The sequence below is a fragment of the Acidobacteriota bacterium genome (genome assembly GCA_009861545.1).
Taxonomy (GTDB): Bacteria; Acidobacteriota; Vicinamibacteria; order Vicinamibacterales; family UBA8438; genus WTFV01.
Map to the genome: position 1 here is coordinate 1 of VXME01000003.1, position 57,671 is coordinate 57,671.

42 protein-coding genes and 1 pseudogene (1 of these 43 running past the window's edge) are annotated in these 57,671 nt (G+C 70.0%); 28 read left to right on the top strand and 15 right to left on the bottom strand.

What is annotated here, in order from left to right:
- Together F4X11_00215 and F4X11_00220 are read right to left on the bottom strand one after the other, a co-directional pair.
- A pseudogene (locus tag F4X11_00215) lies at window positions 1-92 on the bottom strand (transporter).
- Window positions 93-104: 12 nt separating this feature from the next.
- A complete protein-coding gene (locus tag F4X11_00220) occupies window positions 105-1,556 on the bottom strand; it encodes an aminoacyl-histidine dipeptidase (GenBank protein ID MYN63450.1) in 1,452 nt (483 codons plus the stop codon).
- A gap of 138 nt (window positions 1,557-1,694) precedes the next feature.
- Between F4X11_00220 and F4X11_00225 the strand changes: the two genes are divergently transcribed.
- Entirely contained in the window at window positions 1,695-3,266 is a 1,572-nt protein-coding gene (locus F4X11_00225; protein ID MYN63451.1) for a long-chain-fatty-acid--CoA ligase, read from the top strand.
- Window positions 3,267-3,395: 129 nt separating this feature from the next.
- On the opposite strand, the gene F4X11_00230 is transcribed toward F4X11_00225, so the two are convergent.
- The 3 genes from F4X11_00230 to F4X11_00240 all read right to left on the bottom strand — a co-directional run bounded on the left by F4X11_00230 (window position 3,396) and on the right by F4X11_00240 (window position 7,136).
- Window positions 3,396-6,041, bottom strand: coding sequence for an FtsX-like permease family protein (locus tag F4X11_00230; GenBank protein MYN63452.1), 2,646 nt, complete (start codon window positions 6,039-6,041; stop codon window positions 3,396-3,398).
- A gap of 5 nt (window positions 6,042-6,046) precedes the next feature.
- Window positions 6,047-6,382, bottom strand: coding sequence for a PadR family transcriptional regulator (locus tag F4X11_00235; GenBank protein ID MYN63453.1), 336 nt, complete (start codon window positions 6,380-6,382; stop codon window positions 6,047-6,049).
- A gap of 223 nt (window positions 6,383-6,605) precedes the next feature.
- Window positions 6,606-7,136 (bottom strand): cupin domain-containing protein, encoded by a 531-nt coding sequence (locus tag F4X11_00240; GenBank protein MYN63454.1) that lies wholly within the window; start codon window positions 7,134-7,136, stop codon window positions 6,606-6,608.
- Between F4X11_00240 and pyk the strand changes: the two genes are divergently transcribed.
- The 6 genes from pyk to F4X11_00270 all read left to right on the top strand — a co-directional run bounded on the left by pyk (window position 7,039) and on the right by F4X11_00270 (window position 15,965).
- Window positions 7,039-8,436 carry a pyruvate kinase gene (gene pyk / locus F4X11_00245; protein MYN63455.1) on the top strand — a complete coding sequence of 466 codons (1,398 nt, stop codon included), beginning with the start codon at window positions 7,039-7,041 and terminating at the stop codon, window positions 8,434-8,436. The two genes, F4X11_00240 and pyk, sit on opposite strands and share 98 nt — an antisense overlap.
- Window positions 8,437-8,579: 143 nt before the next feature.
- Window positions 8,580-11,018 (top strand): DUF1592 domain-containing protein, encoded by a 2,439-nt coding sequence (locus F4X11_00250; GenBank protein MYN63456.1) that lies wholly within the window; start codon window positions 8,580-8,582, stop codon window positions 11,016-11,018.
- Between the two features lie 72 nt (window positions 11,019-11,090).
- Window positions 11,091-12,503, top strand: a complete 1,413-nt coding sequence (locus F4X11_00255; protein MYN63457.1) for a DUF1552 domain-containing protein — start codon at window positions 11,091-11,093, stop codon at window positions 12,501-12,503.
- A gap of 77 nt (window positions 12,504-12,580) precedes the next feature.
- Complete coding sequence (locus F4X11_00260; protein ID MYN63458.1) at window positions 12,581-14,449, top strand: hypothetical protein; 1,869 nt, start codon at window positions 12,581-12,583, stop codon at window positions 14,447-14,449.
- A gap of 177 nt (window positions 14,450-14,626) precedes the next feature.
- Window positions 14,627-15,400, top strand: coding sequence for a hypothetical protein (locus F4X11_00265; GenBank protein MYN63459.1), 774 nt, complete (start codon window positions 14,627-14,629; stop codon window positions 15,398-15,400).
- Between the two features lie 103 nt (window positions 15,401-15,503).
- A complete protein-coding gene (locus F4X11_00270; GenBank protein MYN63460.1) occupies window positions 15,504-15,965 on the top strand; it encodes a GyrI-like domain-containing protein in 462 nt (153 codons plus the stop codon).
- A 76-nt stretch (window positions 15,966-16,041) separates the two neighbouring features.
- On the opposite strand, the gene F4X11_00275 is transcribed toward F4X11_00270, so the two are convergent.
- Together F4X11_00275 and F4X11_00280 are read right to left on the bottom strand one after the other, a co-directional pair.
- The gene (locus tag F4X11_00275) at window positions 16,042-16,725 is read right to left on the bottom strand and encodes a hypothetical protein (GenBank protein MYN63461.1); all 684 of its coding nucleotides are present in this window, start codon (window positions 16,723-16,725) and stop codon (window positions 16,042-16,044) included.
- Between the two features lie 167 nt (window positions 16,726-16,892).
- Window positions 16,893-17,651, bottom strand: a complete 759-nt coding sequence (locus F4X11_00280) for an SDR family oxidoreductase (protein ID MYN63462.1) — start codon at window positions 17,649-17,651, stop codon at window positions 16,893-16,895.
- Between the two features lie 223 nt (window positions 17,652-17,874).
- Here F4X11_00280 and F4X11_00285 point away from each other — a divergent pair, with 223 nt between their 5' ends.
- From F4X11_00285 to F4X11_00330, 10 genes are all read left to right on the top strand, one after another.
- Window positions 17,875-20,430, top strand: coding sequence for a hypothetical protein (locus F4X11_00285; GenBank protein MYN63463.1), 2,556 nt, complete (start codon window positions 17,875-17,877; stop codon window positions 20,428-20,430).
- Between the two features lie 37 nt (window positions 20,431-20,467).
- On the top strand, window positions 20,468-22,276 hold the full coding sequence (locus F4X11_00290) for a PQQ-binding-like beta-propeller repeat protein (GenBank protein MYN63464.1): 1,809 nt from the start codon (window positions 20,468-20,470) through the stop codon (window positions 22,274-22,276).
- Window positions 22,277-22,373: 97 nt separating this feature from the next.
- Window positions 22,374-22,625 carry a hypothetical protein gene (locus F4X11_00295; GenBank protein ID MYN63465.1) on the top strand — a complete coding sequence of 84 codons (252 nt, stop codon included), beginning with the start codon at window positions 22,374-22,376 and terminating at the stop codon, window positions 22,623-22,625.
- Between the two features lie 26 nt (window positions 22,626-22,651).
- Window positions 22,652-23,677: a hypothetical protein gene (locus F4X11_00300; GenBank protein MYN63466.1), complete on the top strand. Its 1,026-nt coding sequence runs from the start codon at window positions 22,652-22,654 to the stop codon at window positions 23,675-23,677.
- Window positions 23,678-23,813: 136 nt separating this feature from the next.
- The gene (locus F4X11_00305; GenBank protein ID MYN63467.1) at window positions 23,814-24,215 is read left to right on the top strand and encodes a cytochrome c; all 402 of its coding nucleotides are present in this window, start codon (window positions 23,814-23,816) and stop codon (window positions 24,213-24,215) included.
- 109 nt (window positions 24,216-24,324) lie between these two features.
- Window positions 24,325-26,193 (top strand): hypothetical protein, encoded by a 1,869-nt coding sequence (locus tag F4X11_00310; protein ID MYN63468.1) that lies wholly within the window; start codon window positions 24,325-24,327, stop codon window positions 26,191-26,193.
- A gap of 172 nt (window positions 26,194-26,365) precedes the next feature.
- Window positions 26,366-26,980, top strand: a complete 615-nt coding sequence (locus F4X11_00315) for a DUF4440 domain-containing protein (protein MYN63469.1) — start codon at window positions 26,366-26,368, stop codon at window positions 26,978-26,980.
- 93 nt (window positions 26,981-27,073) lie between these two features.
- Complete coding sequence (locus tag F4X11_00320) at window positions 27,074-28,069, top strand: hypothetical protein (protein ID MYN63470.1); 996 nt, start codon at window positions 27,074-27,076, stop codon at window positions 28,067-28,069.
- Between the two features lie 199 nt (window positions 28,070-28,268).
- Window positions 28,269-29,279, top strand: coding sequence for a hypothetical protein (locus F4X11_00325; GenBank protein ID MYN63471.1), 1,011 nt, complete (start codon window positions 28,269-28,271; stop codon window positions 29,277-29,279).
- 298 nt (window positions 29,280-29,577) lie between these two features.
- On the top strand, window positions 29,578-31,338 hold the full coding sequence (locus F4X11_00330; protein MYN63472.1) for a hypothetical protein: 1,761 nt from the start codon (window positions 29,578-29,580) through the stop codon (window positions 31,336-31,338).
- 28 nt (window positions 31,339-31,366) lie between these two features.
- On the opposite strand, the gene F4X11_00335 is transcribed toward F4X11_00330, so the two are convergent.
- Window positions 31,367-33,094: a PQQ-binding-like beta-propeller repeat protein gene (locus F4X11_00335; GenBank protein MYN63473.1), complete on the bottom strand. Its 1,728-nt coding sequence runs from the start codon at window positions 33,092-33,094 to the stop codon at window positions 31,367-31,369.
- Between the two features lie 220 nt (window positions 33,095-33,314).
- Window positions 33,315-34,589, bottom strand: a complete 1,275-nt coding sequence (locus tag F4X11_00340) for a hypothetical protein (GenBank protein MYN63474.1) — start codon at window positions 34,587-34,589, stop codon at window positions 33,315-33,317.
- Here F4X11_00340 and F4X11_00345 point away from each other — a divergent pair.
- The 3 genes from F4X11_00345 (at window position 34,457) to F4X11_00355 (ending at window position 38,092) form a co-directional block, all read left to right on the top strand.
- Window positions 34,457-36,328 (top strand): DUF1800 domain-containing protein, encoded by a 1,872-nt coding sequence (locus F4X11_00345; protein MYN63475.1) that lies wholly within the window; start codon window positions 34,457-34,459, stop codon window positions 36,326-36,328. The genes F4X11_00340 and F4X11_00345 overlap by 133 nt on opposite strands.
- 1,057 nt (window positions 36,329-37,385) lie before the next feature.
- On the top strand, window positions 37,386-37,670 hold the full coding sequence (locus tag F4X11_00350; protein ID MYN63476.1) for a nucleotidyltransferase domain-containing protein: 285 nt from the start codon (window positions 37,386-37,388) through the stop codon (window positions 37,668-37,670).
- Window positions 37,667-38,092: a HEPN domain-containing protein gene (locus F4X11_00355; GenBank protein ID MYN63477.1), complete on the top strand. Its 426-nt coding sequence runs from the start codon at window positions 37,667-37,669 to the stop codon at window positions 38,090-38,092. The genes F4X11_00350 and F4X11_00355 overlap by 4 nt, the downstream gene beginning before the upstream one ends.
- Window positions 38,093-38,711: 619 nt before the next feature.
- On the opposite strand, the gene F4X11_00360 is transcribed toward F4X11_00355, so the two are convergent.
- The 5 genes from F4X11_00360 to F4X11_00380 form a co-directional block, all read right to left on the bottom strand.
- Window positions 38,712-40,886 carry a PQQ-binding-like beta-propeller repeat protein gene (locus F4X11_00360; protein ID MYN63478.1) on the bottom strand — a complete coding sequence of 725 codons (2,175 nt, stop codon included), beginning with the start codon at window positions 40,884-40,886 and terminating at the stop codon, window positions 38,712-38,714.
- Between the two features lie 117 nt (window positions 40,887-41,003).
- Window positions 41,004-41,522: a hypothetical protein gene (locus tag F4X11_00365; protein MYN63479.1), complete on the bottom strand. Its 519-nt coding sequence runs from the start codon at window positions 41,520-41,522 to the stop codon at window positions 41,004-41,006.
- 107 nt (window positions 41,523-41,629) lie between these two features.
- Complete coding sequence (locus F4X11_00370; protein ID MYN63480.1) at window positions 41,630-43,165, bottom strand: hypothetical protein; 1,536 nt, start codon at window positions 43,163-43,165, stop codon at window positions 41,630-41,632.
- 98 nt (window positions 43,166-43,263) lie between these two features.
- Window positions 43,264-44,634 (bottom strand): DUF1552 domain-containing protein, encoded by a 1,371-nt coding sequence (locus F4X11_00375; GenBank protein MYN63481.1) that lies wholly within the window; start codon window positions 44,632-44,634, stop codon window positions 43,264-43,266.
- On the bottom strand, window positions 44,631-47,114 hold the full coding sequence (locus tag F4X11_00380) for a DUF1592 domain-containing protein (protein ID MYN63482.1): 2,484 nt from the start codon (window positions 47,112-47,114) through the stop codon (window positions 44,631-44,633). The genes F4X11_00375 and F4X11_00380 overlap by 4 nt, the downstream gene beginning before the upstream one ends.
- 174 nt (window positions 47,115-47,288) lie before the next feature.
- Here F4X11_00380 and F4X11_00385 point away from each other — a divergent pair, with 174 nt between their 5' ends.
- The 3 genes from F4X11_00385 (at window position 47,289) to F4X11_00395 (ending at window position 51,936) form a co-directional block, all read left to right on the top strand.
- Window positions 47,289-48,788 (top strand): MmgE/PrpD family protein, encoded by a 1,500-nt coding sequence (locus F4X11_00385; protein MYN63483.1) that lies wholly within the window; start codon window positions 47,289-47,291, stop codon window positions 48,786-48,788.
- Window positions 48,789-48,866: 78 nt separating this feature from the next.
- A complete protein-coding gene (locus tag F4X11_00390) occupies window positions 48,867-50,882 on the top strand; it encodes a CocE/NonD family hydrolase (GenBank protein ID MYN63484.1) in 2,016 nt (671 codons plus the stop codon).
- Window positions 50,866-51,936, top strand: a complete 1,071-nt coding sequence (locus tag F4X11_00395; GenBank protein MYN63485.1) for a VWA domain-containing protein — start codon at window positions 50,866-50,868, stop codon at window positions 51,934-51,936. Before F4X11_00390 ends, F4X11_00395 begins: the two co-directional genes overlap by 17 nt.
- 131 nt (window positions 51,937-52,067) lie before the next feature.
- Here the strand turns inward: F4X11_00395 and F4X11_00400 are convergent, their stop codons facing one another.
- On the bottom strand, window positions 52,068-53,105 hold the full coding sequence (locus F4X11_00400; protein MYN63486.1) for a hypothetical protein: 1,038 nt from the start codon (window positions 53,103-53,105) through the stop codon (window positions 52,068-52,070).
- 188 nt (window positions 53,106-53,293) lie between these two features.
- On the opposite strand from F4X11_00400, the gene F4X11_00405 reads away from it, so the two are divergent.
- From F4X11_00405 to F4X11_00425, 5 genes are all read left to right on the top strand, one after another.
- The gene (locus F4X11_00405) at window positions 53,294-54,400 is read left to right on the top strand and encodes an ABC transporter substrate-binding protein (protein ID MYN63487.1); all 1,107 of its coding nucleotides are present in this window, start codon (window positions 53,294-53,296) and stop codon (window positions 54,398-54,400) included.
- Between the two features lie 18 nt (window positions 54,401-54,418).
- Window positions 54,419-55,183, top strand: a complete 765-nt coding sequence (locus F4X11_00410; GenBank protein MYN63488.1) for an ABC transporter ATP-binding protein — start codon at window positions 54,419-54,421, stop codon at window positions 55,181-55,183.
- Between the two features lie 196 nt (window positions 55,184-55,379).
- Window positions 55,380-56,114, top strand: coding sequence for an ABC transporter permease (locus F4X11_00415; GenBank protein MYN63489.1), 735 nt, complete (start codon window positions 55,380-55,382; stop codon window positions 56,112-56,114).
- Window positions 56,115-56,128: 14 nt separating this feature from the next.
- Entirely contained in the window at window positions 56,129-57,538 is a 1,410-nt protein-coding gene (locus F4X11_00420) for a cation:proton antiporter (protein MYN63490.1), read from the top strand.
- Window positions 57,539-57,540: 2 nt separating this feature from the next.
- A protein-coding gene (locus F4X11_00425; protein ID MYN63491.1) for a S9 family peptidase crosses the window boundary here: on the top strand, window positions 57,541-57,671 show its 5' end (the start). The gene runs 2,023 nt beyond the window's last position; the window shows 131 of its 2,154 coding nt (coding positions 1-131); the start codon lies at window positions 57,541-57,543; its stop codon lies off the right edge, out of view.

Here is a 57,671-nt window from a genome sequence, read left to right on the forward strand (position 1 = left end):
GGGGCCGCCCCCCCGCGGGGGGGGGCCCCCGACGCCGGCGTGCCCCGGGGGGGGGGTGGGGGGGCCGGGCCCCCCCCGCCCCCGCCCCCCCCCCCCACGACCGGTTACGCCAGCTCGGCGAGCGTGGCGGTCAGCAACCGGTAGAAGCGCCCCACCGAGTCGATATGGACCCGTTCGTCGGGCGAGTGGGGCGCCTCGATGACCGGGCCGAACGAGATCATGTCCATGCCGGGAATCTTCTTGCCGATGATGCCGCACTCCAGTCCGGCGTGAATCGCCGCGACCTTCGGTTCCTTTCCCAGCTCCCGGGCGTGAACCTGCTTGACGACCTCGAGCACCTCGGACTCCATGTTCGGCTTCCAGCCCGGGTAGGCGGGGCGCACGTCCACGTTCGCGCCGGCGAGCTCTCCGGTCGCGCGAATGCGGCGGCGCAGGGCGTCGAGCTCCGCGTCCACCGATGAGCGCGAGCTGGTGGTGATGACGAGAGAGCCGTTGGCGCCCTTCACCGTGGCGACGTTGTTGCTCGTCTCCACGAGGCCGGGTATGTCGTAGCTCATCGCCTCGACGCCGTGCGGGAGGCTGGAGATGAGCCGCAGCACGGTGGCCGTGGCATCGGCTTCCCAGGCCCGGCTCGCGGCCGCGGCGTCGCCGATGTCCAGGGTCATGCCCGGGTCCGCGGGCCGATACTCCTCCCGGAACGACTCGAACTCGGCTCGCATGGCCGAGGCGATCGAGTCGACGTCCGACGCTGCGGCCACGATGGTCGCGAACGCCTCGCGCGGGATGGCGTTGTGGGCGCTGCCTCCTTCTAGGCGGGCGAGGCGGAACGGCGCGCCGGCGTGGGCCGCCCAGAGGGCGCGGGCCAGCAGGCAGACCGCGTTGCCGCGCTGCAGGTGGATCTCGCAGCCGGAGTGGCCGCCCTTCAGCCCGCGCAGCGCCACCGTCAACGCCCGGTCGCCGCCGCCGGTGCCGGCCGCCGTCACGCCGAGGGAGAGCCGCATGTCGCCGCCGCCCGCGCAGCCGACGTACAGGATGCCCTCCTCCTCGGAGTCGAGGTTGATCAGCCGGCGTCCGGACAGCAGGCTCGCGTCGAGCTGCGCGGCGCCGGTGAGCCCCGTCTCCTCGTCGATCGTGAACAGCAGTTCCAGCGGTCCGTGTGCGAGGTCGGTGGAATCCATCACGGCGAGCATGGCCGCGACGCCGATCCCGTTGTCGGAGCCGAGCGTGGTGCCGGTGGCGTAGAGATGCGCCCCCTCCCGCCGCGGGACGATGGCGTCGGTCCCGAAGTCGAAGGCCACGTCGGCGTTCTTCTCCTGCACCATGTCGAGGTGCGACTGCAGGATGGTGACCGGCGCTCCTTCATGCCCCGCGGTAGCCGCCTTGCGCACCACCACGTTGCCGGCGTCGTCGACCACATGGTCGCATCCGGCGGCCCCTGCCGCCGCGATGACGTGCCGCCGCATCCGCTCCTCGTCCTTGGAGGCGCGCGGAATGGTCAGGATGGTGTCGAAGTGGCTCCACACCGGCTTCGGTTCGAGCGCTGAAACGAACGTCATGGCATGTCTCCGCAATCTGCGCCCGGCGGGCCGGTTCGGGTCCGCAGGCGCGCTTCACTTCACTCCGCAGGGTGGCGTGCCCCACGGCCCGACGAGCGGCAGGATGCTCAATCCTGCATGGTATCATCCGGGGCCATCGTGGAGACGCCGCTCACGCCGCTGGAGTTTCAGCGCCGCGCCCGCAGCCTGTACGGGGATCGCGAGGCGGTGATCGATGGATCGCACCGGTTCACCTACGCCGAGTTCTTCGCGCGTTGCGACCGTTGGTCCGCGGCCCTGCAGAAGCTGGGCGTCCGCAAGGGCGACCGGGTCGCCTATGTCGCGCCGAACACACACGCGCAGCTCGAGTCGTTCTACGCCGTGCCGCAGATCGGCGCCGTGCTGGTGCCCATCAACTTCCGGCTGACGCCCGACGAGATCGCCTACATCATCGGCCACAGCGGCGCGAAGGTGGTGTGCGCACACGCGGACTACCTGGATGCGGTCGACAGCGTCCGCGCGGACTGCCCGGGGGGCGAGCATCTGGTAGCGCTGGAGGGCGCGCGCGCCGGATGGCTCGACTACGAGGCGCTGCTCGGTGCCGAGGAGCCGGTCTTCGAGGCGGCCGAGGTGGACGAGAGCGACCTGCTGACCATCAACTACACGAGCGGCACGACGTCGCGCCCCAAGGGCGTGATGATCACGCACCGGAACGCCTGGGCGAACGTGGTCGGCACCCTCGTCCACTGGCCCATGAGCTGCGGGACGCGGTATCTGTGGACGCTGCCGATGTTCCACGCCAACGGCTGGACCTTCACCTGGGTCGTGACCGCGGTCGGCGGGGCGCACGTCTGCCTGCGGGCGGTGGATCCGGCGCTGGCGTTCCGGCTGATGCGCGACGAGTCGGTCACGCACATGTGCGCGGCCCCGACCGTGTTGATCATGCTGGCGAACGCGCCCGCCGACGCCCGGGGCGAGGTCCGGGGCGGCGTCAACGTGATGACCGCCGGGGCGCCCCCGGCGGCAGCGACCATCCAGCGGCTCGAGGGCGAGTTCGGGTGGGAGCTGATCCACGTCTACGGACTGACCGAGACCGCGCCGTTCATCACCGTCTGCGAGCCCCGTCCGGAGCACCGTGATCTCCCGGCCGACGAGCGGGCCACCGTCAAGGCGCGGCAGGGGGTCGAGCTGATCACGTCCGGCGAGCTGCGCGTCGTCGACGACGACGGCAACGAGGTTCCGCGGGACGCGCAGACCCTCGGCGAGATCGTGGTGCGCGGCAACGTGGTCACCGCCGGCTACTACAACGATCCGGAGGCGACGGCGAAGGCGATGCGCGGCGGCTGGTTCCACAGCGGCGACGCCGCGGTGGTCCATCCGGACGGCTACGTGGAGATCCGCGATCGCTTCAAGGACGTCATCATCAGCGGCGGCGAGAACATCTCCTCGGTCGAGGTCGAGGGCGTGATGATGCGCCACCCGGCCATCTGCGAGATCGCCGTCGTCGGCGTGCCCGACGAGCGCTGGGGCGAGACGCCGCATGCCTTCGTGGTCCTGAACGACGGGGCGTCGGCCGCCGCCGAGGAGCTCGCCGCCTACGCGCGAGACAACATGGCGCACTTCAAGGCGCCGCGCCGTTTCACGTTCGTCGACCAGTTGCCCAAGACCGCGACCGGCAAGATCCAGAAGTACGTGCTGCGGCAGGGCCGGACGGCGATCGGCAGGCAGTAGCACCGAAAGGCGCTACCGAGTCCGCGCCATTCTGCGCCGGAGAACGGCACCATACCGACTGTCTGCTTCGCGACCATCGAAGGAATGCGAACGTGGCCCTCCAACATGCCGCATGACGCAGGCGTGCGACTACTGGTCGGATTGGAGCAGCATCCCGGGCGGAGTGCTGACGGCCCGGGTCGCCGGCGCAAGACAGGCGGCGGCGGCTACACCGAGGATGAACAGCGCCGCTCCCGCGAGCACGGTCCAGTCGTACGGCGCCACTTCGTAGAGGAGCCCCGCCATCGCCCGGCCGGCCGCCACGGCGGCGCCCAGACCAACGATCGCTCCGCCGATGACGGGGCGCATCCCATGTTCGAGCGCCATCCCGAACACGCGCCGGGTGGTGGCGCCGAGCGCCAGACGGACCGCGATTTCGGTGCGCCGCCGCTCGACGGCGGCCGCCACCACGCCGTAGACGCCGAGTCCGACGAGCAGCAGTCCCGCCAGCGCGAAGCCTACGGTCAGAACGACCTGGAAACGGCGCCCGGCGACGGCGTCCGATAGCACCTGGCCCATCGTGCGGACGTTGTGGACTGGCAATGCGGGGTCGACGGACTTCACTGCCTCGACGACTGCCGTGACCACGGCGAGCGGATCGGTCTCGGTACGCACCACGACCGTAGCTCGTCTCCGGGGCGCGTCCCAGTACGGGAGGTAGGCAACGGGCCCGGCGTCGGTCTCCAGGTCGACCACACGCGCATCCGCGACCACGCCGACGACTTCGAGCGCCTCACCGTCTCCGCGCTGGACGAGCCGCCCGATCGGGTCCTCGACGGACCACAGCGTCCGCGCCGCGTGCTGGCTGATCACGACGGGCCGGCGCGTTCGGTCGTCCTCGGTGAACATGCGGCCGCGAGTGACGGCGATGCCCATCGCTCGCAGATAGTCCGGGTTCACGATTCGATAGCTTCCGAGCGGCCGCTCCTCGAGCGGGCGCGTGTCGTCCATCCGGGCCAGGAAGTCGACGAATGCGTGCCCCTCCATCGGGAGGCGTTGCACGAGTCCGACCGCGCGCGCCGCGGGTATGTTCTCGAGCCGGCGCAGGACCTCGGCGTAGACGGCTGCCACGTCGTCGGCGTCCGGGTATCGAAGGCGCGAGAGTTGCACGTCGGCGGCGACGATGCGATCGACGTCGAATCCACGGTCGATCTGCATCACGCGTACGAAGCTGACGAGCAAGAGTCCGGTCACGACCAGCAGACCCGCACCGAAGGCCGCCTGGAGTCCGATGAGCAGGCCCGACACCGCCCCGCATCGCTGGGAGACGGCGTCGCGCACGGTCAGCGTTTCCAGCGGAGCGACGCGGCCCGCGTGCCATGCGGGTGCGAGCGCGCACAGCACGCCGCAGGCGAGCGTCACGCCGAACGACGTGGCTAGCACCGCGCCGTCGACGGTCACCTCGTCGAGCCGCGGCAGGTCGACCGGCGCCGCCGTGACCAGGGCGCGGAGCGCGCCGTGAGCAATCAGCACGCCGCCGAGTCCGCCGGCCAGGGCGAGCAGCAGACTCTCGCGCAATGCGCGCAGCACGGCGTCGCGCGGCGGCGCGCCCAGCGCTCCCCGGAGGGCCAGGTCGCGGCGGCGTTCCAGCCAGCGCGCGCCCAACAGGTTCGACACGTTCGCGCACGCCACCAACAGCACCGCGACGACGGCGGCCAGCAGGAGCCAGAGCGGGCCGCGCGCAGCACTGACGACCTGATCCGCCAGCGGTTGCATTCTTACCCGCGGGTGGATCGAAGCCGTCTCGTATACGCCGTCCAGAATGCCCTTCAGTTCGACCGTTGCCTGCGTCGCGGTCACGTCCGGCGGCAGGCGCAGGAACACCAGATAATCGAACTCGCCCGGTGATCGGAGCTGGGCCTCCGACCAGATGAGCGGTTCGAAGAACTCCGGCCGGCCCGGCAAACCCTCGATGGGCGCCAGTTCCCCGAACCGTGGAAATCGGAACGAGGCCGGCAGGACGCCAACGACCTCGATAGACCGATCGTCGAGGGTGATCCTGCGGCCGAGCACGGCCGGATCGCCGCCGTAACGGCGCTGCCACAAACCGTGGGTCAGCACCGCGACGCGGGCGTTGCCGGCTTCGCCGTCGCCGGTGCGGAACACGCGGCCGAGCAGCGGCTCGATCCCCAACAACTCGAAGAATCCGGGCGAGACGCGCGCCCCGCTGAGCGGCTCGGGAGCGCCGGCCCCGGTGACGACCGCATCGGTGGGCTGCAACCCTGCCAACTCCCGGCAGGTCGCCTCGCACGCGTGCTGCCACGCGTCGATCGATCGTGCATTGACCGAGAATACCGGGAACCGGTCCGCGAACTCGGGGATGACGAGCTGCACCATCATCAGCCGGTCGGGCTGCCGGTAGGGAAGCGGCGAGAGCAGGATGCCGTCGACGAACGAGTAGACCGCGGTCGTGGCGCCGATGCCGAGGCCCAGCGTCGCCACCGTCACCGCCGTGAAGAGCGGTTTGCGCCGCAGCGACCGCATGGCCAGTCCGATGTCCCGAATCGCGTCCGCCAGTGGCCGCACGCCGCGTGCGTCCCGCACCGCCTCCCGGATCGCGGCCACCCCGCCGAGCCGCAGGTGCGCCCGGCGGCGCGCCTCGCGGGCGTCCATGCCGGCGGCGCGGTTCTTCTCCGTCTCCATCTCCAGGTGGAAACGAAGCTCCTGTTCCGTCTCGGCGTCCTCGCGTCCCCCGCGCACGAGGCTCCGGAGTCGTCGCAGCGATTCGGTGAGCATGCCTCTCACTCGGCCCAGTTCAGCACGCCGTTGACGGCGCCGGCGGTACGCTCCCACTGCGCGCGTTCGGCATCGAGCTGCCGGCGGCCGAGCGGGGTGAGCCCGTAGTAGCGCGCTCGGCGGTTGTTCTCGGTCACGCGCCAGGCCGAGTCGATCCAGCCCCTGCGCTTCATCCGCTGCAGGGCGGGGTACAGCGTGCCCTGCTGAATCGCGAACACGTCGCCCGACATCTGCTCGATCCGCTGGGCCAAGCCCCAGCCGTGCATCGGCTCGATGGCCAGGGCGCGCAGCACCAGCAGGTCGAGCGTGCCCTGGAGTACGTCGGTTCGGTCGGGCGGCACGGAAGCTCCTTTTGTGATTCTGGAGGATTCTGTCGCATCTTCTTCAGAATGTCAATAGAAGCTGGCAGGGAGCTTCCCGGGCGAGTTTTCGAACGGATCGGTGAAGCGCTGCGGCGTACGACGCTGCCCGTGCGAGCCCATCGTCGTCAGCCTCGGACGGCGCGAATCGAGGTGGGTGCGACAGCAACTCGCAGCCACGGAATTCGGCGGGGTTCGCTCCGGATCATGCTGGCGCCGGCGCCAGGACCGCGAGCACCAGCAACCGTCCGGTGCCGGTGTTGCGGATCCCGTGCGGCGCGCCCTCCGGGGCAATGAGCAGGGCGCCGGCCCGCATCGGCGCCTCCCGGCCCTCGAGCAGGAACAGTCCCTCGCCTTCGAGGACGTGGTAGACCTTGTCCATCCCGGCGTGGGCGTGGAGCTTGTGCTCCTGGCCGGGCTCGAATGCGTTGAGGCCCACCATCACCCGGTCGGATCGGAAGAGGGTCGCCTTTCCCATCTTGTCGGATCTGTAGACGGCGTGGTCGCGTGGGTCGATGGGCATGGGATGCTGCATGGTCGGTCCGCCTCCGCTACTGGCAAGCGAGAGTGTATCGCGGCGGGCGGCGGGTCGTGCAGTGCGCGTGTCATGATGTAGCCGGCTCGAAAGGAGACACGTCCTGCGCCACACGAAGATCGTCGCCACCCTCGGACCGGCTTCGGCATCCGAAGCCACGGTGGACGCCCTGCTCGCGGCCGGCGTCGACGTGTTCCGCATCAACTCCTCCCACGGCACGCGCGACGACCGGCGGCGCATGGTGGACCTGGTGCGCCGCCGCGCCGCGCAGGCGGGCCGCATCGTCGGCGTCCTGCAGGATCTCGCCGGTCCGAAGATTCGCATCGGGCAACTGGCCGATCCCGACGGCGTGCAGCTCGAGGCGGGCGCGCGCCTGCGGATCGCGGTCGGCGATTTCCCGGGGGATGCCGAGCGTGTGTCCACCACCTGCGAGCCGCTCGCGGCCGCGGTGCGGGGCGGCGAGACGCTGCTGATCGACGACGGGCAGATTCTGCTGCGGGCAGTCTCCAGCGACGGGACGGAGATCGTGGCCGAGGTGGAGCACGGCGGACTGCTCACGTCCCGCAAGGGCATCAACGCGCCGGGCGTCGAGCTGCCCCTGTCGGCCGTCACCGACGTCGACATGGACGAGATCGAGGCCGGCGTGGCGATGGGCGTCGACTTCCTCGGGGTCAGCTTCGTCCAGAGCGCGGACGATCTGCGGAAGGCCCGCGCGATGACCTGGGCGCACGGCGGGGACGGTGTCGGCCTGGTGGCGAAGATCGAGAGGCCTCAGGCCATCGAGCGGTTCGACGACATCCTCGCCGTCTCCGACGCGGTGATGGTGGCGCGCGGCGACCTCGGGTTGGAGATCCCGCTCGAGCGCGTGCCGCGCGTCCAGAAGAGCCTGACCCGGCGGGCGCGGGACGCCGGGGTGCCGGTCATCGTGGCCACCCAGGTCTTCGAGACCATGCGGCACGCGCCGCGGCCCACGCGGGCGGAGGTGAGCGATGCTGCCAACGCCGTGGACGACGGGGTGGACGCCATCATGCTCGCCGGGGAGACGGCGGCCGGCGAGTACCCGGTGCTCGTCGTGCAGACCCTCGACGCCGTGTTGCGCGACGCGGAATCGATGCAGCCGGACCGGGTGATCCCGGGCGCCATCGGCGACCGGCACGACCGTGCGCTGTGCGATGCGGCGGTGACGCTGGCCGCCGCGGCGGGCGCCACGTCCATCGTGGCGGTCACCGGGAGCGGCGCGACGGCGCGACTGCTCGCCGCCCTGCGACCGTCGATTCCGATACACGGGGTGACTGCCGACGACGCCGTGGCCCGCCAACTGGCGCTGCATCGGAGCGTGTCGCCGCTGGTGGCGGCGGCCGACCGCCTCGTGCAGGGAGAGTTGAAGCCGGAGCTGGTGCGCCGTGGGATCGTCAAGGCCGGCGACGCGGTGGTGATCGCGCGCGTGCATTCGGACCTGGAGGTCGAGGATGCGAACTTCGTCGAGCTGCAGCGATTCTGAGAAGCTGGATCGGGGCCGGCGGTGAATCCGCTCGCGGTGTTCCGAGGCGGGCCCCGATCGGGTCTTGAATCCCGGCGGCGGACGGGGCAAACTGATACGTGCCATACGTGCATGCCGAGCCTGTACCGCTGAGTGGGAAGTAGATGAAGGCCCGAGCCGCCGTCACCGTTGGATTCTGCGTTGTGCTGGCAATGGCCGGCGCCCCGCTCGGGGCGACGCCCGCGGAACCCGGCCCGGCCGCCGTGCCGGCGTCGGCCGCGGCCCGCGCGGCAGGCGCCGGGCAGGGATCGGCGGCGGGCGTCGCGCAGACCGCGCGGGCCGACGCCGAGGCGAACCGGGTCGTCCAGGGCACCTGCAGGACGTGCCACAACGACCGCACGTTGCGCGGCAACCTGTCCCTGGAGCGATTCGACGTCCGGGACGCGGTCGAGCACGCCGATATCGCCGAGCGGATGGTCCGCAAGCTGCGGGCCGGCATGATGCCGCCGCCCGGGCCCCGGCGGCCGGACGCCGCGGCGTTGCTGAATCTGGCCGAGACCCTGGAGCGCCGCCTCGACGCCGCCGCCGCGCTGGCCCCGGATCCGGGCAGCCGGCCCTTCCAGCGCCTCAACCGCGCGGAGTACGCGCAGGCCATCCGCGATCTGCTGGACCTGGAGGTCGACGCCGGCGACTGGCTGCCGCTGGATCCGGTGAGCGCCAACTTCGACAACATCGCCGACGCGCAGACCCTGTCGGCCACGCTGCTCGAGGCGTACCTGAACGCGGCGAGCGCCATCAGCCGGCTCGCGGTCGGCGAGCGCAGCGGCCGGGCCGTCGATCACACCTACACGAACTCGGAGTACGTGTCGCAGCACCCCTGGGACCACGTCGAGGGAGCGCCCTACGGGACGCGCGGCGGCCTGGTGGTCGATCACGTGTTCCCGGCCGACGCCGAGTACATCTTCGGGCTGACGTTCACCTCCGGCGCCAACACGCGCGTCGAGGACGTCGACGTTTCGATCGACGGCGAGCGGGTGGCGCTGCTGCACTACAACACCGACCGGCAGGTCGACGCGGACGGCCGGGGCGGCGTCAGCACCGCGACCCCGCCGATATTCGTGCGGGCCGGGACGCACCGGTTGGCGGCGGCGTTCATCCGGCGGCACGACGGGCCCTACGAGGATTTGATCCGCCCCCACGACTGGTCCTTCGCCGGGGGCGGCTCGGGCGGGGCGGGCATCACGACGCTGCCGCACGTGCGCGACGTCATCGTCAGCGGCCCCTACAACGCGACCGGACTGTCCGACACGCCGAGCCGGCGGCGCATCTTCTCCTGCCGCCCGACCGCGCCCGACGAGGCGGTCCCTTGTGCGCGGCGCATCCTCGCCCGGCTGGGCCGCGAGGCCTATCGGCGGAGCCTGACCGACGGCGAGGTGGACGACCTGCTCGGCTTCTTCGACGCAGGCGCGGCGGCCGGTGGTTTCGAGGCCGGCGTGCGGACGGGACTCGAGGCGTTGCTGGCGAGCCCCCACTTCGTGCTGCGCCTCGAGCGCGAGCCGGTGGATGCGCCGGAGCGGGGCTATCGCCTGGCCGATGTCGATCTGGCGTCCCGGCTCTCGTTCTTCCTGTGGGGGACCCCGCCGGATGACGAGTTGCAGGCGCTTGCCGACGAGGGGTTTCTGACGCCGGACGAGCTGGACCGGCAGGCGCTGCGCATGCTCGCCGACCCGCGCTCGGCGGCGCTCGGCCGCCGGTTCGCCGCGCAGTGGTTCCGGCTGCAGGACATGGACAAGGTTCGGCCCGACCCGAACTTCTTCCCGAACTACGACGAGAACCTCGCGCGGGCGATGCGCCGCGAGACGGAGCTGTTCTTCGCCAACCTGGTGCGGGAGAACCGGAGCCTCCTCGATCTCTACCGGGCGGACTACACGTTCGCCGACGAGCGCCTCGCGCGCCATTACGGCATCCCCGGCGTGGCGGGGCGCCGCTTCCGGCGGGTCGCGTATCCCGACGACACGCGCCGCGGGATCCTGGGCCACGGCAGCATGCTCGTCCTCACGTCGCTCGCCAACCGCACCTCGCCGGTGTTGCGGGGCAAGTGGGTGATGGAGGTCCTGCTGGGCACGCCGCCGCCGCCGCCACCGCCCGACATTCCGGCGCTGGAGGACACCGCGGAAGTTCTGGACGGGCGGCGCCTGACGACCCGCGAGCGGATGGAGGCGCACCGGTCGAACCCGAGCTGCAGCTCGTGTCACCGGCTCATCGACCCCATCGGTCTGGCCCTCGACAACTTCGACGTCACCGCGAGGTGGCGCCTGCGCGAGAACGGGGTTCCGCTCGACACGCGCGGCGACTACTATGACGGCACGCCGGTGACGTCGCCGAGCGAGCTGGTCGACGCGCTGCTGGCGCGGCCCCTCCCGCTCGTGCGCACGTTCACGGAGAATCTGCTGGCCTTCGCCACCGGCCGGCGGGTCGAGCACTTCGATCAGCCGACCGTCCGCGCCATCACGCGGGCGGCCGAGGCGGACGACCACCGGATGGCGTCGTTCATCATGGGCGTTGTGAGAAGCGACGCGTTCCAGCGCAAGCGGGGCGACTGAGCGCCGGCAGTCTGCGCGGCAGCAACCGTGCACGCGGACGACGCTGAACTGGGTACGGGCAGAGGAGAGACCATGTCGTTCATTACCGGAAAGCACCTGCCTCGCCGGACGTTCCTGCGCGGAATGGGGGCCACCGTGGCGCTGCCGTTCCTCGATGCGATGGCCCCGGCGGGCCGGCTCGGCCGCGCCGTCGCGGCGGCCACCGCGGACGTCACGCGCCTGGTCTGCATCGAGGAGGTTCACGGCCTGCCCGGCTGCAACGAGTGGGGGGCGGGCCGGCACCTGTTCGCGCCCGCCACGGTGGGAGCCGACTTCGAGCTGCTCGACGACAACGCGCTGAAGTCGCTGGAGCCGTTCCGCGACCGCCTCACCATCGTCAGCAACACCGACGTGCGCATGGCCGAGGCGTTCAGCCCGCCGGAGATCGGCGGCGACCACTTCCGGTCGTCCGCGGTCTTCCTGACCCAGTCGCATCCGAAGCAGACGCAGGGCTCGGACCTGTGGGTCGGCACGTCGCTCGACCAGCTCTACGCCCGCCGCTTCGGCCAGTCGACGCCGATGCCGTCGATGCAGTTGTGCATCGAGAACCTCGACCAGGCCGGCGGCTGCACCTACAACTACTCCTGCGCCTACACGGATTCCATAAGCTGGTCGTCGCCGAGCGAGCCGCTGCCGATGATCCGCGACCCGCGCGTGGCTTTCGAGATGCTGTTCGGCGCGGGGGGCACGCCCGAGGAGCGGGCCGAGCGGCGGGCGACGCGGCGCAGCATACTGGACTGGATCCTCAACGACGTGGCCGAGGTCCGCAAGGAGCTCGGCACGGTGGACCGGCGCCGGATGGACCGCTACCTCGACGATGTTCGCGAGGTCGAGCGCCGCATCCAGATGGTCGAGGGACGCAATGACGGCGGCGAGACCCGGGAGCTGCCCGATGCGCCGCGCGGCGTGCCCGACTCGTTCACCGAGCACATGCAGCTCATGTTCGATCTCCAGGTGCTGGCCATGGAGACGGACATGACACGGGTGATCTCGTTCAAGACCGGCCGCGACGCGCAGAACCGCGTGTTCCCCGAGAGCGGCACCAACCGCCCGTTCCATCCCTCCTCGCACCATGGGAACAACGAAGAGCGGATCATGGTCTTCAACCAGATCTGCCAGTACCGCGTCGGCCAGCTCCCGTACTTCCTCGAGAAGATGCGGGACACCATGGAGGGGGACGCGTCGCTGCTCGACAAGACGGCGATCATCTGGGGCTCGCCGATGGCCGACGCCAACATCCACAACCACCGGCGCTGCCCGCTGATCCTGCTCGGCGGAGCCAACGGCCACCTGACCGGCAACCTGCACCTGAAGGCGGCGGACGGGACGCCGATGGCGAACGCCATGCTCACGCTGATGCAGTCGCTGGGGTTGGAGATGGATCGGTTCGGCGACAGCAGCGGAACGTTCGCGCTGCATGCGCCGGTCGCCGCGGACGCCATCTGAGGGCATCCAGGGGTACGCGCCGGGAAGGTGCCGACGCAGGCGGCGTTGCCGCGTGAGCCGATGGAAGGGGAGAAACGGTGGACGTGACACCGACTTCGAGTCGAGCGGGCGTCGCGGGCGTCGCGCCGCTGCTGGTGACTGCAGTGGTGTGGGCACTTGGCATCGCAGTCTCGGCCGCACCCACCGCCACGCCGGTAGCCGACGCCGCGCGCTCGGGCGACCTCGCGGCGGTGCGGTCGTTGCTGGCCAGCGGCGAGGATGCCAACGCCGCCCACGGCGACGGCATGTCGGCCCTGCACTGGGCCGCCGATCGGGGTGATGCGGCGATGGCCGAGGCGCTGATGCACGCCGGCGCCACCGTGGACGCGGTGACCCGCATCGGTCTGTACACGCCGCTGCACGTGGCGAGCACCGCGGGCCATGCCGAGGTGGCCGAGCTGCTGCTGGTGGCCGGGGCGGATGCGAGCGCCTCGACGAGCACCAGCGGCGTGACCCCGGTGCATCTTGCGGCCGCCGCGGGCAACGTCGCCGCGCTCACCGCCCTGCTCGACCACGGGGCCGACGTCGACGCCCGGGAGGCGGCGTGGGGCCAGACCCCGCTCATGTTCGCCGCGGCCCGCGACCGCGTCGACGCCATCCGCACGTTGCTTGCGCGTGGCGCCGCTCCCGACGTCACCTCCAGGACGGTCGACCTCGTCGCGGACCGGCGTCTCGCCGGGGAGGCCCAGCGGCGGCAGCGGAGCGTGATGGAGGCGTTCGAGGCGGGAGACGTCCAGGCGACGCCGAGCCAGATTCAGGCCGCCGTATTGGCCGGGCGCGAGCGTTACCTGAACGGGGACGTGCCGGAGGCCGAGGAAGACCCCGACGCGCGGCCGCCCGCCATCGAGACCCAGGGCGGCCTGACGGCGCTGCTGCACGCGGTGCGGCAGGGGTACGGGAGTGCGGCGACGGCGCTGTTGGACGGCGGGGCCGATGTCGACCGGGTATCGGCGGGCGACGGGACCAGCCCGCTGCTGATGGCGGCGATCAACGCACAGTTCGACTTGGCCCTGATGCTCATCGAGCGGGGCGCCGATCCCAACCAGGCGTCCAATCTCAACGGGGTGACGCCTCTGTGGGCGACGGTCAACGCGGAATGGCAGCCGCGGACCCGGTTTCCGCAGCCGCAGCAGCACGGCTTCCAGCAGGCGACCTACCTGGACGTCATGCTGGCGCTGCTCGACGCGGGCGCCGACCCGAACGCCCGGCTGACGCGCCATCCCTGGTACATGGTCTACAGCGGGTGCGGCAACCGGAACTGCGGCCTCGTGGACACCGAAGGCTCCACTGCCTTCTGGCGGGCCGCCTACGCGACCGATCTGCCGGCGATGCGCCTGCTCGTGGAAAACGGCGCGGACCCGCACATCCCGACGAAGGCGCCGCCGCCGCGCCGCGCCCGGGGCGGCACCACCGCGCAGAACGAAGACGGCCCCGATCCGTTCGCATCGCTGCCGGCCGCGCCCGGCCTGTGGGTGGCCACCGACCTGACGACGATGGGGCCCGATCCGTCCGGGCTGCCGCCGTACAAGGCGGGCGACCCGGGCGTTTATCCGCTCCACGCCGCTTCCGGAGTGGGCTACGGCGAGGGCTTCGCCGGCAACGCCCACCGGCATGCACCGGACGCCTGGCTGGCGACGGTCGAGTACCTGGTCGAACTGGGCGCCGACGTCAACCAGCGGGACCACAACGGCTACAACGCCATCCACCATGCCGCGGCGCGCGGCGACGACGAGCTCATCCTCTATCTGGTCGAGCAGGGGGGCGACGTCATCGCGGTCAGCCGCCGCGGCCAGACCACGGCCGACATGGCCAACGGCCCGGTGCAGCGGGTGTCTCCGATACCGGAGACCGTGGCGTTGCTGGAGAGCCTCGGCTCGAAGAACAACCACAACTGCGTGTCGTGCTGAGGTCGCCCATGTACGGCGGGCGACGGAGTCGAAGTCGTGTCGTTCCGCGGCACGAGTGGGATGCCCGGTGGTCGGATCCGGAATAGTCGCGGATCCGACTACATCCCCCACACGGCGATTCTTCCCTGCGGCGTCGGCCGCGTCCTGCGGTCCGGCATTCGTGTGATACTTGGCGACATGCGGCGAGGACCGATTCGAGCGAGAGCGTGGGGACACCGGGTGGTTCCGGCGGTCCTGCTGGCCGGCGTCATCTCCGGACCGGTTGCGGGGCAGGAGACGCCGCCCTGGATCGAGATGACCATCGTCGGGGTCGATCCCGGCCGCGTGGACGAGTTCCTGGCCGCGCAGCGCGAGCTTTCGGCACTCGATCGGGACGCCGGCGTGCCCTGGCGCAACGTCAGCCGCACCGCCGTCTTCGGCGACACCTACCGGTTCATCGTCATGAGCCCGCTCGACAACTTCGCGCGCTTCGACCGCGCAGGCGACGCCGATCCCGCGCGCGCCGCCATCATCAGCCGCATCCGGCGCGCCATCACCAGCCGCGCCACCTACGCGTTGCGCACCACGCCGGGAATCGACAACCCGCTCCCGGACGACGCGGCGCCGTCGCTGACGATCGTCCAGGTGGTTTCGGTCGCCGCCGGCCGCGAGCAGGACTACCTGCGCGTGATGGCGGAGGACGTGCTGCCGCACTTCGAGGAAGCGGAGATGCACCACACCTCCGGCGCCCTCACCTTCGGCGGCGAGAGCGGCTACGTCCACTTCTTCCACGTCGACAGCTTCGCCGCGCTCGACCAGGGGTCGCCGCTGGCCCGCGCCCTCGGTGCGCAGGGAGCCCAGGAGGTCATGGGTAAGCTCTCGGGAGTCGTGCGCCGGACCGAGCAGTGGATCGTGCGGTACCTGCCCGACGCGAGCCTTCGGCCGGAGGTCGAGGCGGAAGACCAGCCCTGAGCGGACACGTGATCGACCGCGCGGCGTCCGATTCGCGCGGTCGCGGTGCGGGCCGCGGGCCGGAGCCGGCCGTGGCCGAGCAAGAAAACAGGAGAACGGATCGATGAAGCTGGAGTTCGGGACGAAGCGACTCGACGCACAGCCCATTCTGGGCATTCGGTCGACGACCGGAATGGACAAGCTGGCGCAGACGATGGGCCCCCTGTTCGGAGAGGTGCACGGGTACATCCTGCAGAACGGGCAGAAGCCGGCAGGGATGCCCCTCGCGATCTACCACTCGATGGAGGGCGGCACCGTCGACGTCGAGTGCGCGATTCCCGTTGCCGTGCCGCTGGCCGGCACGGACCGCATCAAGGCGTGCGAGCTTCCCGCCGGAAACGCGGCCACCGTGACCCACAGGGGGCCGTACGACAGTCTTGGTCAAACCTGGAGCGCACTGACGGAGTGGATGAAGTCGCAAGGCCTCGAGGCCGCGGGAGCACCCTGGGAGGTCTACGCCACCGACCCCGGCGCGGAGCCGGACCAGTCGAAGTGGCGTACCGATATCTTCTTTCCGGTGCGCTGAGGACGTCGATGCGCCCCGGCGTCGATTCGTTGCCCGCGGGAGCGGTCGCCGCCGCGCTTCGACGAGGATTGGTCCGTCAACCCGACAGTCTGCACCGCGAGCCGGAGTCGGCCGTCGAGGCCAGCACGCGCAGTCCATAGGCGGCCCGCATGCGCCGAACGGCGTTCGCGCGGAGACGGCGGCTGCCGCCGTTCGACGCGGCCGCCTCCGGCGAGACGCAGCGCGCCCGCAGCCCGCAACGGACGAAGCGGACCAGGCCGGATGCGCCCAGCAGGTGCGCGCCGGATACGAGGGCCGCCTGGTCGAGGACGACGCCGCCGACCGTCCTGCCGATCAGGTCCTTCACGCATGGCGCCACCTGCAGCCAGTTGTTCGTCGTATAGCGCAGCATGGCCGCACGCTGCGCGCGGCGGTTTCTCTGGAACTCGTCGTCCGAGTCGACGCCCCAGGCGTTGTCCAGCCAGTCGCCGGAGGCGTTCTTGAACCCGACGTCCCGCAGCGCCGCGTGGGTCATCTGGTAGCAGCCGATGGCCGAGCCGCCGGGTGGTCTGGCGAGGCAATCGCCGCCGGTCTCGACCTCCTCCAGCATGGCGAGATACAGGGGGAAGTCGGCGCCGCCGGCCGGTGCGGCCGCTGCCGGGGCCGGGTGGGCCTCGGGCGCCGCGTCGACCGCGGGCGCCGACGGCGAGGGAAACGGCCGCGGCACGGGTGCGCCCATCCGGGCCGGCCCGCACGCGGCCAGGGCGATGGAAATCGCCATCGGGATAGCGGTCGGAGCCGCGCGCGCTGCGCGCGCCATCATCGGGCGAAGCGCCGAGCGCGGCCGCCGACCGGGAAGGTTGCCTTTCCGCGGTTGGAACATCACGCCTTGTATCGACCGCTGCGCGTGACCGGTGCAGTCGCGTTGCTCTTCCGAGGAGCCTGCGTTCACGACCGCAGGTACGACGCCCCGTTGACGTCGATGATCGTGCCGGTCGTGAACTCCGCTCCCTCGGATGCCAGGAACGCCGCCGCGTAGGCCACCTCGTCCGGCGTCGCCACCCGCCCGAGCGGGCTCTGCCCGCGGATGTCGTCCCCCTCGGAGCCGTCCAGGCGCCAGGCCACCCGATCGGTGGTGACGAACCCGGGCGCGACCGCCCCGACGAAGATGCCGTGCGGAGCCAGCGCGAGCGCGAGCGACTGGCTCATCGCGTTCATGCCCGCCTTGCTGGCGCCGTAGGCGGGGGCGTCGGGCTCGCCGCGGAACGCGCCGCGGGAGGAGACGTTGACGATACGGCCGCCGCCCTGCCGGATCATGTGCCGGGCGGCGCACCAGGAGGCGTTGGCCGCGCCGAGGAGGTTCGTCTCCAGCGTGCGCCGCCAACTCGCCTGCCAGTGCTCGTAGGAGCAGTCGGCCGGCGGGTGCGCCTCGTAGATCCCCGCGTTGTTCACCAGCACGTCGATGCGGCCCAGACCGTCGACGACCGCATCGACCATCCGCTCGACGGCGCCGGCGTCGGCGATATCGGCCTGTACGATCACATGCGGTCCCCCGGGCAGCGCCGCAAGCGTCGCTTCGGCCGCCGCCCGGCCCTGACGGCAGTGGACGCCCACCCGCGCGCCGCGTCCGGCGAACTGCCGGGCGACGGCGCGCCCGATGCCGCGAGATGCCCCGGTCACCAGCACGGTCTTGCCGCTGAAGTCCATGTCTCGACTGCCTCCGTTCGTGCGCCCGCGCCGCCGGGTCGCGGGGTGATGCCGCCGACGCGGTGCCGGGGTGCGGTTCGGGCAGGGAAGCGTGAGGCTTCGCCGCCCCCGGGTCCGGCCGGGGGGCTTCTCCGCCGCGCCGCGGGCTGACACCGCCGCCGCGCGCGTGTAGTATGCAATCCCTGCCCGGCCGATCCGAAGCCGGCTTCGGGATCGCACGCCCATGACCACACACGTTTCGCAGGCTGTCACGCTCCACACCGTCTCGGCGGCGGACCGGCTCGAGGCCCTTCCAATCGAGTTGCCCGACTACGACCGGGAGCGGTTCGACGACGTCGCGTTCATGACTGCCATGAGCCTGTGCCTGATGGGCAACTACGCCCAGACCGGGCACTTCGGCGGCCCGTTGGCCTACACGCCCTACAACGTGGCCTGCCACCTGGCCGGCCCGGCCCTGGGCGGGCTGCGCTACGACCTGCGTGAGCCGAAGTTCGCCTACGCCGACAAGTTCATGCTGGCCGGGGGACACTGCATCCCGACCTGCTACGCCCTGTGGATCATCCTGTACGAGGCGTTGCGGCGGCAGCGCGAGGCGACGGGCGACGACCGCTTCGCCTGCGATCCGCAGGTGGCGATGTTGCCGATCGACGCGCTGGGTTTCCGGCGGGGGGCCGGCGCGCTGTCGACGCTGCTGGCCGACAACGGCTTGGCCGATGATCCCCTGTTCGCGGATGCCAGGGGCCGCGGGATCCGCGCGCTGTCGGGGCATGCGGAGTCCACCGACGCGACGAACGACGTCAACGGCGGTCCTTCAGGCATCGGCATCGCGACGGCGGCCGGGAAGGCGCTGTTCTGGGACTACGTCGGGGCGCCGCCGGGGATGAAGGTGGTCGCGCTCGAAGGGGAGTTCGCGCTGACCGAGGGGCATGCGCAGGAACTGAAGAACATCGCCCTGGCTCAGCAGGTCGGCAAGCGTCTGCGGGTGCTCGTCTCCCAGAACAACGCGGGGATCGACGACAGCCTGATCGGCGGCGTGGTCAAGCCGCGCTACAGGGACTACGACATCGCGCAGCAGTGGGTGTCGTGGGGCTGGAACGTCTTCACGGTCGAGAACGGGAACGACTTCGATCAGGTCCTCGCCGCGCTCAAGGCGATGGAGGAGTGGCCGGCCGACGACCGCCGGCCGATGGTCCTGGTCGGCCCGACGGTCAAGGGCTGGTGGCCGGCGGTCCGCGACGGGCGGATCAACGGGCGCGAGCAGATCGTCGGCTACCCGTCCCACCCCTACGCGTTCAAGATGAACAGCGACTACTTCGTCGGGCTGGCCGAGACGTTCGAGCACGCCTACGAGGTGCGTTTCGAGGGCATTCGCGACGGGGTGCCGGCGACCGAGGCGGAACGCCTGATCGAGTTCAAGACCAACGTCGACGCGGTGATGTCGGTGATGGAGCGCCGGCCGGGGCTGCGCGCCTGGATCGCCGAGCGGCTGCTCGACATCGCGGGGACGGTCGACCGGTCGCTGTCGCTGGGCATCGACCCGGCCGCGAACCCGTTTCTCGACGAGCGCCTCGAGGTGGAGAACCTGCCGACCGAGCCGCTGGACGTGGCGGCGCGCAATCCGCACACCGGCGAGGACGTCGAGCGACGGATTTCCCTGTTCCTCGAGCCGGGCGAGAAGAAGGGGCCGCGGCGGGCGGTCAGCGAGATCGGCGCCTGGTTGAACTACGTCACCGGCGGGCGCTTCATGACGATGGCGGCCGATCTGTCCGGTTCGATCAACGTCGAGAAGGCCAACCTGTTCGGCCATTACGACCCGGTCGACAACCCGTTCGGCACGCGCCTCAAGGCGGCCATACAGGAAGCCGGCAACGCGTCGACCATCATCGGGCTGGTCAGCCAGAACGCGTCGACCGATCCCGAGGGCTACGCCGGGGTCTGGGGGATCTCGGGCACCTACGGCGCGTTCACGCCGCTGATGTACACCCCCGCCCGGGTTTTCTCGCAGATGAACCAGGACAGCCCGTTCCAGCTCGGGGTCCTGCACGTGCTGGCCGGCCACTCGGGCCCGGAGACCGCCGCCGACGCGCGCACCCACTTCGGGATCTTCGCACCGCAGGTGTGGACGCTGCTGCCGCGCGGGCAGGTCGTCAACCTCTACTTCTGGGACTACAACGACGTGGCTCCCGGCTACTTCGCGGCGGTCCAGCGGGCGCTGGCGGTCAAGGAGATCGGCATCATCGTCATCCACGTCGCGCGGCCGGACTTCGAGGTGACGGATCGATCGACCTTCGCCGACAGCGACTTGAGAGCCGCGGCGAAGGGCCTCTACCTGATCCGCGACCACGACCCCGGCGCGCCGCCGATGGGCACGGTCTTCGTGCAGGGATCCAGCTCGACGAAGAACCTGGTCAACGTCGTTCCGCGCCTGGAGGCCGAGGGCCTCAACGTGCGCATCGTGTCCGTCATCAGCACGGAGTTGTTTGCCGTCCAGCCGACGGCGTACCGGGAGAAGCTGCTGCCCGACGCGTCGCGCTACGACTGCATGGTGGTCAGCACGATGACCAAGCGGGTGCCGCCGATCCCGAATCTCGGCGCCTTGACGGAGGAGTACTCGCTCTACGCCGACTTCGACGACCGCTGGCGGAGCGGGGGTACCGAGCCGGACGTCATCGCCGAGGCGCAGCTCGACGAGGAGTCGATCTTCCGGGGCATCGCCCGCTTCGCACGCGAGCGCGCCTCCCGCCTGGAACGCCAGCGGCGCGCGCTCGGGGCGCTCTGAACGGCGTGGTCGTGGTCGCAGAGAACAGGAGTCGCAGATGAAAGCCCGTTCCGCATCGACGCGCGTCCCTTCGGCCGTGGTCGTCGTTCTGTCACTGGCGTCCGGCGCGGCGCCGGCCCACGCGCAGCCCGAGAGCGACTTCACGCCGGTCACCGACGCCATGCTGCAGCAGCCGGCCGACGGCGACTGGCTGACGTGGCGGCGCACGACCGACGGGTGGGGCTACAGCCCGCTCGATCAGATCGATCGCGACAACGTGGGCGACCTGCGCATGGTCTGGACGCGGGGGCTCACCGCGGGGTTCCAGTCGGGCACGCCGCTCGCCTACCGCGGGGTGCTCTACATGCCCAACCCCAACGACGTCATCCAGGCCATCGACGCGGTGACCGGCGACCTGATCTGGGAGCATCGGCGCGACGTGCCGGACGACGTTCGCGAATACCTGCTGGGCAACCTCACGACCAACAATCGCAACATCGCCATCTACGACCGGCTCATCATCGACACGAGCGTCGACACCCACGTCTTCGCCCTAGACGCCGAGACCGGCGAGATGGTGTGGGAGACGCAGGTCCTCGACTACCGCGAGCATGCGGCGATGCAGGGCGCGGGACCGATCATCGCGGACGGGAAGGCCGTCTCGGGCCGGAGCTGCCTGCCGCGGGGCGGGCCCGAGGCGTGCGTGGTCGTCGCGCACGACGCGTTGACGGGGGCCGAGGTGTGGCGGCGGCGGCTCATTCCGGGGCCGGGCGAGCCGGGGGACGAGAGCTGGGGCAGCGTGCCGTTCGAGGAGCGCTCGCACGTCGGCGCGTGGATGGTCCCCAGCTACGACCCGGCGCTGGACCTCATCTACGTGGGGACCTCGGTCACCTCGCCGGCCCCCAAGTTCATGCTCGGCGGGGTCGACCTCCAGCACCTCTACCACAATTCGACGCTGGCGCTGGACGCCGGCACGGGCGAAATCCGCTGGTACTACCAGCACCTGAACGACCACTGGGACCTCGACCATCCCTTCGAGCGCATCCTCGTCGACACCGCGGTGGCCCCCGACCCCTCGCAGGTGAGCTGGATCAACCCGCGGCTGCAGGCGGGCGAGACGCGCCGGGTCGTCACCGGCATCCCCGGCAAGACCGGGGTCGTCTACACCCTCGACCGGGCCACGGGCGAGTTCCTGTGGGCGACGCCGACGGTGGCCCAGAACGTCATCAGCGGCATCGACGGGGCGTCCGGCGCGGTGACCGAGAACGCCGAGGTCACCTTCACCGCGGTCGGGCAGCAGGTCTTCGCGTGCCCGACCTGGAACGGCGGCAAGGACTGGGAGGCCGGCGCCTACAGCCCGCTGACCAACACGATGTACATGCCCCTGCGGAACACCTGCGCGCGCATGATGGCGACGCGCGTCTTCCCCGAGGACGCGCCGCCGGCCGAGCGCAACGAAAGCCGCTCGGAGCTGTACGCCATCGCCTACCGCCACCAGCTCGCGCCGGGCAACGAGAACGCGGGCACGGTGCGGGCGATCTCTGCCGAGACCGGGGCCACGCTGTGGCTCCACGAGCAGCGCGCGGCGACGATGTCGCTCGTGGCCACGGGCGGCGGGCTCGTCTTCGGCGGCGACGTCAACGGCCGGTTCCGGGCCTTCGACCAGGAGACGGGCGAGATCCTGTGGGAGATCAACCTGGGGTCGGCCGTGACGGGGTTCCCGATCACCTATGCGGTCGACGGGCGCCAGTTCGTTGCGGTGAGCACCGGCTCGGGGGGGACGTCGTCGCACTTCACGGGGCTGACGCCGGAGCTGCGGCCGAGCGCGGGGAACAACCTGTTCGTATTCGCCCTGCCGGCTCCCTGAAACCGGCACGCCGCTTGTTCGCCAAGGGTGCTACGATGGCGGTGCTCGAGCGCGCACCCCGCGCGCCGTCGCCGTCCCCGTGGGGTGGAAGGCGACCATGGGCACCGGGCAGATGGAACAGCGGCTCGAAAACGTCGAACGCCGGGTCGATCGGATCGAGCAGATTCTGCCGACTCTCGCGACCCGCGAGGATCTGAAGAGGGCGATTGCGCCGCTGGCGACGAAGGCGGATCTGCGGGAGTTCGAGCAGCGCCTGCGCACCCACTTCGACGTGGTCACCGAGGGCCTGCGGGGCGACATACGGCTGGTCGCCGAGGCCGTGGCCGCGCTCTCGGAACGGGTGCGCTAGCTGACCGTTCGCGGGAGGAGGGTGAGATGAGCTATCGGTGTCTCCCGGCGGTGTGCATCCTTGTCGCTGTCGCCGTGCTGGTGCCCGTCGCCGGCGCGGGCCAGAGCCGGTCGTCCGCGTCGGACGATTGGACCGCGCCCCTGATGCCCTGGGGTGATCCGGACCTGCAGGGCATCTGGGACTTCCGAACCATCACGCCCATGGAACGTCCCGCCGAGCTGGCCGGGAAGGCCGTTCTGACGGCGGAGGAAGCGGCGGACTTCGAAGCGCGCGAAAACCGGCGCCTGAATCGCGATCTGGTCGATCCGAAGGTGGGCGGGGCCATCTATCCGCCCGAGTCGGAGGGCGGGGTCGTGCCCTACAACGAGTTCTGGTACGACCGGGGAAACGCGCTGGTCGAGGATCGGCGAACGTCGCTGATCGTGGATCCGGCGGACGGCAGAATTCCGCCGCTGACGCCCGCGGCGGCGGAGCGAACCGCGGCGCGGAGCGCCTACCTGCGTGACCACCCGGCCGACTCCTGGGAGGACCGCAGCCTCGGAGACCGCTGCATCCTGGGGTTCAACGCCGGGCCGCCCATGGTGCCCGCCGCGTACAACAACAACGTGCAACTGCTCCAGACGCCGGACCACGTGGTGATCCTCAACGAGATGGTCCACAACGCCCGCATCGTTCCTCTGGACGGGCGGCCGCACGGGGCCATTCCCCAGTGGGTCGGTGACTCGCGCGCCCATTGGGAGGAGGCGACGCTGGTCGTCGAGACCCGCGGCTTCGGCGACCAGGTCGGCTTCAGGGGAGGGGCCAGCGCGAACCTGCACGTGGTGGAACGCTTCACCCTCATCGGGCCGGACCGCCTCGGATACGAGTTCACCCTGGAGGATCCGGAAACGTGGACACGGCCATGGACCGCCGTGGTGCCCATGAAGCGGACGCCGGGACCGCTGTTCGAGTATGCCTGCCACGAGGGCAACTACTCGATGGCGGGCATCCTCGGCGGGGCGCGCGCCGAGGAACGGGCCGCGGCGCAGGCGGAGTCGACCGGATCACGATAGCGAGCGAAGAGCAGAGACACCCGGACCGGGCCGACGCCATCAACCGCCAGGATCCATGGATCGCGTGGCGCCGGCCGCCAGCCGACGATGGTTCGATCGGCGGTTGTGTCGAGGCGTTGGCGCGGATAGGATGTGAGTGAATCCCATGCATGTTCTGCTGTCCCTCGCGTTGATGGCTCTCGGCGTGCAGGCGCAGGATCCGCTGCGCGAAACCCAGGTGTCGACGCCGGAGGTGGTGCGCACCGTGTACGACATGCCCGCGGTCGTCACGCCGCCGTCGCTCTCCGAGGATGCGCTGGCGGGCTGGAAGCTGTTCGTGCAGCGGTGCGCAATCTGCCACGACCCGCTCGGGCAGCCCTCGTATCCCGACACCCTGGGCCCCGTGCTCGGTCAGGGGAACGTGCGCCGGCTGGGCGAGGAGACGGTCCGCGAGATTATCATGGTCGGCTCGGTGCGGATGCCGGGCTGGCAGTACACCCTGTCGCAGGAGCAGGTCGGTCAGGTCATCGCGTACTTGAACACCGTGACGCGGGAATAGCCGTAGAGATATCCGAGCTTACGCGCACAACGATGCCGGCGCATTCGAGACACGCCCCAGGGTCGGACGGCCCGGGTCGGGCGGGTGGCGATGCGCGAAGGAGGCCGACATGTTCGAACGCCGACCGTCCGTGGTGCTGGCCGGAATGATCCATGGCGTCTGCGTGCTGCTGCTGGCGGGAGCAATCGCGCCGGCGGCGGCGCAGGAGCCGACACCGCTCGCCGGGACCGTCAGCGCATCGAGCGGCGAACCGATGGCCGGCGTGGCCGTCTCCGCGCGGGCGGAGGGCACGCCGCTCACGACCTCGGTCTTCACCGACGAGGCCGGCCGGTACTACTTCCCGCCGCTGGCGCCGCCGCTCGAGGGCGGACGCTACCGCGTCTGGGCCCAGGCCGTCGGCTACGAATCCGCAAGCGCCCACGTGGCCCTCGATCCGGCTCGACGGATGGCGCAGGACTTCACGCTCTCCACAGCCGCCGACTTCACCCACCAGTTGTCGGGCGTGGAGTGGCTGGACGCCCTGCCCGCCGAGACCCGCGAGGATCGCCGGCTGAAGGAGGTGTTTCGCGTCACGTGCACGGAATGCCACCAAGCCGGTCTGGTGCTGCAGAACCGGTTCGACGAGCGCGGCTGGCGCGCCATGATCGACCTGATGGCGAACGTCAGCTACCACGGCTGGCGCGGACGCAACGCCCGGCCGTCGATCACGATCGAGTACTACCGCGACGAGTTGGCAGCGTATCTGACCAAGGCCCGTGGCCCGGAGTCGCCGCCCCTGACGTTCAACCTCCAGCCGCGCCCGACCGGCGAGGCCGCGCGCCACGTCGTCACGGAGTACGACATCCCCATCGCGGAGCTGCCGACGGAACTGACCTCCATCGACGGGAGCGACTGGTCGGAAGGCATTCCGTCCGGGATGCGCGGCGGCGGCGGCATGCACGATGCCGCGGTCGACGACGACGGCAACGTCTGGATCACCGACTCGGTGCGGAACGACTTCCGGACGCTCGCCAAGGTCGATCCGCGGACCGGCCAGGTCACTGGCTACAAGCTGACGGCGCCCGACGGCAGACGTGCGCGCAACTCGCACGGCATCACGAAGGCCCGCGACGGCGTCCTGTGGTTCGACACGGCGGGCAGCCTCGGACGCCTGGACCCGACGACCGAAACCTTCGAGCTCTACACGCCGCCGCGGCCGCTGCGCGTCGGCGGGAGCTTGCAGGAGGACGGCCAGGGCAACATCTGGGTCGGCAACCGTCACGGCGCGCTCAAGTTCAATCCCGAGACCAACGACTTCACGTACTACCAGAACAGGACCATCGGCGACGGCCAGACCTACGGCACGGCCGCCGACCGGCTCGGGAACGGCTGGTGGGCGCAGTTCAACATGGACATCGTCGGGCACGCGAACGGCACGACCGGCGAGGTCGACGAAGTGCCGATGCGGCCGCCCGGCGCGCTGGACCGCGAGCAGTTGCTGACGCCGGAAGACCGCGACTTCTTCCATCGCATCGGCGCGATGCGCTTCTCCGGGAGCGTGTACAACCCCGGCGGGCAGGCGCCGCGCCGGCTCGCGGCCGACCCGAACGGCGACACCGTGTGGGTCGCGAACTGGTGGGGCTCCAACCTGGCGAAGATCGACATCCACACGCTCGAGGCGACGTACTACCGGCTGCCGGTCGACGCGCATCCCTATGCGACGGTGGTCGACAGGAACCACATGGTGTGGACGAACCTGTCGTCGGACGACGCCGTCGCGAAGTTCGATCCGAACACCGAGGAGTACACGATCTACAAGCTCCCCAGTCTCGGGGCCGAGTTGCGCCACATCGCGGTCGACGACGCGGGCGGTCCGGACGTCTGGATCGTCTACCGGGAGGCGAGCCGCGCGGCGCGCATCCAGTTCCGAACGGAGGCGCAACTCCGGGACGCCCGCGCCGCCAGCGCGCTCGCTACTGCGGCGGCCGGCGGCCAATAGGGTGGACAGCGGGTCCGGAACCCGGAGTGGGCTCCGGACGCGACAGGAACGCGGCCGCGCGGCTCGGCCGCGTTCTTACTTCGCGAGCGGCGGCGACGACACGGAGCGGCGATTCGGAGACAGGCGCGTGCGGAACAGGTAGCGTGCCCGTCGCTCATCCTGCGAGGAACCCATGCTCGAGAGACTGCTCACTGCGTTGATTCTCGCGACGGTGACATGCGCGTGCGGCAGCGGGGCCGCGCAGAGCGGGGCCGCACAGAGCGGGGCCGCACAGAGCGGGGCCGCACAGAGCGGGGCCGCACAGAGCGGGGCCGCACAGAGCGGCAGCGAGAACGCCGATACAGCGGGAGGCGGACCCGCGCCCGCCGGGCTCTCGGCGGACGATCACGTCGCCATTCGGAATCTGGCCGGCCGCTACAGCCAAGCTCTCGACCTGGGGGATCCGGCGGCCTGGGCGGAGGTGTTCACCGACGACGGTGTGATGGAGATGGTGGCGCAGGGATACGAGATCAAGGGTGAGGCCCTGCGATCGTTGCCGAGGGACGGCGAACCTTCCCGAAGCCGGCACATCCCGACGACGTTCGTCATCGACGGCGCCGGCGACGAGGCGACCATGCGTTCGTACGTGACCGTCGTCAGCACCGACGACCCGGCCCGGATCGTGTTCCAGGGCCGCTACGAGGATCGCCTGCGGCGCGTCGACGGCCGGTGGCGGATCGAGCGCCGCCGGATCCTCACGGACTGGATCGATTCCGCGGTCGCGGAAGGCGTGGCGGACGCTCCCTGAACCCGGCACGGCCCTTGCCCCACAACGGTGCTAGGATGGCGGCGACGGTCTGGCTTCTTGAAGCCGGAATCGCAAAGCACCAGGAGGGTTGAGATGAGCTATCGATGTTTCGCGGCGGCGTGCACGGCAATCGCGGTGGTCGCGCTGGCGGCGGCGCCCGCGTCGGGCCAGATGCCCCGGACCCCCTGGGGGACGCCGGATCTGCAGGGTATCTGGGACTTCCGCACCATCACGCCGCTGGAGCGGCCGGAGGATCTGGGCGACAAGGCGTTCCTGACCGTGGAGGAAGCGGCGGAGGCCGAGGCCGCGGAGGTCCAGCGCAACATCGAGCTCTGGGAGGCCGAGGCGCGGCGGACCGAGGCCGGTGGGAACGTCGGCGCCTACAACAACTTCTGGATGGACAGGGGCACGGCGCCGATCGAGACGCGGCGCACTTCGCTGATCACCTACCCGCCGAACGGGCGTTTCCCGGAGCTGTCCGAGGTCGGCGCCCAGCGGGCCGAGGCGCGGCGCGCCTACATGGCCGAGCACCCGGCCGATTCGTACACGGATCGCAACTCGTCCGACCGCTGCATCGTCGGCTTCAACGCCGGCCCGCCCATCACGCCTCTGGCCTACAACCAGAACATGCAGCTCTTCCAGACGCCGGACCACGTCGTGATCTACACGGAGATGGTCCATACGCCGCGCATCGTGCCGCTCGACGGCCGGGCCGCGCTCGATCCGGGCATCCGGCTCTGGTCGGGCGACTCGCGCGGGCGCTGGGAGGGCAACACGCTGGTCATCGAGACCGCGAACTTCAACGAGCAGCGCCAGTGGATCCCCCTCACCTCCGGGGGATCCGGCGTCACTTCGACCGCGAACATGACGCTGGTCGAGCGCTTCACCCGCCTCGACGACGACACGCTCGAGTACACGTTCACGGTCACCGATCCCGACACGTGGGCGAGCGACTGGACGGCTTCGATGCCTATGCAGCGGACCGAGAACCCGCTGTTCGAGTACGCCTGCCACGAAGGCAACTACTCGATGGAGGGCATCCTGTCCGGGCACCGGGCCGACGAGCGCAGAGCGGCGGAGCAGCAGTAGCAGCGGCGCGATGCGGGAGTGCAGGGGCTCGGTCGATGAGCGCCTGCACCACCGCGCGCTCGTCTTCTGGTCTCTTCAGCGTGCCGGCTGCCGGATGCGGCGGCGGAACGCCGACCATGCAGGCTTTCGCCGCGGGCTCGTTGGCGTCATACTTGTCGTTTCCGTCGTTACCACGCGGCTCCAGCATGAGGTGCAGAAGATGACCATCCGATCGATTCTGAAGATCGTCGGCAGCGCGGCGCTCGTGTTGCTGCTGGCCACCACCGCCGCCGCGCAGTCCGCCGGCGACACCGTGACGCTGCGCACCCCGCACGGCCACCCGGATCTCAGCGGCATCTGGGATTTCCGCACCGTCACGCCGCTCGAGCGTCCCGAGGAACTGGCCGATCAGGCGTTCTTCTCGGAGGAGGAGAGCGCCGAGTACGCCGCCGAACGGGTGCTGGCCAACAACGCCGACCGGGATCGCGAGGAGCGCAAGCAGATAACCACCGATCGCGGGACGGTGAACGGCACGCGCGAGAGCCGCGACCTCGCGCTCGCATACAACGATTTCTGGTGGGACCGCGGGGACAACGTCGTCGAGACCCGGCGCACCTCGCTCGTCGTCGATCCGCCGAACGGCCGGATCCCGGCGCTTACGGAGCAGGGCGCGCAGCGCGCGGCCGAGCGCCTGCGGATCAACCAGCGGCCGACCGAGGGGCCGGAGGACCGTCCGCTCGGCGAGCGCTGCATCACCGGCTTCAATTCCGGGCCGCCGATGCTGCCGGCCGCCTACAACATGAACGTGCAGATCTTCCAGACACCCGACCACGTGGTGCTGCTGAACGAGATGGTGCACAACGCGCGGATCATCCCGCTCGACGGCAGCGATCACGGCACCATACCGCTGTGGACCGGCGTGTCGCGCGGACACTGGGACGGCGACACCCTGGTCGTCGAGACGAAGAACTTCCTGCGCGAGACCAGCTTCCGCAACTCCAGCAAGAACCTGCATCTGGTGGAGAGGATCCGGCGGGTGGACGCGGACACGCTGCTCTACACCTTCACGGTCACCGATCCGACCACCTGGACGGCGCCGTGGACGGTCGAGCTGCCGATGCGGCAGAGCGACCTGCCGATCTTCGAGTACGCCTGCCACGAGGGCAACTACGGCATGGACGGCACGCTGACCGGCGCGCGGGCCGTCGAGCGGCGCGCCGCGGGGCGGTAGCGGACGCAGTTTCCGGCGTCGCCGGCGGGGCGGCCGCCCCGCCGGAGGAATGTCCCGGTGCAACCGCCCGGGTCGCGTCGCACCGATCGATTACCCGGAGCGGACCGCAACGGCCGGTCCGCTCCGTCCTCTATCCTGTCGACCGCCCCCAGGCGCAACGGAGTGAACCCACTCGGCAAGTGACTTGCCGACGCGGCGGCGGCAGACCCGCGCCGCCCGGCAGGGTCGTCCGAATCAGCCGTTTCAACGGTGTCCGGGTCTCCGCACCCGGGTCGAGCCCGGCGGAAGAACCCGAACGATGGCATCCCACGCGGCTGACACTCGCCGCGACGTGCGCTACGAGCCCGACGAGCGTCCTCCGAGGTTGCTGTCGCTCGGGCTCGGAATGCAGTATGCGCTGCTCGCCGTTCCCAGCATCGTGCTGAGCCCGACCATTCTGATCCAGGCCGCGGGCGGCAGCGATGCCTATCTGATGTGGGCGGTGTGCACGGCGCTGGCGATCTGCGGGATCACGACCGCGGTCCAGGCGGTCCGGGTCGGGCGCATCGGCGCCGGCTACGTCATGCTGATGGGGAGCAGCAGCGCCTTTCTCGCGGTCTCCGTGTCGGCGCTGGAGCAGGGCGGGCCGGGGCTGCTGGCCACGCTGATCATCGTATCTTCGCTGTTCCAGTTCGCGCTGGCGGCCAGGTTGTCGGCGCTGCGCCGGATCTTCACCCCGACGGTGGCGGGCACCGTCCTGATGCTGATCCCGGTCGCCTTGGCGCCTGTCATCCTCGGCAAGCTCGCGGATGTGCCGCCGGGCGTCTCGCCCGCGGCGGCGCCGGTCACGGTGGGCGTGACGCTGCTCGTCATCGTCGTGAGCGCGCTGCGCGGCTCCAGCCTGTGGCGCCTGTGGGGACCGGTCGTCGGCATTCTCGTGGGCACCGTGACCGGGAGCCTCGCCTTCGGACTGTACGACACGGCGGGCGTTCGCCAGGCGGGCTGGATCGGCTTGCCGCCCATTGCCTATCCCGGACTCGATCTCGGCTTCGGACCCGAGTTCTGGGCCCTGCTGCCCGCGTTCGTGCTGGTGACCCTGGTGGGCGCGATGGACACGCTCGGCGACGGCGTCGCCATCCAGCGGGTATCGTGGCGCCGGCCGCGCGCCATCGATTTCCGATCGATCCAGGGTGCGATGTCGGCCGACGGCCTCGGGAACCTGCTGTCGGGTCTGGCGGGCACGCTACCGAACACGACCTATGCCACGGGCATATCGATCGTGGAGCTGACCGGCGTGGCGGCCCGTTCGGTCGGCGTCTCGATCGGGCTCCTCTTTGTCGCGATTGCGTGCATACCCAAGTTCCTGGCGGCGATCATCGCGATCCCCGGCCCGGTGGTGGCCGGCTACTTCGTTCTCCTGGTGGCCAGGCTCTTCACCTTCGGCATCGAGATCCTGCAGCACGAAGGGCTCGACCCCCGGAAGGGGGTGGTGGTCGGTCTCGCGTTCTGGATCGGACTCGCCTTCCAGCTCGACCGGATCTTCCCGGAGTACTTGCAGGGACCCTGGAGCGAGATGCTCGGCAGCGCGGTCACCGCAGGCGGTTTGACGGTCATCGCGCTGACGTTGTTCGAGGAGCTCACGGGACCGCGTCGGCGGCGCCTGCGGGTGGCGCTGAGCGCCGACGCGTATCCGAAGATCGATGCGTTCCTTGCGCAGATCGGCGCCCGCCGGCGGTGGAGCGAGGAAATGATCGAGCGGGTTCGCGCGGTTGGTGAAGAGACGTTCCTGTTGCTGATCCGCAAGCAGGAGGAACACACGGCGGGGAACAAGCGGCGGTTGTTGCTGGTGGCCGGCGGCGAGCGTGATGCGGCCGTGCTGGAGTTCATCGCCGCCACGGACGAGACGAACCTCGAGGACCAGATGGCGTTGCTCGGCGACCGGGCGGCGGGCGGAGGGGTGGAGCAGGAAGTATCCCTTCGGTTGCTGCGGCACTACGCCTCGTCCGTGCGCCACAACCAGTACCACGACACCGACGTGATCACGGTGCGCGTCGAGGCCGCCTCACGCACGATGCTCTGAATCGCCTTCGCGGCGGCTCGATTGCCGATCATTCCCGCGGCAGCGCGAACACCTGGAGCACCGAACCGGACCCCGGCGGCCGCTGCATCGTTTCCGGAAACGCAATGCGCGCGTTCCGCCACGAGATGCTCCAGCCGGGGCCGGACGGGATGGCGACGTACTGGCGGCCGTCGACCGCGTAGGTGATCGGGAAGCCGTCGGTCGCCGTCGGCGTGCGTGTGCGCCACAGCTCCGTGCCGTCGCGCGCGTCGAAGGCGTACATGTAGCGGTCGATGTCGCCGACGAACACCAGCCCGCCCCCGGTGGTGAGGACCGCCGTTCCGTACTGCCAGCGGCTGCGCCGGCGCCACAGAAGCTCTCCGGTACGGCTGTCCATCGCCACGAAGTCGCCCAACTGCTCGGGGCTGTCGGGATGAACCCTGAAGCGGCGGTCGTTCGGGCCGACGCCGCCGCCGCCCAGCTCGGGCGGGGGCATCGCGCCGAAGATGGAGTGCGCGCACCCGGGTGTGAGCGGGACGTAGAACGCCTCCGTCTCCGGGTGCCAAGCCATGGCCCAGAGGTTCTTCAGCCCGCCGGGACCGGGGCAGTAGTCCACCGGCACGTCTATCTGCGGGATGCGCTCGCGGACCAGGATGCCCTGGCCGCTGACCGGGTCGATCTCCACGATGTTCTGGTAGCCGAGGTCGAAGGCGTTGCGGAATGCCCCCGTCCGGGGATCGAGCTCCCACAGGACGCCGATCTTGCCCATCTTGAAGAGCGACAGCCCGTCGCCCCGGTCGACGAGTACGATCTCGAAGACCTCGTCGAGGTCGTGCGTTTCGGCGGGGATGTGCTGGAAGTACCACCGGAGCTCTCCGGTGTCGGGATCGAGGGCCAGCGTCGAGTTCGTGTACAGCGCCGCGCCTTCGGTGCCGCGCTGTACGATGGCCCACGGCTTGGCCTGGGCGGTGGACCAGTAGATGAGATTGGTTCCCGGGTCGTAGCTCCCGGGGATCCACGCATCGGCACCCGCCCGCCAGGTCAGCGGCAGGTCGCCCCAGGTATCGCCGCCCGGGTCTCCGGGGCGAGCCACGGTCGACGTGCGCCACAGCTCGGCCCCGGTCTCCGGATCGTGGGCGGAGATGAAGCAGATGTCGTTCTTGTACCGCTCGCACCCGGTCATCCCGGCGACGACCTTGCCCTGCACGACGATCGGACCGCTGGTGTATCGGTAGCCGAGGCTGCTGTCGGCCACCTGGTGCTGCCAGACCAGCTCGCCCGTCCGCGCATCGAGGGCGATCAGCTCGGCCCGGCTGGTGCCGGCGTAGATCTTGTCGCCGTAGATGGCGATGCTGCGCCGCGCCATGCCCGGGCGGCGGTTGATGGGCAGATCTTCGTCTTCCGGGACGGCCTGTCGGCGCGAGTGCTCCCAGAGGAGGTCGCCGGTGGCGGCGTCGAGCGCCTGCACCCCACTTCGGCTGGGGACGTACATGACGCCGGCGTGCACCAGCGGCGTGACCTCGTCGGTGCCGGGCTGCATCGCCCACGACCAGACGAGCTGGAGGTTGCGAACGTTCTCGCGGTTGATCTGGTCGAGCGGGCTGTAGCCCTGACCGTTCAGCGTTCGGCGCCAATTGATCCAGTCGCCGTCGTCCGGGGCGAGGAGCTCCTCGGTCGTGACGGGCTCGAAGTCCGTCACTTGCGCCTGGGCGACGGAAACGAGGGTCCAGAGCAGCGTCGAGACGAGCAAGGCGAATGTCACGCGGGTCATGACCATGTATCCCTTCTCACGCTCGAACCGTCATCTACAACAGCACCGTCCTGCGCGGCGCCGGACTCCTGGCCAGCGTCCGTGGCCTCTTTGCGGCACGGGCTTCTGGAACGTGGCAATCGGATTCACGTCGTCCGCTGCGTGCGCGCCACTCGCCGCGATGAGGACAGGGGCGACGGCCCTGCCTTCACCACGGCAATAGGCGCCGGCGTGAAACACCACGGGCTCAGCGTTGCGCTCCCGCGGCGATGACCGCGTTGCGCGCCGCCGCGTTCGTTTCGGTCAGGCCGCCGTTCGCGCCGCCGAAGTTGAAGATCCGATAGCCCTGCTCCATGCGGAGGGCGGCGTTGGCTGGCGTCACCGTGCCGCCGCAGGCGAGGTCGCGCGTCCGGCAGACCTCCAGCAGGTGCTCGAAGGCGGCCGCCACCTCGGGGTCCTCGGCGCTCTCCGCGCCGTACGAGGAGCTGAGGTCTCCGCCCGCTCCCAGGTAGAAGCCTCCGACGCCGGGCACCTGGGCGATGGCATCGGCGTTCTCCACACCTTCGCGAGTCTCGATCATCGCCCAGAACAGCAGATCACCCCGTGGATTGAGAGGCCAGAGGTCGGCGCGTTGCCGGCACTCGGCCCGCCCCACGCCCCAGAACGGGCATTGCACCGTGCCCCGCACGCCGGGCGGATTCGGGATGGCCGACGAGCGGAGCTGCCGGGGACGGATCGTCCGCACGATGTTCTCCGCCTGCTCGGGGGTCTCGATGTTGTTGATGAGGATGCCCATCAGGCCGAGGTCGAGCGCGTGCTTGACGATCCACTGCGTCTGCTCGCGGCCGTAGGGCGGAAAGCGCGCGAACACCGGCGGGTGCATCTGCGCGTTGCCGCGCTCGACGATGCCGGCCTTGTCGCCGGCGACCAGATACGCCACGAACTGCTCGAGCTGTTCGAACCGCAGCGGGTTGTGCTCCATGTCGACGTACACGTAGTCGATGCTCGGATCGCCCGCCAGCGACAGCGCGTTCTGCAGCGACAGGTCTGCCGTGCTCACCCCGAACACGTGCTTGCCCTGCTCGAGCTTCTCGACGACGGGGTTCAGGTGGAGGTACGACTCCTGGGCCGACGGAACGGATGCGAACAGGACCGCGATGACGATGCCGGCCGCAAGCAGCGGCCACGCGGGACGATGACGGGATGGGAGCACCATGGGAAACCTCCTCCTCGCAGTTCGCCTACCGTTGCAAGCGTACTCCAATCCCCAACGAATCCGGGTAGAGGAGTGGTGTATAAGGGTGCCGATCCCGGCTCCTGGAACGGCGCTCCCGCGCCAGGGCAGGGGTCGTGCCAGAGGGACCGACCTGGATGAGGGGGAAACATCCGATGACAGCTCGATGCCTTCGGTGCCACGTGGGGTTTCGCCACGGGCTCCTGGCCGGCGCGGTTCTGGTGCTTGTCTTGACCGGTCACGCGGTTGCGGCGAGCCCGACGAGCTGGTCCCCGGGACCGGCCTCATGGACGGGCGATCTGGCTCCGATCACCGCGGCGGACTGGAGCTACGACCGCGCCGCGCATCTACTGGGCCGAGCCGGCTTCTCCGGCACGCCGGAGGAGATCCGGAAGCTGGCCGACATGACCCCCGAGCAGGCGGTCCGTTCCCTCGTGTACTACGACCACATCGCCAACGACCACCTGCAGCCCTTCATGCATTCGGGCTTCTGGGACGAGACGTTGATCCCGTTCCCGCCGAGCCGGCCGGCCGCCACCGACCTGGCGATGGAGAGCGGCGAGAGCATGGGTGTCCGGGTCAAGCCCGAGCATGTCAACCGCCACGTGCAGCCGGTCTCGGATCGCTTCTTCTACTGGCTGCGCGCGACCACGCTGGAGACCCGCCGGGTCGGCTACTGGTGGGCCGAACGGATGCTCGACACCCACCGCCCGCTCGAAGAGAAGATGGCGCTGTTCTGGCACGGGCACTTCGCGACCGCCCAGGGCAAGGTCCGCGACTACCGGAAGATGCTGCTGCAGATCGAGATGTTCGAGCGTCACGCGACCGGCAACTTCGGCGAGCTGCTGGTCGCGGTCGCGAAGGACCCGGGGATGCTCTACTACCTCGATGCCGGCGTGAACGTGAAGGGGGCCGCCAACGAGAACTTCGCCCGCGAGGTGATGGAGCTGTTCACGATGGGCGTGGGCCACTACACGGAGCGCGATGTCCGCGAGGCGGCGCGCGCCTTCACCGGCTGGTACTTCGAGAACCTGGACTTCGTCGTCAACGAAGCGCAGCACGACGACGGACCCAAGACCTTCCTGGGCCGCACCGGGAACTTCGACGGCGTGGACGTGCTCGAGATCATCCTCGAACAGCCGGTCACGGCCGAGTACATCGCCTCCAAGACCTATCGCTTTTTCGTTCGGGAGGATCCGTCGCCGGCGCTGCAGGCCGAGCTCGGCGCCATCCTGCGGGACAACGACTACGAGCTGCGGCCGCTGCTGGAGACCATGTTCCTCTCCCGCGACTTCTACAGCGCGGCCAGCTACGGCGCCCACGTCAAGGGGCCGGTCGAGCATGTGTTGACGATGCTCAAGCAGTTCGGCGCTGAGGACGTGCCGGGCGTGCCGGACTTCAACGACACCACGATCGCGCTGGGCCAGCACCTGCTGAACCCGCCGTCGGTCGCGGGCTGGGCACAGGGCCGAGCCTGGATCACGCCCGCCCTCCTGCAGGAGCGGGGCAACGTCGCCTTCAACTACCTGTTTCCCGACATCGTCGGGTTCCAGGATCCGAACTTCCTCACCCGGCGCCGGGACGGGCTGGTGGGGGAGCGCCTGCGCCGCGGCCATGACTTCGGGGCGGCGATCGCCCTGGACAACGTCGACGACCCCGGCATGATGTCGGCGGAGGATTTGGCGCTTCTGGAGCGGGACGAGCTGTTCAATACGCGCGTCTCCGACTACATCGCCTGGGCGCAGGTCTTTCGCACACTGATTCCGACGCCCCGCGGCGCGGCCCGGATCAATTTGACACGGGTGGTCCTGGATTCCGGCTCGACGACCACTGGGGAGGCAGTGGATTACTTGTTGGGGCGATTCCTGCGCATGCCGGTCTCGTCGGACATGCGCGACGCGCTCGTGGCGCTCCTCGACGACGAGCTCGGCACCTCGGACCTGATCCGCGCCCGGACTTATCTGGAGGATCCGCTGCGCATGGTGACCCACCTCATCATGAGTACCCCGGAATACCAGATGAACTAGAGCGTCCGGGACAGCAGCCCCACTGCATTCGAGCGGCAGGTTCGGCCGGGACGGAAGCCGCCGGCCGTTCGGCCGACCGCACGCGCGACTCCGGCGGGTGCAGGCCTGCGTGCTACGATGAATCTTGTGTTGTGACTGGAATACGGCCTACGTTGCGTTCAGCCCGGCATTGCAGGAAATTCCGTTGAGCACGAAACTTTCGACTTCGAACGAATCCGAGACGTCCGCTCTCGACAGAGATTCCCGAGGCCGGAAGCGAGCCAGGAAGGCGAGAGAGGAACGGCAGGTCCGGCGTCTCCTGGTTGAGCTGGAACTGGCCGACGGCGGCGAGTTGCTGAGTGGCGAGGCTCCGGATTTCGTCTTCCAGGTGGGGCCGCGCCGGGTTGGCATCGAGGTGTCGATGCTGTTCAGAAACGAGCCGATAGAAGAGGCGGCTCGGCGCGAGCGAATTGTCTCGGAGGCGAGGAAGCTTGCCGCGAACGATCACCGGTTCGACCGGCTGGACATCTGGGTAGCGTTCGGGGACAAGGAGATATCGACGGTCAAGGAAGGCGCGGCAGCACTGATACGCCAGCTCGATCGACACGTGCCAAGAGCAGAATTCGGGACATTCGAGCCGGAGCGCGGCCGCCTGTTCCGGCAGTTCACGATCTGGCCATCGGAATCAGGCGCGGGGTCATGGAGAGCCGTGCCGAAGTCGGAGCTCGCGGAGGCGCTGACGAGAGACGCGCTGAAGCAGGCCGTAGCCAAAAAGGACCTGAAGGTCGGAGAGTATCGCAACAGGTGCACCGAAGCTTGGTTGTTGCTGGTGTTGCCCCTCTTCCCGGCCGAGGACAGGCCTGCCTTCGGACAGTGGACGTGGCCGGAGTCCGGGCAGCAATGGCGGTTGGATACCGGTTTCGACAGAGTCTTCGTATATGAGGAGCGCTTCCGCCCTCCCTTGCACGAGATTCCAACGAAGGTGAACGGGACGCCTCGGCTGCCTCGGTCGGGCCAACCCGAGGCCACGAGGACGCTCCATCCCGAGGAACGAGAGTGGCTGGATCAGTTCCGGGAGATGCTCGCCACGCGGTTCGCCGATGTCGTGGTGAACATGGTGCTGTACGGATCGAAGGCGCGAGGCGACGCACGAGAAGACAGCGACATCGATGTGCTTCTCGTCGTGAGCGACGCCGCCGCGCACCTCAAGCGGCCGGTGCGGCAACTGGCACACGAGTTGGCTGCGACGTCGTACGCGTTGCCGTCGATAGTGGCGTACACCGAGGCCGAATGGACACGACTGGGGCGATTGGGCTCTCCTTTCCGGGCCGCGGTGGAACGTGACGGGGTCCCGGTACTGTGAATCGCGAGCTGTTGCTCGCCGAGTGGCGGCGATCCGTCCGGGGGCTGGAGGCAGCCCGACTCCTGGCGCGAGAGGGTTATGCGGAGGATGCCGTCTCACGCACGTACTACGTCATTCTCCACGCGGCGAAGGCTGCATTGCTGGTGCACGATGTGACCGTGGACAGCCACGCCGCACTTCGCCGCCTGTTCGGCGAGCACTTGGTCCGTGCCGGCAGAATCGAACGGGAGTGGTCAGCTCAACTACGCGTCGGCCTCGAAGACCGGCTCGCCGCCGACTATGACCCGGTCCATGTTGTCGCCGCGCAAGACGCTCTACAGGAGGTCGAACGCGCAGCGGCGTTCGTAGCGCGTATTCGCAGCTATCTGCTCGACAACGCGTTGACGGACTCGGATTTGGAATCTGTAATCGTGAATCCCTGACACACGGCTCCCGGGGCCCTCCGGGTCACTCCTCGAAGACCGCGCTTGACAACAGAATTGCTTGCATGCAGTCCTGATGGCAACGAATCTGTTGGTAGACGTGATGGCGGGTTTGGCGCTCGACTGCCTCGCCGCGCCCGGGCCAGACAATGCGGGGCTGGGGACGGGCGCGGGTTGCGCCATCTCTCGGCGTCAGGGAATCACATCGTCGACGACGATCCGTGCGTCGGGACGCGCGAGCGGCGCGACCTTGTCGCCGGCTGCGGCAGTCGGCGACGAGATCCATGCCGGTCGTGTGGCCGACTCCCTCCGGTGTCCTGGCGTTCAGGTCTCCGTCGATGAGTTCCAGCTTGGCGTCAGGCTCGAACGCACCGGCTTCTACGGCACGGTCGTACTCGACCCGGCTCAGGCGGTAGTGACAGATGGGCACGTCCGACGCTGTGGGTCTCGTGGCGGCGCCTCTATCGTAGCGCGGCAACCGGTCTCGACCGCGCAGACTCGATCATCAAGACCCTGAATGCGATCCTGGACCGCACGGAAGGGGCTCACGTGATCGACTATACCGCCGAGCAGCGCTCAGCGGTCAGTCGAATCAGTCCGGGTGCGGTGCGCCGGCACCTCACTCCGGAAGCGCGAACACGTGCAGCGCGTTGCCGGTCTGCGGGTGGTGAACGTCGGGCGCCAGGGCGCGCGGGGCCGCCCGCGGGCTGCCGCCGCCGAGGCCGGTCGCCACGGCGATGTACTGCCTGCCGTCCACGGCGAACGAGATCGGAAAGCCCTGCACGGACGTGCCCAGCCGGGCCTGCCACAGCACCTCGCCCGTCCGCACGTCGAACGCCCGGAACCTGCGGTCGAGGTCCCCGGCGAATGCCAGATCGCCGGCCGTCGACAGCACGCCGGTCAGGAACGGCGCCCGCTGCTCGACGCTCCAGACTTCCTCCAGGGTATCGGCGTCGAACGCGGCGAGCTTGCCGAGCCGGCCCTCCGTATCGGGCATCTCGAAGAAGGGACGCGCGCTCAGGCCCACACCGCCCGAGCCTATCTCGAAGGCGACCTCGCGGGCCGACAGCTCCATGCAGGTCTGCGAGAGCGGGAGGATGAGCAGCCCCGAGCCGGGGTGGTAGCTCATCGGGTGCCAGTTCTTGCCGCCGGCAGTGCTGGGGCACGCCGGTACCAGTTGCTCGAACTGCGCGTCGGCAATGTCCTGGCGGTAGGTGACGGCGCCGGTCTCCGGGTCGATGTGGTCGAAGACGTTCTGGAAGACGGTTTCCTTGTGGCCGAGGAACTCGCCGGTCTCCCGATCCAGCTTCCAGAGGATGCCGTGCTTGCCGGCGCTGAAGACTACCTTGCGGTCGTCCAGGTCGACGAGCACCCGCTCGAAGACCTCGTCGAGGTCGAGGCTCTCGCCGGGGACGTGCTGGAAGTACCACTCCAGCAAGCCGTCGTCCGGCCGCAGGGCGACCGTCGCGCTGGTGTAGAGCGCCGGGTCGTGCACGGTCATGCCCCGGCTTATCGCGACCCACGGCTTCGCCTGCGCCACCCCGAAGTAGACCAGGTCGAGCACGGGATCGTAGCTGCCGGTGATCCAGGTCTCGCCGCCCCCGCGCAGAAAGTTCGGGAGGTTGGCCCAGGTGTTGCCGCCGGGCTCGTCCGAGCGGGCTACGGTGTTGAACCGCCAGAGCTGCTCGCCGCTCGCCGCGTCGTAGGCGCTGATGAAGCAACCCTCGCGGGTGAACTGGCCGCAGCCGCCGAGTCCCTGCACGATCTTGCCGCCGACGATGACCGGTCCGCTGGTGTTGCGGAAGCCCTGGGCGTCGTCGGCGATGCGGGTGGTCCAGACCTCCGCGCCGGTGCGCGCGTCGAGCGCGATCAGCCGCGCGTCGGCCGTCGCCAGGAAGAGCTTGTCCTGGTAGATGGCGAGGTTGCGGCTCGAGCTGGCGAGCTGGCCTTCCTCGACGCTCACCTCGTGCTCCCAGATCAAGTCGCCGGTGCGTACGTCGAGCGCCTGCACCACCGGGCCGAAGTTGGCGAAGTAGAGCACGCCGTCGTGCGCGATCGGCGAGGGCGCGTTGCGTCCGCCCTCGTTCATGGCCCACATCCACTGCAGCTCGAGTTCGCCGACGTTGTCCCGCGTGATCGAGGTGAGCGGGCTGTGGCTCCAGGCCTGGTAGTTCCGCCGCACCATCAGCCAGTCGCCCGGAGGCGTGTCGCGCAGCAACTCGTCGGTCACCGGCGTGAAGTTCTCCACCTCGCCCGCCACGGTCACGCCGCCCGCCACGGCGGCCGCCGCCGTGCGCGTGTCGGGCCGCCGCGCCCGGCCCTGGGCCGCCGCGGTAATCGTCGGCGCGGCTGTTTCCCCTGTCGCTACCGCGCCGATCGTGACGTCGGTGGCCGCCGTCAGCGCCTGGTCCCCCGCCGGCGCGCCGTTCGCCTGCAGCAGGTAGGCGACGATATCGACATAGGTCTGGTCCCCGAGGCGGCCCGGCCGGTCGGGGGGCATCGTTAGCCGGATGCGCTCGACGAGATCCTGCGGGGTAAGGTCTCCCCAGAAGTTCAGGAAGTTGGGGCCGGCCAGCGGCGGGGACTCGAAGTTGCCCCGCAGGTCGGTCCGATGGCAGATGGCGCAGCTCCGCGTGTAGTCGGCGCGGCCGTTCTCGGCCTGCTCCGCGGTATGGATGCCGTCCTGCGCGGGCTGCCCGGCTGCGAGGGCGGCCGGGGCGGTGAGACCGCCGGCGACGCACAGTGCGGCCGTCGCTATGAGCAGGCGTCGGTGCGAGTCTTGCGCTGAGATCATCTCTTTAGTTCCTTCCCTTACTGCCGCCCGCGGTGGTCGTTACCGCCGAGGATTCCAACGCTTTCCCCTCGAAGCCGCACTGGCCGGCCCACGCTCTTGCCGCCCGCAACCGCTCCGCTACGAGTAGATCATGAACTCCAGGAGGTTGCCGTCCGGGTCGCGAACGTAGCGGCTCATTCCACGCACCGTCCCGAGGGCGCGTCCGCCGTCCCGCATGCCCGAGCCGATGATCTCGGCCCCCGCTCGATCCAGGGCGGCCATCAGCGATTCCTCCGAGCCAGACCATACGAAGCAGAAGTCGCCGCACGGCGGCGTCGCGGCGGGCGCCCGCAGCGACGCGGGGGTTGCCCTTTGCCACGACGCCGGCCGGTGGAAGTTGATCTTCTGGTCGCCGAAATGGACCGAGACCCTGCCGGCGGTCTCCATCACGTGCACGCCGAGGGCCCGATAGAACGTGATCATCTCCTCCGTGTTCTGCATCGGGACGGCGACGTGATCGAAGCTGCTGATCGCACCTTCCTGTGCGCGCACGCCCGAGCCGCCGGCTGGGGAGGCGGAAGCCGCGACGGTCGTGCCGGCAACGAGCCGCTCGAGGAACTTTCGGCGACCGTGGCGTTGTCGGGTCGGCTGCACCATCTCCACGTCTCCCATGAACAAAGCAGCCCGTGGCCAAGCCACGGGCTGGTAGACGAAACGGTCAAGAAGGGTGCGACGCTTGGTCTTCTGCGGCGCAGATTCCCGGCTCAGCGCGCCCCCAATCCGTGAAGGAGATCCCCTGTTGCCCGAGTTGCCTCGTCACTGACCTCCGGGCGGCGGCGGGCGAACCTCGTGAGCGGCGTCTGGCCGCGTCTGTTCTCCGCGTTCACGTTGGCGCCGCTTTCCGTCAGGAACGCCACGACGCCGGGGAAGCCCTTGTCGACGACGTAGTGCAGCGCGGTGTTGCCGTCCTCGTCGACGGCGTTGACGTCGCTACCCGCCTCGGCCGCCATCCTGACTGCTTCCAGCGTGCGGCGTTCGTCGTACAGTTCGTGCTGTGCCGCCGGAAGGCGGATCAAGGCACGGTCCCGGCGGTCCCACGTCCCGTACCGCCAGCCGGCGCCCGCCGCCAGCGATACCGGTGTCCAGCCGTTCTTCAGCGGCAGCGCGGCATCGGCGCCTGCGTCCAGCAGGACGCGCATGATCTCGATCTCGATGAACTTCGCCGCCAGGGCGAAGGGGGTCGCGCCGAGCAGGTGCTCGCCCAGATACAGGACCTGCCCGTTGCGTGCGACCCGTGTGCCTTGCGTGATCTGGGCGTTCGGACTGGCGCCGTGGTCCAGGAGCGCTTCGACGACCTTCAGGTCGCCCTGCAGCACGGCGGCATGCAACGCGGCATAGCCGACGATGGCGGCATTCGGGTTCGCACCCCGGTCCAGCAGTAACCGCGCCAGCGCTCCGTGGCCGCTGTGCGTCGCCACGACCAGCGCGCTGGCGCCGTCCGGGCCCGTGTCGTTGACGTCGGCCCCCGCGGCCAGCAGGAGATCCGCCGACTCGACGTCGCCCACCCTTGCCGCAAACAGCAACGGCGTGAAACCTCCGATGTCGGTCTCTTCCGCATCGCTCCCGAGGCTTCGGCTGCGCTCGCCGTACCGGAGGTCCGACTGCAGGCGGCGGCTGATCACCTCGCGCCTGATGCGCGATCGCGCGTTGGGGTCGGCCCCGTGATCGAGCAGGAGCCGCACGACGGCCGGGTGGCGTTGCGCGGTGGCCCACATCAACGCGGTCTGGCTCTCCGACGCCTCCCGGGCATCCACTTCCACGCCGCGGCTCAGGAGCGCGTTGACGGCGTCCACGCTCCCGGTGCGCGCACAGGCCATCAGCGCGGTCTCCCCGGTAGTCAGGGTCGCCCGCGCGTCGGCGCGGGCCGCCAGCAGCCGCTCCACCATCGGCCCGCTCGCGTTCGCGCAGGCGAGCCAGAGAGGCGTGACCTCGTAGGCGTTGGCGGCGTCGACGCCGGCGCCAGCGCGGATGAGCAACTCCGCGGTCTCGTGGTCGTCCCAGTAGACGGCCCAGTGAAGCGCCGTCGCACCGTCCCCCTGGGTGGCATTCACGTCGGCCCGGTCTGCCAGCAAGGCAGGCAAGGCTTCCCATCTCTGCGCCTTGACGGCCTCCACGAGGCGCAGGTCGTCGCTCGCGGCCTGGAGGAGACCCCCGCCGCTCAGGGTGACGAGACCGGCGACGGCCGCCAGCCGGTATGTCCACGAGCGGCCCCGCCACCGGATGCGCTTGCGCGTCGTCATCGTCCTTCTCACTGTTCAGGCGTTCGACCACTGTTCAGGCGTTCGACCAGCGGTCCCAGGAGCCCCTGTACGGGCTCCCGGGTCGGTTCGCGTTCGAGTCAGACCCCGACCAGGCGCTCGCGTCTTGGCCCGGCAGAGATCCGCGGCAGCCCGCCGGTGCTGTTGCTCACCCGCTCCACCGGCATGCCGAACTTGTCCAGCAGCGCGACGTGCAGGTTCGCCAGCGGCGCACCGTCCGGATACACGAGGTGTTGGCCGCCCTTGATCTGCCCGCCTCCGCCGCCCGCCAGAAGGATCGGCAGGTTCCGCGGCGAATGGGCGTTGCTGTCGCTGAACCCGGCGCCGTAGACGATCGTGACGTGGTCGAGCAACGACCCGTCACCGTCCGGCGTCGATCGCAACTTCTCGAGGAACGACGCGAACAGCGACATGTGATAGGTCTGGATCTTCGTCAGCTTTGCCAGCGTCTCCGGGATGTTCTTGTGATGCGAGAGCGGATGATGCGCCTCGAACACCCCGGCTTCCGGGTAGGTCCGGCCGCTCAGCTCGTGGCCGATCATGAAGGTGATGACCCGCGTCCGGTCCGACTGGTAGGCCAGCAACTGCAGGTCGTACATCAGCGCCGCGTGCTCGGCGAAGCTCGCCGGGACGCCCAGCGGCCGCGTCGCCGTCGGCGCATCCTCGTCGTCCTGCCGCCCCGCCAGCTCGATGCGCCGCTCGACGTCGCGGACCGCATCGAGGTACGCGCCGACCTTGACGCGGTCGCTCGGACCGAGGCGCCGCGACAGCCGCGCCACGTCCTCGCTCACCGCGTCGAGAATGCTGCGCTGCTCGCGCATGCGGGCCCGGCGCACTGCCGGATCCGTGCTCTCGGTGTCGCCGAACAACCGTTCGAAGACCGCCCGCGGATTGTGCTCCATGGGCAGCGGGGTCGACGCGCTGCGCCACGAGACCGTGTACGAGAACGAGCAACTGAGGTCGCCGCTGCACGAGCCCGCGAAGTTGGCGCCCTCCAGGCCGATCTCGAGCGATGCCAGCGGGGTGTGCTGCCGCAGCTCGTCCGCCAGCCGCTGATCCAGCGAGAGGACCGCCTTCCGGTTCCAGGCCTCCGGCCGGTCCGGCATCTCGGCCGTCAGGAACCAGGTCGAGGCGCGGGCATGCGGCCCGCGGCCCGTTCCCCGCGGCGTCTCGAGCCCCGACAGCACGGTCAGCCGGTCGCGAAACGGCGCCAGCGGCTGCAGAATCGGTGTGAGCTCGAAGCCGGCCCCCGCGGTCGCCGGCGTCCAGTTCTGCATCACCATGCCGTTCGGCACGTAGACGGCGCCGAACCGCAGCGCCGGTTTCGCCGCCGATCTGCCCAGCGCGGTCAGCGCCGGCACCATGCCGTCCAGCAACGGCAGGGCCAGGGTGGCGCCGATGCCCCGCAGGACCGTTCGCCGAGGGATCGCCTTCTTGGTAACGAACATCATGACTCCGACCTCCTCATCTGGAACGGCATGCTCTCGACGAGCTCGAGAATGATGGACGACCAGCGGTAGTCGTCGTCCGCCGCCGCCGCGACGATCCGCCGGATGGCCGGCTGATCGGTGTATTCGACGCCGCGCCCAAGCGCGTACGTCAGCAGCTTCTCCGTGACGGTTCGCATCACGCTGACTTCGTTGCGCAACAACGCGTCCCGCAAGCTCGCGGCCCCTTCCACGACGCTCCCGTCGACGAGCGTGCCCGACGCGTCGATGGGCGTGCCGGCCTCGCTCGTGGTCCGCCAGCGCCCGATCGCGTCGAAGTTCTCGAGCGCGAAGCCCGGCGGGTCCATCATCCGATGGCACGCCGCGCACGCCGGATTCGCCCGGTGCTGTTCCATCTGCTCTCGGATCGACAGTGCCGCACGCCCGCGGAGGTCCTCCTCCAGGGACGGCACGTCGGGAGGCGGCGGCGCCGGCGGCATGCCCAGGATGTTGTCGAGCAGCCACTTGCCCCGGAGGACCGGGGAGGTCCGGGTGGGATAGGCGGTGAGCGTCAGCAGACTGGCGTGTCCCAGCAGACCCGCTCGACCGCCGCCGTCGACCGTCACGCGCCGGAACCGCTCGCCGTACACGCCCGGAATGCCGTAGTGGCGCGCCAGGCGCTGGTTCACGAACGTGTAGTCGGCGGTCAGCAGTTCCATCAGGCTGCGGTCTTCGCGCAGTTGGCTTCGCAGGAACAGCTTCGTTTCCTGCTCCATGTCCGCCCGGAGGTTCTCGTCGAACTCGAAGAACACCTCGAAGTCCGGCTGCACGCCGCCCAGGCGGTCCAATTGCAGCCACTGACTCGCGAAGTTGTCGACGAGCGCCGTCGAGCGAGGGTCGGCCAGCATGCGGCGCACCTGCCGCTTGAGCACGGCCGGTTCATGGAGTCGACCCTCCTCGGCCACGGTGAGCAACTGCTCGTCGGGAATGCTGCTCCACAGGAAGAACGACAACCGGGAGGCCAGCTCCAGGTCGCTGAGGGGATAGGCCGTCCCGTCCGCGATGTCCACCGGGTCGGCCTCTACCCGGAACAGGAAATCGGGTGCGACCAGCAGGCGCTCGAGCGCCTTCTGCATGGCCCCTTCGAAACCGTGTTCATCGCGGTTGGACGTGTAGAAGGTCAGCAGCCTCGTGACCTCGTCCTCCGTCACCGGGCGCCGATAGGCCCGCCGCGCGAGCGCGGACAGAATCTGCCTCGCGCAGGGCTCGTCGTCCGCTCCGCTCGTTGGGCGGCACGTGAAGATCCGTCGCCGGCTCGGCGTGTCGCCGGGCCCCGTTGCGTCGTACGGGCCGGTCAGATCCACGCGCTCGACCGCCGCGTTGCCGTAGTAGAAGCCCTCGCCGCTGAGCGAGAAGCCCGACAGGCGCCGTTCGAGGATTCCCGTCGGCTCCGAGCGGACGTTGGCGAAGGTCACGCCCAGCACACGCGTCCCCGCCTGCGCCGGGAAGCGAACCACCAGGCCCGCGTCCGCGCCGCCTGACAGGTAGTCCTCCCATTCGGGGTCGCCGCGGATGGTGCCGAAGAACGTGTAGGCCGACGGATAGCCTTTCCGGTCCGCATCCCCGATCGTGAAGCGCTTGACCAGCGCGCCGTCGAGGCGGACGTCGAGCTGCTGCGGCTTGCCCATCCCGATGATGTAGTCGTAGATCTGGCGACGCAGGCGGATCCGGACCTCGTACTGGCCATCGAGCGGGAAGTGGTAGCGGATGGCCATTCCCCCTCGCGACCCGAACGGCAGGTCTTCGCTCATGCGGTCGTCCTGGTACAACAACCGGGGCGTGCTGTACGTGGCCGGGGCGAATCCGGGCCCGATCGTCGGGTCGCCCACGGCCAGACGACTGATCCGATTGGCTGCCACGAGGTAGCGCTCGAACAGCGCCGGCGACACCGACAGCACGTCGGCGTTGGTCGCAAAACCCTGCTCGTCCACGTCGTCGGCGGGAAAGAGCAGCGTTTCCTCGTCGACTTCGAGCGCCAGCAGATCGCGGATCGCGTTGATGTATTCGGCGCTGGTCAGCCGCCTAACGGCGGGTCGGCCCGGATCGGGCCTGGCCGCCGCCGCGCGGTCCAGCTCGGTTTCCAGCCACGTGACGAAACCGTCGTAGGTTTCCTCGTCAGGTCGCGGCCGGCCCGCGGGCGGCATCGCCCGGGCGTGCAGCTTGCGGACCACCTTCTCCCAGACCTCGGCGCCCGCACCCACGTCCGCCACGGTGAGCTCCTCGAAGGACACCGGCACCGTGCCCCGCGCGAGCAGCCTCTCGTTGTGGCAGGCGAGACAGTACCGGCCGAGGAACGTGGCGTGGGGAGCCGCCGACTCCGCCGGCGCCCGGGAAGGTGGGAGCTGAGGACCGGCGGCTTGCGCGTAGGCGCCGGTCCCGATGAGGACCAGCAACCCCGCAGTCCATACGGTGAGGCGCCACGTCATCGTAGCCTCCTCTCGCATGCCCGGCGAATCGGGTCCGCGATCGCGCGCGTGCCCCGCCCGGCCGGACAGCAGAGAAACCGCGTGGCCGGATGCGAATTCCCCCGCGATGATGGGCGAAGGTCGCAGGTCTGTCAAGGCGCGAACGGTCCCGTCTTGATTACGGGATCCGCCGGTGATAGCGTCGCTCCCACCATGAAAGCTGGACTGACTCGGCGGAGCCTGTTGCAGAGCGCGTTCGCGGCCGGCGGCTTGCTCGGGATCGGGGCCGCGTCGCCGATCGCCGTGAGCGCGCGGCGGGCGCAGCGGAGCGGCGCATCCCGAACCGACCCGGCCGCATCCCTCAGCCGCCAGTTCGCCCGGTGGGTCGTCGACCTGCGGTACGAGGATCTCCCGCCGGAGGTGGTCGACCGCGCCAAGGGGCTCACGCTTCACAACCTCGCGTCGGCCCTGCTCGGCTCGCAGCTACCCGCGGGCCGCGACGCCATCGAGCTCGTCACCGCGGAAGAAGCCGGGGTCCCCAACGGCGTCACCGTCATGGTGAACGGTATGACCGCCACCAAGGCGGGCGCCGTCTTCGCCAACGCGGAGCTGATGCTGGCCGGGGGGAAGTGGGACACGTTCCGGATGCTCACGCATCCCGGCACGTGCATCATCCCGTGTGCCTTCGCCGCCGCGGAGACCGAGGAGGCCTCCGGTCGGGACTATATCGTCGGCATGGTCGCGGGCTACGAGGTCATGCAGCGGATGGCCGCCGATTTCATTCCGACGCTGATGGCGCGCGGCTTCCACGCCGGTCCGGTGTTCGGCATCTTCGGTGCCGCCGTCGCGGCCGCCAAGGTCATGCGCCTGAGCGAGGACGAGCTGACGAACGCCATCGGGCTCTGCGCGAACCTGGCGGGCGGCAATCTCGAGAGCCGCGGCCTGCGGGAGAGCGCCGCGGCGCGCAATGCCATGCTCGCGGTGGCGCTGGCGCGGCAGGGCCGCCAGGCGGGCGAGGCCGCCCTGGAGGGCGACGCCGGCTTCTACCATGCGTATGCCGGCAACAACCGTGGCGATCTCACCTACAGCTTCGTCGGCGACACCCGCACGAGCCTGGATGCGCTCACCGCCGGGCTGGGCGAGGAGTGGCTGTTCCTGGAGACGCTCTACCGCATCTATTCCACGGCCGGTTACAACATCGCCCACGTCGACGTCACGGCGCAGCTCTGCGAGGAGCACGACATCCGCTACGAGGACGTCGACCGGGTCGAGGCGGTGGTGAACTGGCTGGAGACGCAGTACCCCAGCCCCGCCTTTCCCGTCCGGCGAGAGGACCTCGGGGAGGCGACGGTGGGCAGCACGCGCTACCACACGGCGTATGGGGTCGTGCGGCGCGGTCTGCCGGTGCTGCCGGGGGCGCCGGACCCGCCGGAGGTGCTCGACCTGATGACGCGGGTCACGATCATCCCGTCCCACGAGATGACGCTGTTCGGCCCGCGGATCACCATCTTCACGAAGGACGGGCGCAGCTACACGAAGCAGGCCACCGGACGCGAGTTCATCTGGGACTTCGACGAGGAGGTGCGCCGCATCGGCGACGTCGTTCCGGGCATTCCCATTTCGGCGGCGCAGTTCGAGGAGATCGTCGCGACCTGCCGCGATCTGGACCGGGCCGACCGGGCCGACCGGCTCGTCCGGTTGACGGTGCCGTAGGCCGCGGCCGCGCGCCGGGGGTGTGCAGCGGCCAGAAGGCCGCGCTTCGAGGCGGCACGGGTCTGCGGGTCGCGGAGGATGCATGCTGGGAGTCCTGACCGCTCGTCGGGCTGGTTGCCAACGCTGCGGGCCGGCAGGTTCGGTCCGTGGGTCGGAGGAGACAGGATGGAGAAGCAGCGAGTAGTGAATTCCCTGGGTGTAGGACCAGTTGCCGGCTCCCTGGCTGTTGCGGTGGCGGCCGGCCTTGTCCTGGCAGCGGGCGGCACGGCCGGTGCGGCGCCGCAGAGCGCCCGGAGCGGCGATCCGGGGGACGTGACCTGCCGGATCGAGCAGGCGCCGATGCGCGACGGCGTCGAGCTGGCGACCGAAGTGTACCTGCCGCCGGGCGAAGGACCGTTTCCGGTGATCCTGCAGCGGACTCCCTACAACCGCCGCTCGCCCAGTCCCGGCAGCGACTGCGACGCAGCCGTCGGCCGCTACTTCGCCGCGCGCGGCTACGCCTTGCTGAACCAGGACACGCGCGGACGCTACCGCTCGGGGGGCGAGTTCGACGCCATGCGCCAGGAGCCGCCCGACGGCTACGACGCGGTCGAATGGGCCGCGGCCCAGCCGTGGTCCAACGGCAAGGTGGGGATGATCGGCGGCTCCTACGTCGGTCTCACGCAGTGGCAGGCAGCCGGCGAGACCCCGCCGCACCTGGTGGCCATCGCGCCGCACTACAGCTCGTCCGACTACCACAAGGGCTGGACCTACCAGGGCGGCGCGTTCGACCTCTGGTTCGCGCAGAGCTGGACGGCGCAGACGCTGGCCCCGGATACCCTGCAGCGCCGGCTGGAAGCGGCCGGCATGCCGCTGGAGCAGGTGGTGCAGGAGGTCGAGGCGTTCGTGGCGGAGGGCCGCGAGAACCTGCTCGACGACTGGCTCTGGCAGTTGCCCCTGAAGGACTTCGCCGGGTTCCGTCGCAACGGCAACCTCGCCGCCTACTACGACGAGTGGCTCGCCCGGCCGGACTACGACGATTACTGGGCGTTGCTGGACGTCGAGGCGAAGTACCCGAGTATCACGGTGCCCGCGCTCATCACCGGCGGCTGGTACGACATCTTTCAGGAGGGCACGATCCGCAACTTCATGGGGATGCGGGAGGAGGGCGGATCCGACGCCGCGCGCACCGGCACGCAACTCGTCATTCGGGCGCTCTGTCACGCCTGTCCGGCTGACACCACGGCGGGCGAGATCGACTTCGGCCCCGACAACGTCCTGGACCTGAACGCAGCCTGGGCGCGCTGGTTCGACTATTGGCTGAAGGGCATCGCCAACGGCGTCGCCGACGATCCGGCGGTGCGGCTGTTCGTGATGACCCCGCCGGACCAGGGGACGGCGGGCGGCGGCTTCTGGATCGAGGCGGACGAGTTCCCGCTGCCAGACGCGGTCGAGACGCGTTTCTACCTGCGGAGCGGCGGCCACGCTAACTCGGCGGCCGGTGACGGCGTGCTCAGCACCGACGGTCCGGGTGGGGAGCCGGACGCCTACGTCTACGACCCGCGCGAGCCGGTGCCCACCGTGGGCGGCAACATGTGCTGCCGCAACGACCTGCTGGCCTCCGGCGCGTTCGACCAGCGTGGGGTGGAGCGGCGCGGCGACGTGCTCGTCTACACCACCGAGCCGCTGGAGGAGGATCTGACGGTGATCGGCCCGGTGCAGGTGGAGCTGTGGGCGGCCTCGTCGGCCCGCGACACCGACTTCACCGCCAAGCTCGTGGACGTGCACCTCGACGGTTACGCGCACAACGTCTCCGAGGGCATCGTCCGCGGCCGGTTCCGCAACTCCGACTACCTGGAGTCGTGGCTCACGCCGGGCGCCGTGCACGACTACACGATAGACATGGGCTATACGGCCACCGTGTTCCGCAAGGGGCACCGGATCCGGCTGGAGATCAGCTCGTCGAACTTCCCGCACTTCGATCGCAACCTGAACACCGCGACCGTCTTCGGGGAGGGCGCCGAGCCGCAGCCTGCCACGCAGCGGGTGCTGCACGACGATCTGCACCCGTCGCAACTCGTGTTGCAGGTGGCGCCGGATGTCCGCGTGCCGTAGGCGCACCGTGCTGCTCGCCGCGCTCTGGTTCCTCGCGGGAGGCGAGAGCGCGGCGCAGCCGCAACCGATTGTCGAGCGTGTCGATGTCGCCCGCGTGATCATCGACGTGCGCGTCGTCGACGACGACGGCCGGCCGATCCGGGGGCTGGAACCGGACGATTTCGAGGTACGGATCGACGACGAGCCGGTCCGCGTCGAATCGGCGTTCTGGGTCGGAGATGATCCGGGGAACGACGCGAGCGACGGCGCGCTGGCGAGGGAGAACCTCCGTTCAACGGAGATCGCCGGCTTTCTCGAACCGGCGGACCGCGGCCAGTTGATCGTCTTCGTCGTGCAGAAGAGCTTGGTGCACAGCCGGGCGCTGGGACTCCTGCGCGTCATGATGTTCAGCGATCGGCTGCTGGCGGGGATCACGCCCGCGGATCGGGTTGCCGTCGTGTCGTTCGACTCCCACCTGAAGATCTGGGTCGACTTCACCGACGATCTCGACCGCGTCGAGACGGTGCTGGCCGAAGAAATCATGTTCGGCCGGCCGCCCGTCCTGGAGCCGGATGGCGAGCCGTCGCTGCTGGCGAGGCTCAGCCAGGACGAGGGGCGGCGGACCTGGGAGATCCAGGAAGCCATGCAACTGTTGGGCGAAGCCCTCGAGCCGCTGCCCGGCGCCAAGTCGGTCGTCCTGATCGGCTACGGCTTCGGGGACCTCCGGGTCGTGCTGGGGATGGTGGGGTCGAGGCTCGACGACCGCTACGACGAGGCGCGGGCGGCGCTGGAGGCGGCACGCGCCTCGGTCTTCACGCTCGACGTCACGCAGGCCGACTATCACACCTTCGAGCACGGGCTGCAGATGGTGGCGGAAGACACGGGCGGGTTCTTCGTACGCACCTACCAGAGACCGCCGCGGCGCGCGCTCGAGCGGGTAGCCAACGCCATCGCCGGCCGCTACGTGCTGTTCACGGAACGGCCGGACGTCGAGCCGGGCGAGTACCCCATCGAGGTCGATGTGGCCGACGTCGATGGGACGGTACTGGCCCGCAGCACCTACGTCGCGCGGTAGGAGCGCGGCACGGTCACTTCGTCGCTGCTGCTCGGCTCGACGAGACTCTCTGGCCAGGACAAATCGCTTGCGGCTCCGATTGCCGCCCATCCGGGCGGGACCAGAGTCTGGTCGTTCTACGGCGCAGACTTCTACCGCGCCGCTTCCGCCGCCGCGGCGTCCTCGGCGCGCGAGCCGGTCAGCATGTTGAACAGCCCGTAGTTCCCCTCGTGACAGGCGTACTCGAACACCGGGCCCGCGGAACGCGCCATCGGCAGCGACCCGCTCCAGGGGCGCGTCCACGTGTTCGGATCGGTCACCGTGAACTCGTAGCCGAGCGTGTCGGGTCCGACGCGCGTGAAGCGCTCGATGACGTGCAGCTCCTCGCTCAGGTTCGCGTTGAAGTTGCGAATGAAGGCGTGGCGGTTGAAGTGCGTCGTCTCGACCACGAGCGTGTCGCCCTCCCAGTGGCCGCGCGAGTCGCCCGCGAACTGCCGGATGGCCGGGTCGATGTGCGGGCGTCCGTCGAGAAGGATGAAGCGCACGTCGTGGATGTGCTCCTGCAGAATCGCCACGAAATCAGGGTTCTGCACGATCTGGTAGTGGTTGTTGTAGGCGGTGGGGAACGACGGGATGCCCCGGTACCACAGGCAGCGGTCGCCGCCGTCCAACTGCGTGTAGGTGTCGGTGGGCAGCCGCCCGCCGCGCACGTCGGCCAGCCGCGCCGCCTCGTCCGACGCCAGCCATGCAGCGACCTCCGGGGTCGGTTCCGGCAGCCGGCCGTTCGGCGGGTCGGTGACGATCGACGTGCGCCGGGTCGGCAGTACCGTCGTGCCGCGCTCCATCCAGAAGTTGTTGTAGGAGCCGGGGGCGCCGTCGACGCCGCGGTCGACGTTGCCGTTCGGGTCGGCCGCGGTGCGGAGCGCGGGCCGGGCGGCCAGATCGGCGTTGCGGTCCGCCGCTTCCTGCTCGATGCGCGCTGCCTCTTCCTCGGTCAGGAATTCCTGGTCGGCGAGCGACGCCGGCCGCTGGAAGGGGGTCAGCGTGGAGTTGTTCCATATGCCCTGCAGGTCGGGATCGCCCCAGGGCGTCCGCGGGGACCCTGTGTCCGACTGCGCGGCGGTCAGGCCGGGGGCCAGCGCCACACACGCGATCACGGCGAGTATCACGGCCAGGCAGCGGTTGCTCATCGGATCCTCCTTCGGTCTTCACGAATCTTGACACAGGACGGGCGCGGGCGTGCCCCCGGCGTCGTCGACGGCTGCGGGGCCGGGTCGTAGCATCGGCTCGACCGCGGTCGTGGTACCGTCGTGTCCTCGGGCCGCAGCAGCCGCGCCGCATGATCGTGGCCGTGGCGCCGCGTGGTAAGGTCCCCGCCATGGGCTGCTGCGAGGCGACCAATCCGAACCTGCTGGGGGCGGTTACCCGGTCGGGACGGAAGTCGGAGCCCGCGGGGGAGCACTGGCCCGCGCCGGGCGCCGCCTGGGACCGCCGCACCACGCTCAAGAGCCTGGCGGGCGCCGCCGGCGTCATCGCCGTCAGCGGCTGCGCCCGGGAGCTCGACGACGGGATGACCGGCGTCCGCCTCGCCTTCTGCGGCCAGCTTCTGTGCGTCGTCCCGTATGAAGTCTCGCGAGTGCGGGGGCACTTCGCCGAGCAGGGGCTGGCCGTCGAGTTGGTCTACACCCGCGGCGGCAACGCGGCGATGCAGGCGCTGGTGGGCGGCGCGGTCGATTATGCGGGCACCTCGTTCGACGTCGCGCTGCAGGCGTCCGCCAACGGGGCGCCGATCCGCCGCGTGGCGTCCACCGGGCGGTTGCCGCTGTTCGCGCTGGCAACGGCTCCGGCGCAGGCGGGCGTCATCGACTCGGTGGCGGCGCTCGAAGGCCGGACGGTCGGGATTTCCGCCCTGGGGAACGCCGATCACGCCCTGCTGCTGTATCTGCTGGATCAGGCCGGCGCCGATGTAAACGCCGTGCAGTTCGCGGCCATCGGCACGAACGTGTTCGACGCCCTGCGAATCGGTCAGGTCGCCGCCGCAATGCTGCAGGAGCCGGCGTTGTCGCTGATCGTCGAGGCGGGCGGGCGCGAGCTGGTCAACTTCATGGAAATAGACGAGGCGCGGCGTCATCTCGGCGGTCCCTATGCGTTCATGGGGGTCTCGGTGCGGGCGGCCGAGCGCGACGGACGTCGGCCCGAGATACGCAGGCTGGCCGCCGGCCTCGCCGCGGGCCTGGTCGATACGCGGACCCTGCCGCCGGCCGAAGTTGTCGCCGCGCTGCCGGAGGCGCTCGTCGCGGGCGGGGACATCGACCGCCTCGAGAGAGTCATCGAGCGCTACCGCCAGTCGCTGTACCCCGAGCGCGTCGACGTGGACATCGAGGCGGCTGCGCGGGTGATGCGCGCCCAGGAGGTCGCGGGCCTGCTCGAGCCGGGACAGGTGGATCTGGATACCCTGCTCGACGCCGGCGCGCTCGCCGGATAGGTGCGCACGCGGACGACCATGCTGCGGGTCAAGGGGCTGGCGGTCGGTTTCGGCGGCGAGCCGGTGCTCGACGGCATCGACCTCGACGTGGCGGCGGGGGAGTTCGCCACCCTCATCGGTCCCTCCGGCTCCGGCAAGACGAGCATCCTGCGGGTCGTGACCGGTCTGCTGGAGCCGTCGCGCGGCACCGTCGATCTCGACGTCGGGGTGCGCGACGTCGGCTTCCTGTTCCAGGACGACGCGCTGCTGCCGTGGCGCACGGCACGGCAGAACGTGGCGCTGGGGCTGCGCATCCGGGAGGTCGCGCCGGACGCGGCCGACGAGCAGGCCGAGCACTGGCTGCAAGTGCTGGGGCTGGCCGGCTACGGCGACCGCTATCCGGGACAGCTCTCCGGCGGCCAGCGCAAGCGGGTGGCCATCGCCCAGGTGCTGGCGCTGCGGCCCCGGCTGCTGCTGATGGACGAGCCGTTCGCGGCTCTGGACGCCATCGTCCGGACGCGCATCACGCAAGAGCTCCTGGAGTGGGTCGAACGCGAGCGGCTCACCGTGCTGCTCGTGACCCACGACCTCGAAGAGGCGATCAGCGCTTCCGACGTCGTGCACGTGCTGGGGCAGGGGCCGCGCGCCGCGATCCGCGCCACTCACCGCGTCGGGATTCCGCGGCCGCGGCGCGTGCTCGAAGCGCGGGGGCACCCGGCCTTCGGTCCACTCCTGCGGCGGCTGTGGGACGAGCTGGCCGCGGAACGGTCGCAGGCACGGTCCAAGGAGGCGGTCACCCCATGAAGGGCGGGTGCCGGTCTCCAATAGTGGGCTGTCATGCAGCCGACTTCCCGTCGGCCGACGCCAACCCTGCGGCTGCCGGGGAACGGGGCGGCGGTACGGACAGGTTCGTGCAGGACATTCCGGCAGTGGTGGATCCACGCCGTCGCGCTGCCGAGCGGCAGGTGACGTCATGAAGCGCTGGCACGCGTCTCCGCCCGTGCGCCGCAGCGTGGCGCTGCTGCTCCTGCTGGCCGTGTGGGAGACGGCGTCCCGTGGCGGCGCGCTGGACCCGTTCTATGCGCCCCCGCCGTCGGCCGTCGCGGAAGTCATGTTCACCCTGGCCGCCGGCGGCGACCTGTGGCCGCACCTGGGAGCGACGGCAACCGCCGCGTTCGCCGGCCTGCTCGTCGGCCTCGTGCTCGGTATCGCGCTCGGCTTCGCCGCCGCGCTGGCGCCGCCCGTCGCCGACCTGCTCGAGCCGGTGATGATCCTGCTCAACGCCATCCCCCGCGTCATCCTGGCGCCGCTGTTCGTCATCTGGCTCGGCATCGGCCTCGCCTCGAAGCTGGCGCTCGCCACCATCCTCGTCGCCGTGCTCATCTTCTTCGCGGTCTACAACGGCGTCCGAGAGGTGGACCGGCGGCTGGTGGAGCGAGTCCGCACGCTGGGCGGCGGACGCCGGACCCTGGTGCGCGAGGTGTACGTCCCGTCGGTCACGAGCTGGGTGATGGGCAGCTTCAAGGTCGCCGTCGGGTTCGCATTCACCGGCGCCGTGGTGGGCGAGTTCGTCGCGTCCAGCCGCGGGCTGGGCTACCTGCTGCAGTTCGCGCAGAGCACCTACAACGCCGCGCTGACCATCGCCCTGATTGTCATCATCATGGGGATCGTCCTGCTGCTGTTCGCCTGCGCCGAACGGATCGAGCGGCGCCTGCTGCGCTGGCGCTATCTGTGAGGAGGAGAGTCGCAATGATCCGTCCGACGCCACGCCAGCCGGGTCAGGTGCGGCCGTACCGCGGGTTGTTGGGGAACTGGTGGCTCCTCGTCCCCGCGCTGGTCTTCGGCGCGTGGCGGGCGGCCGGCGCGCAGCACGGCACCGAAGACGTGGGCACGGGCGACGTGACGCTCTTCTTTCTGGCCCTGGCCGCCATCCTGGTGGCCGCGAAGGTCGGGGGCGAGCTGATCGAGCGATTGAACCAGCCCGCCGTGCTCGGCGAGCTCGTCGTCGGGATCATCCTGGGCAACCTCGCGCTGGCCGGCATCGGGGTCTTCGAGCCGCTGCAGACCGCCCCGTTCCTGCCCATCGCGGCCGAGATCGGCGTGGTCCTTCTGCTGTTCCAGGTGGGGCTGGAGAGCGAGCTCGACGAGCTGCTGGCGGTGGGCGCCTCGGCCGTCGCGGTGGCGGTGCTGGGCGTGGTCGCGCCGGTCGCGCTCGGCTACGCGCTGTCGTCCGTCTTCCTGCCGGGCGGCGCGGCGTGGTACGTGCATCTCTTTCTGGGGGCCACGCTGGCGGCGACGAGCGTCGGGCTGACCGCCCGCGTGCTCAAGGACATCGGCAGGCTGGATGCGCCCGAGTCGAACCTCATCCTGGGCGCCGCGGTGGTGGACGACATCCTGGGCCTGATCGTGCTGGCGATCGTCCTCGGACTGGTGCACGCGGCCGATGCCGGGGGCGCGATCGAGATTTCCGCGGGGCCGATCCTGCTGATCGTCCTCAAGGCGGTCGGCTTCCTGGGCGGGTCGGTCATCGTCGGCCGGCTGCTTTTCGTCCCGCTCATGCGGCTCGTCCGCCTGGCCCGCTCGCCGTCCGTGCCGGTGGTCCTCGCCGTCGCCTATTGCTTCCTGATGGCGGCGCTGGCCGAGCTGGTCGGCCTGGCCGACATCGTGGGCGCGTTCACCGCGGGACTGGTGGTCAACGACGAGATCGGCAGGTTCTTCGGCGAGAAGAAGGAGCTGTACCGGATCGACGCCTCCATCACGCCGGTCAGCACGATCTTCGTGCCGGTGTTCTTCGTCTACATGGGCCTGCGCGTGGACCTGGCCGCTTTCGCTTCGCTGGAGGTCATCGTCTTCGCCGTCCTGTTGAGCATCGTGGCGATCGCGAGCAAGCAGGTCTGCGCGCTGGGCGTCTTCCAGCGGGGCCTCAACCGCTGGGTCGTCGGCATCGGCATGATTCCGCGCGGCGAGGTCGGCCTCATCTTCGCCAGCATCGGCCACACGGTCCTGGTTGCCGGAACGCCGGTTCTCGGTGACGCGACGTTTTCTGCGATCATCGCCATGGTCATGTTGACGACGCTGGTGACGCCGCCGCTGCTGAAGGCCGCGTTCCTGAAGTCGTCCGGGAGTCAGGCCCCCATCGAAGTGGGTCGAGGAGGGTAGTCGTGTCCGCAGAACGGGTGCTTGCTCGCGTGCTCGTCGTCGGTCTCGCCGCCGTCTTCGCGGCAATAGTGGGAGGCGCCGGAAACGCAACCGCTCAGGTCGCGCCGAGCGAGGCCCCGGTAGCGAAGGTGAT

Coding starts and splice junctions, on each gene's coding strand:
- F4X11_00220 (MYN63450.1), bottom strand. CDS start 1,556: ATGACGTTCGTTTCAGCGCTCGAACCGAAGCCGGTGTGGAGCCACTTC.
- F4X11_00230 (MYN63452.1), bottom strand. CDS start 6,041: ATGCTCACCGAATCGCTGCGACGACTCCGGAGCCTCGTGCGCGGGGGA.
- F4X11_00240 (MYN63454.1), bottom strand. CDS start 7,136: ATGCGGAACACGTCGACGCCGGCCGCGAGCAGGGCGTCCACCGTGGCT.
- F4X11_00250 (MYN63456.1), top strand. CDS start 8,580: ATGAAGGCCCGAGCCGCCGTCACCGTTGGATTCTGCGTTGTGCTGGCA.
- F4X11_00255 (MYN63457.1), top strand. CDS start 11,091: ATGTCGTTCATTACCGGAAAGCACCTGCCTCGCCGGACGTTCCTGCGC.
- F4X11_00265 (MYN63459.1), top strand. CDS start 14,627: ATGCGGCGAGGACCGATTCGAGCGAGAGCGTGGGGACACCGGGTGGTT.
- F4X11_00270 (MYN63460.1), top strand. CDS start 15,504: ATGAAGCTGGAGTTCGGGACGAAGCGACTCGACGCACAGCCCATTCTG.
- F4X11_00275 (MYN63461.1), bottom strand. CDS start 16,725: ATGGCGATTTCCATCGCCCTGGCCGCGTGCGGGCCGGCCCGGATGGGC.
- F4X11_00280 (MYN63462.1), bottom strand. CDS start 17,651: ATGGACTTCAGCGGCAAGACCGTGCTGGTGACCGGGGCATCTCGCGGC.
- F4X11_00285 (MYN63463.1), top strand. CDS start 17,875: ATGACCACACACGTTTCGCAGGCTGTCACGCTCCACACCGTCTCGGCG.
- F4X11_00290 (MYN63464.1), top strand. CDS start 20,468: ATGAAAGCCCGTTCCGCATCGACGCGCGTCCCTTCGGCCGTGGTCGTC.
- F4X11_00295 (MYN63465.1), top strand. CDS start 22,374: ATGGGCACCGGGCAGATGGAACAGCGGCTCGAAAACGTCGAACGCCGG.
- F4X11_00300 (MYN63466.1), top strand. CDS start 22,652: ATGAGCTATCGGTGTCTCCCGGCGGTGTGCATCCTTGTCGCTGTCGCC.
- F4X11_00310 (MYN63468.1), top strand. CDS start 24,325: ATGTTCGAACGCCGACCGTCCGTGGTGCTGGCCGGAATGATCCATGGC.
- F4X11_00315 (MYN63469.1), top strand. CDS start 26,366: ATGCTCGAGAGACTGCTCACTGCGTTGATTCTCGCGACGGTGACATGC.
- F4X11_00320 (MYN63470.1), top strand. CDS start 27,074: ATGAGCTATCGATGTTTCGCGGCGGCGTGCACGGCAATCGCGGTGGTC.
- F4X11_00325 (MYN63471.1), top strand. CDS start 28,269: ATGACCATCCGATCGATTCTGAAGATCGTCGGCAGCGCGGCGCTCGTG.
- F4X11_00330 (MYN63472.1), top strand. CDS start 29,578: ATGGCATCCCACGCGGCTGACACTCGCCGCGACGTGCGCTACGAGCCC.
- F4X11_00335 (MYN63473.1), bottom strand. CDS start 33,094: ATGGTCATGACCCGCGTGACATTCGCCTTGCTCGTCTCGACGCTGCTC.
- F4X11_00345 (MYN63475.1), top strand. CDS start 34,457: ATGACAGCTCGATGCCTTCGGTGCCACGTGGGGTTTCGCCACGGGCTC.
- F4X11_00340 (MYN63474.1), bottom strand. CDS start 34,589: ATGAGGCCGGTCCCGGGGACCAGCTCGTCGGGCTCGCCGCAACCGCGT.
- F4X11_00350 (MYN63476.1), top strand. CDS start 37,386: ATGCTCGCCACGCGGTTCGCCGATGTCGTGGTGAACATGGTGCTGTAC.
- F4X11_00360 (MYN63478.1), bottom strand. CDS start 40,886: ATGATCTCAGCGCAAGACTCGCACCGACGCCTGCTCATAGCGACGGCC.
- F4X11_00365 (MYN63479.1), bottom strand. CDS start 41,522: ATGGTGCAGCCGACCCGACAACGCCACGGTCGCCGAAAGTTCCTCGAG.
- F4X11_00370 (MYN63480.1), bottom strand. CDS start 43,165: ATGACGACGCGCAAGCGCATCCGGTGGCGGGGCCGCTCGTGGACATAC.
- F4X11_00375 (MYN63481.1), bottom strand. CDS start 44,634: ATGATGTTCGTTACCAAGAAGGCGATCCCTCGGCGAACGGTCCTGCGG.
- F4X11_00380 (MYN63482.1), bottom strand. CDS start 47,114: ATGCGAGAGGAGGCTACGATGACGTGGCGCCTCACCGTATGGACTGCG.
- F4X11_00385 (MYN63483.1), top strand. CDS start 47,289: ATGAAAGCTGGACTGACTCGGCGGAGCCTGTTGCAGAGCGCGTTCGCG.
- F4X11_00390 (MYN63484.1), top strand. CDS start 48,867: ATGCATGCTGGGAGTCCTGACCGCTCGTCGGGCTGGTTGCCAACGCTG.
- F4X11_00395 (MYN63485.1), top strand. CDS start 50,866: ATGTCCGCGTGCCGTAGGCGCACCGTGCTGCTCGCCGCGCTCTGGTTC.
- F4X11_00400 (MYN63486.1), bottom strand. CDS start 53,105: ATGAGCAACCGCTGCCTGGCCGTGATACTCGCCGTGATCGCGTGTGTG.
- F4X11_00405 (MYN63487.1), top strand. CDS start 53,294: ATGGGCTGCTGCGAGGCGACCAATCCGAACCTGCTGGGGGCGGTTACC.
- F4X11_00410 (MYN63488.1), top strand. CDS start 54,419: ATGCTGCGGGTCAAGGGGCTGGCGGTCGGTTTCGGCGGCGAGCCGGTG.
- F4X11_00420 (MYN63490.1), top strand. CDS start 56,129: ATGATCCGTCCGACGCCACGCCAGCCGGGTCAGGTGCGGCCGTACCGC.